General features: G+C 65.2%; 47 protein-coding genes (2 of these 47 cut by a window edge). 28 read left to right on the forward strand and 19 right to left on the reverse strand.

What is annotated here, in order from left to right; genetic code table 11:
- Both EOD29_RS21930 and EOD29_RS21935 read right to left on the reverse strand, forming a co-directional pair.
- Window positions 1-334 carry the 5' portion of a diphosphate--fructose-6-phosphate 1-phosphotransferase gene (locus tag EOD29_RS21930; RefSeq protein WP_127247844.1) on the reverse strand. 833 nt of this gene lie to the left of the window's left edge, so the window shows 334 of its 1,167 coding nt (coding positions 1-334); it begins with the start codon at window positions 332-334; its stop codon lies beyond the left edge, outside the window.
- A 121-nt stretch (window positions 335-455) separates the two neighbouring features.
- On the reverse strand, window positions 456-1,226 hold the full coding sequence (locus EOD29_RS21935; RefSeq protein WP_127247846.1) for a L,D-transpeptidase: 771 nt from the start codon (window positions 1,224-1,226) through the stop codon (window positions 456-458).
- A 230-nt stretch (window positions 1,227-1,456) separates the two neighbouring features.
- On the opposite strand from EOD29_RS21935, the gene EOD29_RS21940 reads away from it, so the two are divergent.
- The 3 genes from EOD29_RS21940 to xylB all read left to right on the forward strand — a co-directional run bounded on the left by EOD29_RS21940 (window position 1,457) and on the right by xylB (window position 5,054).
- Window positions 1,457-2,080 carry a LysE family translocator gene (locus EOD29_RS21940; protein ID WP_095824381.1) on the forward strand — a complete coding sequence of 208 codons (624 nt, stop codon included), beginning with the start codon at window positions 1,457-1,459 and terminating at the stop codon, window positions 2,078-2,080.
- 111 nt (window positions 2,081-2,191) lie between these two features.
- Window positions 2,192-3,517: a tetratricopeptide repeat protein gene (locus EOD29_RS21945; protein WP_127247848.1), complete on the forward strand. Its 1,326-nt coding sequence runs from the start codon at window positions 2,192-2,194 to the stop codon at window positions 3,515-3,517.
- A gap of 82 nt (window positions 3,518-3,599) precedes the next feature.
- Window positions 3,600-5,054, forward strand: a complete 1,455-nt coding sequence (xylB, locus tag EOD29_RS21950) for a xylulokinase (RefSeq protein ID WP_127247850.1) — start codon at window positions 3,600-3,602, stop codon at window positions 5,052-5,054.
- Window positions 5,055-5,245: 191 nt separating this feature from the next.
- Here xylB and EOD29_RS21960 read toward each other — a convergent pair whose 3' ends face one another.
- Window positions 5,246-5,614 (reverse strand): nuclear transport factor 2 family protein, encoded by a 369-nt coding sequence (locus tag EOD29_RS21960; RefSeq protein WP_127247852.1) that lies wholly within the window; start codon window positions 5,612-5,614, stop codon window positions 5,246-5,248.
- Window positions 5,615-5,724: 110 nt separating this feature from the next.
- On the opposite strand from EOD29_RS21960, the gene xylA reads away from it, so the two are divergent.
- From xylA to EOD29_RS21975, 3 genes are all read left to right on the forward strand, one after another.
- On the forward strand, window positions 5,725-7,050 hold the full coding sequence (gene xylA, locus EOD29_RS21965; RefSeq protein WP_127247854.1) for a xylose isomerase: 1,326 nt from the start codon (window positions 5,725-5,727) through the stop codon (window positions 7,048-7,050).
- A 185-nt stretch (window positions 7,051-7,235) separates the two neighbouring features.
- Window positions 7,236-7,439 carry a hypothetical protein gene (locus EOD29_RS21970; protein WP_066996194.1) on the forward strand — a complete coding sequence of 68 codons (204 nt, stop codon included), beginning with the start codon at window positions 7,236-7,238 and terminating at the stop codon, window positions 7,437-7,439.
- 74 nt (window positions 7,440-7,513) lie between these two features.
- Entirely contained in the window at window positions 7,514-8,287 is a 774-nt protein-coding gene (locus EOD29_RS21975; protein WP_127247856.1) for a TIGR01458 family HAD-type hydrolase, read from the forward strand.
- Here the strand turns inward: EOD29_RS21975 and EOD29_RS21980 are convergent.
- Window positions 8,268-9,248 carry a GlxA family transcriptional regulator gene (locus EOD29_RS21980; protein ID WP_127247858.1) on the reverse strand — a complete coding sequence of 327 codons (981 nt, stop codon included), beginning with the start codon at window positions 9,246-9,248 and terminating at the stop codon, window positions 8,268-8,270. The genes EOD29_RS21975 and EOD29_RS21980 overlap by 20 nt on opposite strands.
- Window positions 9,249-9,376: 128 nt before the next feature.
- On the opposite strand from EOD29_RS21980, the gene EOD29_RS21985 reads away from it, so the two are divergent.
- From EOD29_RS21985 to EOD29_RS22045, 12 genes are all read left to right on the forward strand, one after another.
- On the forward strand, window positions 9,377-10,294 hold the full coding sequence (locus EOD29_RS21985; RefSeq protein WP_066996067.1) for a 3-keto-5-aminohexanoate cleavage protein: 918 nt from the start codon (window positions 9,377-9,379) through the stop codon (window positions 10,292-10,294).
- Between the two features lie 96 nt (window positions 10,295-10,390).
- Complete coding sequence (locus tag EOD29_RS21990) at window positions 10,391-11,014, forward strand: HD domain-containing protein (RefSeq protein ID WP_127247860.1); 624 nt, start codon at window positions 10,391-10,393, stop codon at window positions 11,012-11,014.
- A 2-nt stretch (window positions 11,015-11,016) separates the two neighbouring features.
- Window positions 11,017-12,144 carry a carnitine 3-dehydrogenase gene (locus EOD29_RS21995; RefSeq protein WP_127247862.1) on the forward strand — a complete coding sequence of 376 codons (1,128 nt, stop codon included), beginning with the start codon at window positions 11,017-11,019 and terminating at the stop codon, window positions 12,142-12,144.
- Window positions 12,145-12,148: 4 nt separating this feature from the next.
- Window positions 12,149-13,312, forward strand: a complete 1,164-nt coding sequence (locus tag EOD29_RS22000; RefSeq protein ID WP_127216730.1) for an acyl-CoA dehydrogenase — start codon at window positions 12,149-12,151, stop codon at window positions 13,310-13,312.
- A gap of 64 nt (window positions 13,313-13,376) precedes the next feature.
- Window positions 13,377-15,455, forward strand: a complete 2,079-nt coding sequence (locus EOD29_RS22005) for an acetate--CoA ligase family protein (RefSeq protein ID WP_127247864.1) — start codon at window positions 13,377-13,379, stop codon at window positions 15,453-15,455.
- Window positions 15,448-16,230, forward strand: a complete 783-nt coding sequence (locus EOD29_RS22010) for a carnitinyl-CoA dehydratase (RefSeq protein WP_066996079.1) — start codon at window positions 15,448-15,450, stop codon at window positions 16,228-16,230. The genes EOD29_RS22005 and EOD29_RS22010 overlap by 8 nt, the downstream gene beginning before the upstream one ends.
- Window positions 16,231-16,446: 216 nt before the next feature.
- On the forward strand, window positions 16,447-17,388 hold the full coding sequence (locus EOD29_RS22020; RefSeq protein ID WP_127247866.1) for an alpha/beta hydrolase: 942 nt from the start codon (window positions 16,447-16,449) through the stop codon (window positions 17,386-17,388).
- A gap of 553 nt (window positions 17,389-17,941) precedes the next feature.
- The gene (locus EOD29_RS22025; protein ID WP_127247868.1) at window positions 17,942-19,936 is read left to right on the forward strand and encodes a hypothetical protein; all 1,995 of its coding nucleotides are present in this window, start codon (window positions 17,942-17,944) and stop codon (window positions 19,934-19,936) included.
- Entirely contained in the window at window positions 19,933-23,661 is a 3,729-nt protein-coding gene (locus tag EOD29_RS22030) for a DUF11 domain-containing protein (RefSeq protein WP_127247869.1), read from the forward strand. Before EOD29_RS22025 ends, EOD29_RS22030 begins: the two co-directional genes overlap by 4 nt.
- Before the next feature lie 201 nt (window positions 23,662-23,862).
- Entirely contained in the window at window positions 23,863-24,540 is a 678-nt protein-coding gene (gene rpe / locus EOD29_RS22035) for a ribulose-phosphate 3-epimerase (protein WP_127247871.1), read from the forward strand.
- A gap of 262 nt (window positions 24,541-24,802) precedes the next feature.
- Window positions 24,803-25,546: a GntR family transcriptional regulator gene (locus tag EOD29_RS22040; RefSeq protein WP_127215649.1), complete on the forward strand. Its 744-nt coding sequence runs from the start codon at window positions 24,803-24,805 to the stop codon at window positions 25,544-25,546.
- A 61-nt stretch (window positions 25,547-25,607) separates the two neighbouring features.
- On the forward strand, window positions 25,608-27,134 hold the full coding sequence (locus EOD29_RS22045; protein WP_127247873.1) for a malonyl-CoA synthase: 1,527 nt from the start codon (window positions 25,608-25,610) through the stop codon (window positions 27,132-27,134).
- Window positions 27,135-27,326: 192 nt separating this feature from the next.
- Here EOD29_RS22045 and nagA read toward each other — a convergent pair whose 3' ends face one another.
- Genes nagA through EOD29_RS22065 form a run of 4 tightly spaced genes read right to left on the reverse strand, consistent with a single transcriptional unit; the run spans window position 27,327 to window position 31,216 of the window.
- Window positions 27,327-28,487 (reverse strand): N-acetylglucosamine-6-phosphate deacetylase, encoded by a 1,161-nt coding sequence (gene nagA / locus EOD29_RS22050; protein ID WP_127247875.1) that lies wholly within the window; start codon window positions 28,485-28,487, stop codon window positions 27,327-27,329.
- Entirely contained in the window at window positions 28,484-29,515 is a 1,032-nt protein-coding gene (locus EOD29_RS22055; RefSeq protein ID WP_095824394.1) for an SIS domain-containing protein, read from the reverse strand. The genes nagA and EOD29_RS22055 overlap by 4 nt, the downstream gene beginning before the upstream one ends.
- Window positions 29,512-30,291, reverse strand: coding sequence for a GntR family transcriptional regulator (locus tag EOD29_RS22060; protein ID WP_095799128.1), 780 nt, complete (start codon window positions 30,289-30,291; stop codon window positions 29,512-29,514). Before EOD29_RS22060 ends, EOD29_RS22055 begins: the two co-directional genes overlap by 4 nt.
- A 43-nt stretch (window positions 30,292-30,334) precedes the next feature.
- The gene (locus EOD29_RS22065; RefSeq protein ID WP_095799127.1) at window positions 30,335-31,216 is read right to left on the reverse strand and encodes an N-acetylglucosamine kinase; all 882 of its coding nucleotides are present in this window, start codon (window positions 31,214-31,216) and stop codon (window positions 30,335-30,337) included.
- Window positions 31,217-31,416: 200 nt separating this feature from the next.
- Here EOD29_RS22065 and EOD29_RS22070 point away from each other — a divergent pair, with 200 nt between their 5' ends.
- From EOD29_RS22070 to EOD29_RS22095, 6 genes are all read left to right on the forward strand, one after another.
- Window positions 31,417-32,325 (forward strand): N-acetylmuramic acid 6-phosphate etherase, encoded by a 909-nt coding sequence (locus EOD29_RS22070; protein WP_127240435.1) that lies wholly within the window; start codon window positions 31,417-31,419, stop codon window positions 32,323-32,325.
- Between the two features lie 52 nt (window positions 32,326-32,377).
- Complete coding sequence (locus tag EOD29_RS22075; protein ID WP_067324040.1) at window positions 32,378-33,637, forward strand: ABC transporter substrate-binding protein; 1,260 nt, start codon at window positions 32,378-32,380, stop codon at window positions 33,635-33,637.
- Between the two features lie 228 nt (window positions 33,638-33,865).
- On the forward strand, window positions 33,866-34,795 hold the full coding sequence (locus tag EOD29_RS22080; protein ID WP_066996121.1) for a sugar ABC transporter permease: 930 nt from the start codon (window positions 33,866-33,868) through the stop codon (window positions 34,793-34,795).
- Between the two features lie 8 nt (window positions 34,796-34,803).
- Window positions 34,804-35,643, forward strand: a complete 840-nt coding sequence (locus EOD29_RS22085; protein WP_066996124.1) for a carbohydrate ABC transporter permease — start codon at window positions 34,804-34,806, stop codon at window positions 35,641-35,643.
- Window positions 35,640-36,701 (forward strand): Gfo/Idh/MocA family oxidoreductase, encoded by a 1,062-nt coding sequence (locus EOD29_RS22090; RefSeq protein WP_127247877.1) that lies wholly within the window; start codon window positions 35,640-35,642, stop codon window positions 36,699-36,701. The genes EOD29_RS22085 and EOD29_RS22090 overlap by 4 nt, the downstream gene beginning before the upstream one ends.
- 15 nt (window positions 36,702-36,716) lie before the next feature.
- Window positions 36,717-37,715: an ABC transporter ATP-binding protein gene (locus EOD29_RS22095; protein ID WP_127247879.1), complete on the forward strand. Its 999-nt coding sequence runs from the start codon at window positions 36,717-36,719 to the stop codon at window positions 37,713-37,715.
- A gap of 181 nt (window positions 37,716-37,896) precedes the next feature.
- On the opposite strand, the gene EOD29_RS22100 is transcribed toward EOD29_RS22095, so the two are convergent.
- From EOD29_RS22100 to EOD29_RS22120, 5 genes are all read right to left on the reverse strand, one after another.
- Entirely contained in the window at window positions 37,897-38,742 is an 846-nt protein-coding gene (locus tag EOD29_RS22100) for a fumarylacetoacetate hydrolase family protein (protein ID WP_127247881.1), read from the reverse strand.
- A gap of 237 nt (window positions 38,743-38,979) precedes the next feature.
- On the reverse strand, window positions 38,980-39,711 hold the full coding sequence (locus tag EOD29_RS22105) for an SDR family oxidoreductase (RefSeq protein WP_127247883.1): 732 nt from the start codon (window positions 39,709-39,711) through the stop codon (window positions 38,980-38,982).
- 201 nt (window positions 39,712-39,912) lie between these two features.
- Window positions 39,913-42,288: an aldehyde dehydrogenase family protein gene (locus tag EOD29_RS22110; RefSeq protein ID WP_127247885.1), complete on the reverse strand. Its 2,376-nt coding sequence runs from the start codon at window positions 42,286-42,288 to the stop codon at window positions 39,913-39,915.
- A 166-nt stretch (window positions 42,289-42,454) separates the two neighbouring features.
- Window positions 42,455-43,504 (reverse strand): deoxyribose-phosphate aldolase, encoded by a 1,050-nt coding sequence (gene deoC, locus EOD29_RS22115; protein ID WP_127247887.1) that lies wholly within the window; start codon window positions 43,502-43,504, stop codon window positions 42,455-42,457.
- A 142-nt stretch (window positions 43,505-43,646) separates the two neighbouring features.
- Entirely contained in the window at window positions 43,647-44,474 is an 828-nt protein-coding gene (locus EOD29_RS22120) for a ferredoxin--NADP reductase (protein ID WP_066996144.1), read from the reverse strand.
- 220 nt (window positions 44,475-44,694) lie between these two features.
- On the opposite strand from EOD29_RS22120, the gene EOD29_RS22125 reads away from it, so the two are divergent.
- The gene (locus tag EOD29_RS22125; RefSeq protein ID WP_127247888.1) at window positions 44,695-46,767 is read left to right on the forward strand and encodes a hydantoinase/oxoprolinase family protein; all 2,073 of its coding nucleotides are present in this window, start codon (window positions 44,695-44,697) and stop codon (window positions 46,765-46,767) included.
- 2 nt (window positions 46,768-46,769) lie between these two features.
- Window positions 46,770-48,476 carry a hydantoinase B/oxoprolinase family protein gene (locus EOD29_RS22130; protein WP_127247889.1) on the forward strand — a complete coding sequence of 569 codons (1,707 nt, stop codon included), beginning with the start codon at window positions 46,770-46,772 and terminating at the stop codon, window positions 48,474-48,476.
- Here the strand turns inward: EOD29_RS22130 and EOD29_RS22135 are convergent, their stop codons facing one another.
- From EOD29_RS22135 to EOD29_RS22160, 6 genes are read right to left on the reverse strand one after another with little or no spacing between them, the layout of a single operon-like run.
- The gene (locus EOD29_RS22135) at window positions 48,477-48,938 is read right to left on the reverse strand and encodes a MarR family transcriptional regulator (RefSeq protein ID WP_127247890.1); all 462 of its coding nucleotides are present in this window, start codon (window positions 48,936-48,938) and stop codon (window positions 48,477-48,479) included.
- The gene (locus EOD29_RS22140; RefSeq protein WP_066996156.1) at window positions 48,935-49,519 is read right to left on the reverse strand and encodes an amino acid synthesis family protein; all 585 of its coding nucleotides are present in this window, start codon (window positions 49,517-49,519) and stop codon (window positions 48,935-48,937) included. Before EOD29_RS22140 ends, EOD29_RS22135 begins: the two co-directional genes overlap by 4 nt.
- Window positions 49,512-50,393 (reverse strand): UPF0280 family protein, encoded by an 882-nt coding sequence (locus EOD29_RS22145; RefSeq protein WP_127247891.1) that lies wholly within the window; start codon window positions 50,391-50,393, stop codon window positions 49,512-49,514. The genes EOD29_RS22140 and EOD29_RS22145 overlap by 8 nt, the downstream gene beginning before the upstream one ends.
- Window positions 50,393-51,934 (reverse strand): 6-hydroxynicotinate reductase, encoded by a 1,542-nt coding sequence (locus EOD29_RS22150; protein ID WP_127247892.1) that lies wholly within the window; start codon window positions 51,932-51,934, stop codon window positions 50,393-50,395. The genes EOD29_RS22145 and EOD29_RS22150 overlap by 1 nt, the downstream gene beginning before the upstream one ends.
- Window positions 51,931-54,684, reverse strand: a complete 2,754-nt coding sequence (locus EOD29_RS22155) for a molybdopterin-dependent oxidoreductase (RefSeq protein ID WP_127247893.1) — start codon at window positions 54,682-54,684, stop codon at window positions 51,931-51,933. Before EOD29_RS22155 ends, EOD29_RS22150 begins: the two co-directional genes overlap by 4 nt.
- Window positions 54,681-55,538 (reverse strand): xanthine dehydrogenase family protein subunit M, encoded by an 858-nt coding sequence (locus tag EOD29_RS22160; RefSeq protein ID WP_127247894.1) that lies wholly within the window; start codon window positions 55,536-55,538, stop codon window positions 54,681-54,683. Before EOD29_RS22160 ends, EOD29_RS22155 begins: the two co-directional genes overlap by 4 nt.
- Window positions 55,539-55,762: 224 nt before the next feature.
- On the opposite strand from EOD29_RS22160, the gene pncA reads away from it, so the two are divergent.
- Together pncA and EOD29_RS22170 are read left to right on the forward strand one after the other, a co-directional pair.
- Window positions 55,763-56,377: a bifunctional nicotinamidase/pyrazinamidase gene (gene pncA, locus EOD29_RS22165; RefSeq protein ID WP_095776932.1), complete on the forward strand. Its 615-nt coding sequence runs from the start codon at window positions 55,763-55,765 to the stop codon at window positions 56,375-56,377.
- A gap of 58 nt (window positions 56,378-56,435) precedes the next feature.
- Window positions 56,436-57,671, forward strand: the 5' portion of a protein-coding gene (locus EOD29_RS22170) for a sodium:proton antiporter (protein ID WP_095825560.1). The gene runs 165 nt beyond the window's last position; 1,236 of the gene's 1,401 nt are visible here — the first part of the coding sequence; it begins with the start codon at window positions 56,436-56,438; its stop codon lies beyond the right edge, outside the window.

A 57,671-nucleotide genomic window follows, 5' to 3' on the forward strand; every position in this document is an offset into this window, starting at 1 on the left:
TGCCCGAAGTGTCGTTGCCGCCGATATAGATGAAGGCATCGGCGCCGGCCTTCTTGAGGCCGTTGAGGATGACCTCGCAATAGGCCGCGTCGGGCTTGTCGCGGGTCGAGCCAAGGGCGGCGCTCGGGGTGCCGGCGATCAGCCGCAGCCGATCTTGGGGGATGGCTGAGAGGTCGACATAGTTGCCGTCGCGAATGCCGCGCACGCCATGGATCGAGCCGAGCACCTTGGCGCCGTGATGCCGCTTGCGGATCTCCAGCGTGGCGCCGACGACCGTCTGATTGATGACGGCGGTCGGGCCGCCGCCCTGCGCGATGACAAAGGTTCCGGCCATGATCGTTCTCTCCCGAGGCGAAGCTTTTCAGAGCACCTTCGCCTGTCTTGCGGCATCACGCAACGGGAGAAAGGAGGAGCATGGTCCCGAAAAATAGCGGCCGTGCTGACCGCCGAAAAAATCAGACGACGACGACGACTGGGTTCTTCTTCGATACCCTGTTGTAGAGGTCGATGATGTCTTGGTTGATCAGCCGCACGCAGCCCGACGACATCGCCTGGCCGATGGTCCACCATTCGGGCGAGCCGTGGAAGCGGTAACCGGTGTCCTTGCCGTTCTGGTAGATGTAAAGCGCGCGGGCGCCCAGCGGATTGGTCAGGCCGCCGGGCTGGCCGCCCTGCCATTTCACCAGTTCCGGCTTGCGCTTGACCATCTCCGGCGGCGGCGTCCAGACCGGCCATTCCTTGCCGTACTGGATGTTGGCGCGGCCCGACCAGCGGAAGCCGTCCTTGCCGATGCCGACGCCGTAGCGGATGGCGTCGCCGCCGGGCTGGACGAGATAAAGCATGCGCTCCTGCAAATGCACGACGATGGTGCCGGGCGCTTCGCCGGTCTTGTCGACGACGATCTGGCGACGGAACTCCGGCTTGATCTTCTGGTAGGGCACCGCCGGAACCTGGAAGCCGTTGTCGGTCAAGGCAGCATACATCACGTCGGGACCGGTGATGTTCTTGTCGACGCTGATCGCCGGTCGGATCGGCACCGATCCCGTGGTGGTGTCGTCGATCTGCAATTGCGGCAGGTCGAGCGTGTCGGTGGTGCCGCAGCCGGCCATGCCGAGCAGCGCCATGGCGCCCATGCCTGAAAGCATGGCGCGGCGGGAAAGCGGAACTTCGGTTTCGACGGTTTCGCCGCTCGAAGGCGGCGTCAGACTTTGCGGCAACTCGCGCATACACCAAACCCTACGCTGTCGGCGGGAAGCACGGTCCGGCCGAATGGCTGCAATTTTCGTCAGTCATGGTTGAAAAAGGGTGAAAGAACTTTGCCCGCACTTAACCCTGACAGGGCGTTGTCCGGGCCAGGTGCCAGGGCAGGCCGGCGCCGAAGATTTTCTCCAACGCCTCTTTACAATCTCGCGTACCCCAGGATTTATCCTGTTCTTTGCGCTCAAGGAGTAGGGAAATGTCCTTCGAAAACTGGGCTGCCTTTGCCGCTGCCTCCGCCATCCTCCTCGTCATCCCGGGCCCGACGATCCTCTTGGTCGTCTCCTATGCGCTCGGCCAGGGCTGGCGTACGGCGCTGCCGATGGCAGTCGGCGTCGCGCTCGGCGATTTCACCGCCATGACTCTTTCGATGCTCGGCATCGGCGCGTTGCTTGCGGCTTCGGCCACTGTGTTCACCGTGCTCAAGGTGATCGGCGCCGGCTACCTCATCTATCTCGGCATAAAACTGTTCCGCGCCGGCGGCGCGCTGAAGGCCGAACCGCGCACCGACGCCGTGTCGGCGGCAAGGATGATGGCGCATGCCTGGCTGGTCACGGCGCTCAACCCGAAGAGCATCACGTTCTTCGTCGCCTTCCTGCCGCAGTTTCTCGACCGGCATGCCGATTTCTGGACGCAGATGCTGATCTTCGAAGCGACCTTCCTGGCGCTCGCATTCAGCAATGCCTTCGGCTATGCGCTGATTGCTTCGCGAGCGCGCGCCATGGTGCGCAACCCAAGGGCGATCCGTATCTTCAACCGCACCGGCGGGACATTGCTTGTCGGCGCCGGCATCGCCACGGTGGCGATGCGTTCGGGGAATTGAGGAGAAGTCCGGTTCGACACCGTCGAAGCCCTCGCCGGTTGGCGGGTCGACGGTCGATGTTCTAGGATCGCATCGGTTCGACCGGACGAATAGGCATCAAAGGACGCGGCTATGGCGCTGAAGGACGCATTCGGCCTGACGCATTCAGGCGCGACCGAAGCCGCGCTTTCGTCCTACGCCAGAGCCGTCCGCGAGCTGCAATGCTTCATCGGCGACCCGGTCGGCTCCATCGATAGCGCGATCGCCGATGAGCCCAGCTTCGTGATGGCGCATGTGTTCAAGGGCTATCTGTTCGGCCTCGCCACCGAGCGGGAGGCGATGGCGATTGCGCAAACCTGCCATGCGGCGGCGCTGCCGCTCGCCGGCACCGCGCGCGAGCGCGCGCATGTCGCGGCGCTCGGCCGTCTTGCCAGCGGCCGCTGGCATGACGCCGCCCGCATCCTCGAGGACGTCGCCATCGACAACCCGCTCGATGCGGTGGCGCTGCAGGTTGGCCACCAGATCGACTTCTTCATCGGCAATGCGCGCATGCTGCGCGACCGCATCGGTCGGGCGTTGCCGGCTTGGGAGAAGGGCATGCCGGGCTACCATGCCGTTCTCGGCATGCAGGCTTTCGGGCTGGAGGAAATGGGCGACTATGCGCGCGCCGAAGCCTTCGGCCGGCAGGCCATCGAGATCGAGCCGCGCGACGGCTGGGCGCAGCACGCGGTCGCGCATGTCATGGAAATGCAAAGCCGGCAAAGGGAGGGCATCGCCTGGATGCGCGCCAATCCGGAGGCGTGGACGAAGGACAGCTTCCTCAAGATCCATAATTGGTGGCATCTGGCGCTGTTCCACTACGATCTCGGCGAGACAAACGAGGTGCTCCAGCTCTATGACGGGCCGATCTACGGCGACCGCTCGACGCTGGCGCTCAACATGGTCGACGCCTCGGCGATCCTGTGGCGACTTTACCTCCACGGCGTCGACGTCGGCGACCGCTGGGCGGCGCTTGCGGCGAACTGGGCGCCAAAGGCGGCCGCCGGCAATTACGCCTTCAACGATGCGCATGCGATGATGGCCTTTGTCGGCGCCGGGCTGCACGCGCCGGCCCAGACCCTGCTCGAAGCGCAGCGCGAAGCAATGCGCGGCGATGACGATAACGCCGCATTCACGCGCGACGTCGGCCACCCTCTCACCTTGGCGATCAAAGCATTCGGCGAGGGCAACTACGGAGAAGTGGTGCGCCTGATCCGGCCAATCCGCTGGATCGCGCACCGCTTCGGCGGCAGCCATGCACAACGCGACGTGATCGACCTGATGCTGATCGAGGCGGCGCTGCGTGCCGGTGACAGCGCGCTGGCGCGGGCGCTGACCGCCGAGCGTCAGCTGGCGCGGCCGGACAGCCCGCTGTCGGCGCTGTTCTCGCGCCGCGCGGCCGATTTGTCAGAGAATTGACCGGAGGCGGATCTTGGCTTAAGAACTGGCCAAGCCAGATTTTTTCGAGACCCGAAAAAATTAATGGCATCGGGAGGAAATCATGTATCTTGGCCTCGACCTGGGCACCTCGGGCGTCAAGGCGCTCCTGATCGATGATCGCCAGACGGTCGTCGGGTCCGGCCACGGCTCGCTGGACGTCTCGCGGCCGCATGCCGGCTGGTCCGAACAGAATCCGGCGCACTGGATCGAAGCCTGCCAGACAGCGATTGCCGAGCTCAAGACTTCCCATCCCAAGGAGCTTGCAGCGGTCAAGGGTATCGGCCTCTCCGGCCAGATGCATGGCGCGACCCTGCTCGACGCCTCGGACAAGGTGCTGCGTCCCTGCATCCTTTGGAACGACACCCGCAGCCATGTCGAGGCAGCGGCGCTCGACGCCGACCCGCGTTTCCGCAAGCTCACCGGCAACATCGTCTTCCCGGGCTTCACGGCGCCGAAGCTGGTGTGGGTGAAGGACAACGAGCCCAGTGTTTTTGCCGCTGTCGCCAAGGTGCTCCTGCCCAAGGACTATCTGCGGCTCTGGCTGACCGGCCAGCATATTTCGGAGATGTCGGATTCGGCTGGCACGTCCTGGCTCGACGTCGGCAAGCGGCGGTGGTCCTCCGAACTGCTCGCCGCGACAACGCTCGACGAGAAGCATATGCCGTCGCTGGTCGAAGGCACGGCAAAGGCCGGCGGCTTGCGCGGCGAGCTTGCCTCGAAATGGGGCATTGCTTCAGGCATTCCGGTCGCCGGCGGTGCCGGTGACAATGCGGCGTCGGCCTGCGGCATGGGCACCGTGGGCGCCGGCCACGCCTTCGTGTCGCTCGGCACGTCGGGGGTGCTGTTTGCCGCCAACGCCTCCTATCTGCCCAATCCGGAAAGCGCGGTGCACACCTTCTGCCATGCGCTGCCCAACACCTGGCACCAGATGGGGGTCATCCTGTCGGCCACCGATTCGCTCAACTGGCTGTCGGAGATCACCGGCAAAGGCGCCGGCGACCTGACCGGCGAGCTCGGCGACAAGCTCAAGGCGCCGACAGGCATCGCTTTCCTGCCTTATCTCTCCGGCGAACGCACGCCACATAATGATGCGGCCATTCGTGGTTCCTTCACCGGCCTCGCGCATCAATCGAGCCGCGCCGTGCTGACCCAGGCCGTGCTCGAAGGCGTGGCGTTTGCCTTCCGCGACAGCCTCGAGGCGCTGAAAACGGCCGGCACGACCCTGACCAGAGTGACGGCGATCGGCGGCGGCTCGCGCTCGCGCTACTGGCTGAAGGCGATCGCCACCGCGTTGCAGCTGCCGGTCGACATCCCGGCCGACGGCGATTTCGGCGCCGCCTTCGGCGCGGCGCGTCTCGGGCTGATCGCCGCGACCGGCGCCGATCCGCTTGCCGTTTGCACCGCGCCGGCGACCGATGCGACGATCGAACCGGATGCCGCGCTTGGTGGGGCGTATGCAGATGCTTATCAACGCTATCGTGCGCTCTATCCGGCGATCAGGGCGGTAACCGCGTGAGTATGCGCGAGGCACCCCCCTCTGCCCTGCCGGGCATCTCCCCCTCAAGGGGGGAGATTGGCAGCTTGGGCGCCTCGCTCCCTTTTGCAGCGTTGGAGATTGGCGAAATCCTAGATGAAAGCCGATCTCCCCGCTTGCGGGGGAGATGGCCGGCAGGCCACAGGGGGGTGCCTCGCGCCTCCCTTACCCAGTTAGCCTCGCTGCGCCGGCACCTTGTCGAGGAAGCCGGTGACGCTCTTCAGGCGGCCGTTCTCGATGACGCAAATATCGGTGCCTTCGATGACGGATTCTGCGCCTTCGGGGCCCAGATTCCACGAAAAGCGGATGCGGTCGGCAAAACCGTCCGGCTCACCCTTCAGGGAGAAGCGGAAGCCGGCGAACTGCTGCTGCACGCCGTCGATCAGCGCGGCGATGCCGTCGTGGCCGTCGCCTTGCATGATCGGGTCGCGATAGCTGACGTCGCTGGTGAAGACGGCCTCGAGCAGGGCCTTGCGGCGCGCCGCATCGCTCTCGTTCCAGGCGGTGATGTAGTTGCGGGCGATTGCGTTGAGGTCGGTCATGGTCTTCATCCTTCATTGGATCGTTCGACATGACCCTTTTGGACCCACGGAAGCGCCAAACCAATTACGCCTGAGGTAATCGGCGAAAGCACTTGGAGAGGAAGGAAACCATGAGCAGCGGATTTTTCGGCGACATCAAGACCATCAAATATGAAGGGCCGGATTCAACCAATCCACTGGCCTACCGATATTACAATCCGGACGAGGTGGTAGGTGGAAAGCGGCTGGAGGACCATCTGCGCTTTGCCGTCGCCTATTGGCATTCCTTCGCCTGGCAGGGCGGCGACCCGTTCGGCGGCCAGACCTTCGACCGACCCTGGTTCGCCAAGCCCGGCGGCATCGACACGATGGAACTCGCGAAACTGAAGGCCGACGTCGCCTTCGAGATGTTCTCGCTGCTCGGCGTGCCCTATTTCTGCTTCCACGACGCCGACGTTCGCCCGGAAGGCAAGGAGTTCTCCGAAAGCGCGGCGCGCCTCGACGAGATCGCCGATTATTTTTCGGCCAAGATGAACCAGACCGGCGTCAAGCTGCTCTGGGGCACGGCGAATCTTTTCTCGCATCGGCGCTTCATGGCGGGCGCCGCCACCAATCCCGATCCGGACGTGTTCGCCTATGCGGCGGCGACGGTGAAGAAATGCATCGACGTGACCAACAAGCTGAAGGGCGAGAACTATGTGCTGTGGGGCGGGCGCGAAGGCTATGAGACGCTGCTCAACACCGACCTCGCGCGAGAGCAAGAGCAGGCCGGCCGCTTCCTCAACCTCGTCGTGGATTACAAATACAAAATAGGTTTCGAGGGCACGATCCTGATCGAGCCGAAACCGCAGGAGCCGACCAAGCACCAGTACGACTACGATGTCGCCACCGTCTACGGCTTCCTGAAGCGCTTCGGGCTGGAGAAGGAGGTGAAGGTCAACATCGAGCAGGGCCATGCGATCCTTGCCGGCCACTCCTTCGAGCATGAGCTGGCCTTGGCCAACGCGCTCGGCATCTTCGGTTCGATCGACATGAACCGCAACGACTATCAGTCCGGCTGGGACACCGACCAGTTCCCCAACAATGTGCCGGAGATGGCTTTGGCCTATTACCAGATCCTGCAGGGTGGCGGCTTCAAGACCGGCGGCACCAATTTCGACGCCAAGCTGCGCCGCCAGTCGCTCGACCCGGAGGATCTGCTGATCGGCCATATCGGCGGCATGGACGCCTGCGCGCGCGGGCTCAAGGCGGCGGCCAGGATGATCGGAGACAAGGCGCTGTCGGGTCCGCTTAGCGAACGCTATGCCGGCTGGAACACGGCCGAAGGCAAGGCGATGCTTTCCGGCAAGCGTACACTGGAGGAGATCGCCGAACGCGTGGTGGCGGACAAGATCGAGCCGCAGCCGCGCTCCGGCCGGCAGGAGCTCCTTGAAAACATCGTCAACCGCTACGTCTGAGGCTTTCCTGCGGCGCCCGAATCGAGCGCCGCAGAGCTGAAATTGCATTCCACGCGGGGTGAACCTACACGACAAGGTTTTGCCCCGCGCTGCCCCTCAATCGCCGCGCTCTTGCCTTCAAACAGCCGTCACGAATCGCGTATATTGTCGACATGCGGCGGGAAGGAAAGAAGGAGGCGAAACGTATGCAGCACGAACGCGAAATCGACGCCCTGCTCTCTTCCGGCGAGGCTGGTTCGATCATCGATCGGCTGATGGCGCTGCCGCATCCGAAGGATGGCGCCGGCGAAGCAAATGAATGGGATCGCGCGGTCGCCGCGCGGTTGGAAACGGCGCTGGCCAAGAGCATGCGCTCGCGCATTGTGCGCGAAGGCCGCGACGCCGCCTGATTCTTCGGCCCCTGTGTCCGTGGGCCTATTTTCGGCAGTTTGACGAACGGAGACTGTTTCTCCATCCTGCACCGATGATACGCGCGGTGCTGCTCGATCTCGCGGGTGTCGTCTATGATGGCGACACCCCGATCGCAGGCGCTGTGGCTGCGGTCGAGCGTTTGCGCAAGGCCGGACTGCCGCTCCGCTTCGTCAGCAACACGACACGTTCGCCGCGCCATAAAATCATCGCGCAGCTCGCCGCAATGGGTGTCGAGGTGAGGGATGAAGAATTGCTGACGCCGGCGCGCGCTGCGCTCGAATGGCTGCGAGGGCATGACCGGCAGCCTCACCTGCTCGTCCATCCCAACCTCGAAGCAGAGTTTACCGGCCTGGAAGGCGGCAAGAGCCCCGCTGTCGTCGTCGGCGACGCCGGCGAGGCCTTCGACTATGCCGGCCTAAACCGAGCGTTCCGCGAACTTGTTGCCGGAGCCGATTTTCTGGCTCTCGCCGCCAATCGCAGCTTCAAGGATGCCGACGGTGAGCTCAGCCTCGATGCCGGCGCCTTCGTGGCAGCGCTCGAATTCGCCAGCGGCCGAAGACCTATCGTGCTCGGCAAGCCGTCGCCCGATTTCTTCCTCTCGGCGCTTGCCGGCTTGAATTGCCCGCAGACCGACGCGGTGATGGTCGGCGACGACGCGGAAAGCGATGTCGCCGGCGCGCTCAGCGCCGGGCTCGGCGCGGCGCTGCTCGTACGCACCGGCAAGTATCGCCCCGGTGACGAGACACGCTTCGACCCGGCGCCCACGGCGCTGGTCGACGACCTCAGCGCGGCGGTGGACTGGATCCTCAGCCGCGCCGCAGCCTGACCGGCGCTTCGCCGAACGCGCGGGAAAACGCCCTGGAAAACGCCGCGGCTGATGAAAAACCCGTACGCCCGGCAATGTCGGCCATGGCGATGCGCGTGTCGACCACCAGACGTCGGGCGGCGGCGAGCCGCAGCCGCAGATAATAGGCACCCGGCGTCTCGCCGATCGAGTTGCGGAAGATGCTCTCGAGTGTGCGCGCCGTGACGCCGGCGCGCTTGGCCACGGCATCGATGGTCAGCGGCTCATCGACATGCGCTTCCATCAGCCGGATCGCCTGCGCCAGGCGCGGATCGTAGCCGTCGAGCCGGCCGAGCGAGACCAGCGGCTGGGCGTCGGTCGCCGCGCGCGTCTGATCGTAGATGAAGACGCTCGCCACATCGAGCGCGGCCGCCATGCCGAGCCGGGTGCGGACCAGATGCAGCATCAGGTCGAAGGTGGGCGAGGCACCGCCCGAGGTGAAGACCGGCCCGTCGATGACATAGCGGTCAGGGCGCACATCGACGCCCGGAAAGGCGGCGGAGAAATCCTCCATGTCTTCCCAATGCGTGGTGGCGCTGCGGCCTTCGAGCAGGCCGGCGCGCGCCACCAGCCAGGTGCCGGCCTCGACGCCGCCGCAGGCGCGGGCTGCACGCGCCGCGCGGCGCAACCCGGCCAGCAACGCCGACGTCGCATAGTTCTGCGTTCCGAAGCCGGCGACGACGACCAGCATGTCGGTCGCTTCGGCGGCATCGAAGCGGCCGCCGACGGCGACCGGCAAGCCGCAGGTCGTCACCGGCGCCTCCCCGGTGAGCGAGACCAGCTTGAAGTCGAACAAAGTCTCGCCGGAAATGCGGTTGGCGGCGCGCAGCGGGTCGACCGCCGAGGCCACGCACATGATCGACGAGCCCGAGAACACCAGAAACGTCACCTTGAGCGTTTCCCGCTCGGCGCGAAAGATCGTCGGTTTTTCGCTTTTAGTCATGGTGACTTCGTAAAATGCAAAACAGTTTCCGGCAAGTCGGTCATGCTTGGCCAGCTTCGGCGCAGGTCGTCATAGCAAAGCCGGTTTCCGGCTTCATCAATGGCTGATCGAATTTGGGAGGAAAGACGATGCCGCTCGCGATGAACCGTGAGGTTTTCATTACCTGTGCCGTGACCGGTTCGGGCGGGACGCAGGACCGCAGCCCGAACGTGCCGCGCTCGCCCAAGCAGATCGCCGATTCGGCGATCGAGGCCGCCAAGGCGGGTGCTGCGATCGTCCATTGCCATGTGCGCGACCCCGAAACCGGCAAGCCCAGGCGTGACGTCCATCTCTACCGTGAGGTCACCGAGCGCATCCGCGAGGCGAACGTGGACGTGGTGCTGAACCTCACCGCCGGCATGGGCGGCGACATGGTGTTCGGCTCGCCGGAAGCGCCGCTGCCGCTCAACGAGAAGGGCACCGACATGGGCGGCGCCACCAACCGCATGGAGCATGTGCGCCAGTGCCTGCCGGAGATCTGCACGCTTGATTGCGGCACGATGAACTTCGCCGAAGCCGACTATGTGATGACCAACACGCCCGGCATGCTGCGCGCCATGGGCGGCATGATGACGGCGCTCGGCGTGAAGCCCGAGATCGAGGCTTTCGATACCGGGCATCTGTGGTTCGCCAAGCAGCTGGTCGAGGAACAGGTGCTGAAGCCGGATGCGCTGGTGCAGCTGTGCATGGGTGTGCCTTGGGGCGCACCGGACGACCTCAACACCTTCATGGCGATGGTCAACAACGTGCCGTCGACCTGGAACTGGTCGGCCTTCTCGATCGGCCGCAACCAAATGGCCTATGTCGCGGCGGCGGTGCTGGCCGGCGGCAATGTCCGTGTCGGGCTGGAAGACAATCTGTGGCTGGACAAGGGCGTGCTGGCGACCAATGCGCAGCTCGTCGAGCGCGCGGTGAGCATCGTCTCCAATCTCGGTGCGCGCGTGCTCGGACCGGAGGAAGTGCGCAAGAAGCTCAACCTCACCAAGCGGGCTCCGATCGCGGCATGAGCATGACCCCGAAAAGTGGGGAACCGGTTTTTGCTTCGCTGACCTGCGGTTCGGAAAAGATCATGCTCAAACAACATTGAAAAGCGGGAGGTCGAGATGGCTACCGTCAAATTCACCGCGATGAAGGACGGCGACAAGGAAGACTACGAATTCCTGACCGCCCACGAGATCGACTATGCCGCCAGGACGGGGGATCGGCTGCTTTCCGCGCTGGTGCAGCTGGACGAAGGTTTGTCCGGCTATAAGATCACCCGGCTCGGCCATTCGCTGCAGGCGGCGACTCGCGCCTGGCGGGACGGCGCCGACACTGACTGGATCGTCTCCGCGCTGCTGCACGACATCGGCGACATCTACGCGCCCTACAATCATGACGAATATGCCGCCACGATCCTGAAGCCGTTCGTGCGCGAGCAATGCACCTGGGTGGTGGAAAAGCACGGCGACTTCCAGCGCCTCTACTACGCGCATCATTTGGGCGGCAACCAGCATGCCCGCGACCGCTTCGCCGGCCATCTCTATTTCGACGACTGCGACCAGTTTTGCGAGCGCTGGGACCAGTCGAGCTTCGATCCCGACTACGAGACGCTGCCGATCGAGTTCTTCCGGCCCTTCGTGCTCGAAGTCTTCGCCCGAAAGGCCTACGACCCGGCCGTGATCCGCGCCGGCGAGCGCGTGCCGCTTTCCGATCCCGAAACAGCCAAGACCAGAACCGGAGCCTGACTATGAGCATCATCAACAAGGCGGCCGCCGTCGGCGGCGGCGTCATCGGCGCCGGCTGGGTGGCGCGCCTGCTCTTGAACGGCATCGATGTTTCGATCTTCGATCCCGATCCCGAGGCGTCGCGCAAAGTCGGCGAGGTGATGAAGGGCGCACGCCGCGCCTACAAGCAGATGCTGCCCGGCGGCCTGCCCAAGGAAGGCAAGCTCACCTTCGCCAAGACGATCGGCGAGGCGGTAGCGGATGCCGACTTCATCCAGGAGAGCGTGCCGGAGCGGCTCGACCTCAAGCACAAAGTGCTGGCCGAGATCGACGCCCATGCGCCGGCCAACTCCATAATCGGCTCCTCGACCTCTGGCATCAAGCCGACCGACATGCAGGTGGCGATGAAGAAGCACCCGGAGCGGCTGGTCGTCGGGCACCCGTTCAACCCGGTCTATCTTCTGCCGCTGGTCGAGATCGTCGGCGGCCAGCAGACTTTTCCCGAGGCGATCGAGGTCGCCAAGGAGATCTACGCCTCGATCGGCATGAAGCCGGTGGTGGTGCGCAAGGAAATCGAGGCCTTCGTCGGCGATCGCCTCCTGGAGGCCGCGTGGCGCGAGGCGCTGTGGCTGGTCAAGGACGGCATCTGCACCGTCGAGGAACTCGACGACATCATGCGCTATTCCTTTGGCCTGCGCTGGGCTCAAATGGGCATGTTCCAGGTCTACCGCGTCGCCGGCGGCGAAGCCGGCATGCGCCACTTCATGGCGCAGTTCGGACCTTGCCTGAAATGGCCGTGGACCAAGCTGATGGACGTGCCGGAGTTCAACGACGAGCTGGTCGACCTGATCGCCACGCAGTCGGACGAGCAGGCAAACGGCCTCTCGATCCGCGAGCTTGAAAAGATCCGCGACGACAATCTGGTCGCCATCATGGATGCGCTGTCGAAGCAGAACAAGGGCAAGGGCTGGGGCGCCGGCGCGCTTCACAAGGACTATACCAGGCAGTTGGCCAAGCTGGCGGCGAAGCCGGCCGCCAAGGCAGGCGACAAAGCAAAAGCCGCCAAGCCGGCGAAGAAGATGGCGAAGCCCGCAAAGGCCGAGAAGCCCACGAAGGCCGACAAGGCGAAAACAAGCAAGAAGAAGGGCTGAGGCGATGCATTTCGGTCTTTCGGAAGAACAAAAACTGATCGTCGAGACGACGCGTGCCTTTGTCGAGAACGAGCTTTACCCGCATGAGCGCGAGGTGGAACGCACCGGCGAACTGCGCCGCGAGCTGATCGAGGAATTGAAGGCGAAGGCGATCGCGGCCGGGCTCTACGCCGCCAACATGCCGGCCGATGTCGGCGGCGCCGGCCTCGATACGGTGAGCTGGCTGCTCTACGAGAAGGAGCTTGGCCGCGCCAATTACGCGCTGCACTGGACCTGCGTGGCGCGCCCGTCCAACATCCTGCTCGCCGGCACGCCGGAGCAGCGTGAAAAATATCTCTTCCCCTGCATCCGCGGCGAAAAGTGGGACTGCCTTGCGATGACCGAGCCCGGCGCCGGCTCCGACCTGCGCGGCATGAAGGCGACCGCGGTCCAGGACGGCTCGGACTGGGTGCTCAACGGCACCAAGCACTTCATCAGCCACGCCGACATCGCCGACTTTGCCATCGTATTCATGGCTTCGGGCGAAGAGAATTCGCCGCGCGGCAAGCGCAAGAAGATCACCGCCTTCTTCGTCGACAAGGGCACCAAGGGTTTCACGGTGCGCGACGGCTACCGCAACGTCTCGCATCGCGGCTACACCAACTCGATCCTCGAATTCGACGACTGCCGGCTGCCGGCTTCCCAGGTGCTCGGCGAAGTGCACAAGGGCTTCGAGGTGGCGAATTCATGGCTCGGCGCCACGCGCCTGCAGGTCGGCGCCACCTGCCTCGGCCGCGCAGAGCGCGCGCTTTCGCATGCCATCGAATATGCCGCGCAGCGCCAGCAGTTCGGCCAGCAGATCGGCAAGTTCCAGGGTGTGTCGTTCAAGCTCGCCGATATGGCGACGGAATTGAAGGCGGCCGACCTGATGGTGTTCGAAGCCGGCTGGAAGTACGATCAGGGCACCGTCACCGATCAGGACATGGCGATGGCCAAGCTGAAGGCTACCGAGATGCTGGCTTTCGTCGCCGACGAGGCGATCCAGATCCATGGCGGCATGGGGCTGATGGACGATCTGCCGCTGGAGCGCATCTGGCGCGACGCGCGCGTCGAGCGCATCTGGGAAGGCACTTCGGAGATTCAGCGACATATTATTTCGCGGGCGTTGCTGCGCCCGTTCGGGGCTTAGAGCATGATCCGCCAAAACCGGGATCCGGTTTTGGCAACGATCGTGCTCAAATGAAAAGATGACCATGCATAAACTCGAACGTCTCCTGCGCCCGAAATCGATCGCCGTGTTCGGCGGGGCGCAGGCCGCCGCCGTCGTCGCGCAATCAATCAAGATGGGCTTTGCCGGCGAAATCTGGCCGGTGCACCCGACTAAAGACGAGGTCGCAGGCCGCAAGGCCTACCGTTCCGTCGCCGACTTGCCCGGCGCGCCGGACGCCGCCTTTGTCGGGGTCAACCGGCATCTCACCATCGAAGTGGTCAAGGCATTGGCCGAGCGCGGCGCCGGCGGCGCCGTCTGCTTTGCCGCCGGCTTCCTCGAGACCGAGGCCTATGACGAGGACGGCGAGCGGCTGCAGGCCGAGCTGGTCGCCGCCGCGGGTGAGATGCCGATCATCGGCCCGAACTGCTATGGCCTGATCAACTATGCCGACGGCGCGCTTTTGTGGCCCGATCAGCATGGCGGGATCAGACTGGCCGAGGGCGGCAAGGGCGTCGCCATCATCACTCAGTCGTCCAACATCGCCATCAACATGACGATGCAGAAGCGCGGTCTGCCGATCGCGTTCCTGATGACGGCCGGCAACCAGGCGCAGACCGGCCTTTCCGAAATGGCGCTCGGTCTGATCGAGGACGAGCGCGTAACGTCGCTTGGCCTGCATATCGAGGCCTTCGATTCCGTGGCCGGCTTCGAGCGATTGGCGGTGAGAGCCCGCGAGCTGAAGAAGCCGATCATCGCCATGAAGGTCGGCCGCTCGGAACAGGCGCGGCAGGCGACGGTTTCCCATACCGCGTCGCTTGCCGGTTCGGATGCCGCCTCGGGCGCGTTCTTGAAGCGGCTGGGCATCGCGCGCGTCGATTCCATACCGGCCTTCATCGAGGCGTTGAAGCTCTTGCACATCACCGGGCCGCTGCCCGGCTACAGACTGTCGTCGATGAGCTGCTCGGGCGGCGAAGCCTCCGTGATGGCCGACAGCGCGGAAGGACGCTGGGTGCATTTCCCGACGCTAAGCGCCGAGCATCGCGCGCATGTCAAATCGACGCTCGGGCCGCTGGTCGCGGTCGCCAATCCGCTCGACTACCACACCTTCATCTGGAACAACGAGCCGGCGATGACGGCCACCTTCACTGCCATGGTGTCGGGCGGCTTCGACCTCAACATGCTGGTGCTCGACTTCCCGCGCCCCGACCGCTGCTCGGACACCGACTGGTGGGCGACGCTGCGTGCCTTCGAGGCGGCGCTGAAGACCAACAGGGCGCAGGGCGCGATCGTCTCCTCGCTGCCGGAAAACCTGCCGGAGGAATATACCGCCGGGCTGATGGCGCGCGGCATGGTGCCCTTGTTCGGCATTTCGGAAGCGATGGACGCCGCCCAGGCCGCCGCCTTCATCGGCTGGGCCTGGCGCGAGCCGCAGGCGCAGCCGGTCGACACCACGGCGGCGGGCGCTTCCGACGGCGACCACGTCACGCCGGACGAAGCCGAGGCCAAAGCGCGTCTGATCGAGGCCGGGCTGCCGGTGCCGAAGGGCGAGCGCGCCTCGAACGCGGTCGAGGCGGTGATTGCGTCCATGGCGCTCGGTTTCCCGGTGGCGCTGAAGACGCTCGGCGTGACGCACAAGTCGGAGGTCGGCGCGGTGCGGCTGAACCTCAAGGACGCCGAATCCGTCAGCAATGCCGCGCATGACCTGTTGCCGCTCGGCACCGGGCTTTATGCCGAGCGCATGGTGCGCGACGGCGTCGCCGAACTGATCGTCGGCTTCACCCGCGACCCGATGTTCGGCGCGGTGATGACGCTCGGCACCGGCGGCGTGCTGGTCGAGCTGCTGCGCGACAGCGTGACCCTGATGCTGCCGGCGACGCGCGACGACATCGAGGCGGCGCTGCGTGGCTTGAAGCTCTATCCGCTGCTGGAGGGCTATCGCGGCAGGCCCAAGGCAGACGTCCAGGCCGCCATCGACGCCATCGCCGGCATTGCCGACTTCGTGCAGAAGAATGAAGGCGAGATCGAAGAGCTCGACATCAACCCGCTGATCGTCTGCGCCGAAGGCAAGGGCGCCTGGATCGCCGACGCGCTGCTGGTGCTTGGAGAAAAGAAGAATGGCTGACGTCATCACCACTCGCCGCGAAGGCACGATCCTGGAAGTCACGCTCGACCGGCCCAAGGCCAATGCCATCGACCTCAAGACCTCACGACTGATGGGCGAGACGTTCAAGGCGTTCCGCGACGATCCCGGCTTGCGCGTCGCCATCGTCAAGACGGCCGGAGACAAGTTCTTCTGCGCCGGCTGGGACCTGAAGGCGGCTGCGGCCGGCGACGCGGTCGACGGCGACTACGGCGTCGGCGGCTTTGCCGGGCTGCAGGAACTGCGTGACCTCAACAAGCCGGTGATCGCCTGCGTCAACGGCATGGCGGTGGGCGGCGGCTTCGAGCTGGCGCTGTCCTGCGACCTGATCTACGCCTCTGACCATTCTTCCTTCGCGCTGCCCGAGATCCGCGCCGGCACGCTGGCCGACGCCGCGACGATCAAGCTGCCGAAACGCATTCCCTACCATATCGCCATGGACCTTCTCCTCACCGGCCGTTGGATGGATGTGGCGGAAGCGCATCGCTGGGGCCTGGTCAACGAGGTGCTGCCCAAGGAGAAGCTGGAGGACCGCGTCTGGGAAATCGCGCGGCTTTTGGCCAGCGGCCCGCCGCTGGTCTTCGCCGCGATCAAGGAGACGGCGCGCGTGGCCGAGGCGCTGACCTTCCAGGAGGCCATGAACAAGGTGACGCGCAGGCAACTGCCGACGGTCGATATCCTCTACGGCTCGGAGGACAATATGGAAGGCTTCCGCGCCTTTGCGGAGAAGCGCGATCCGGTGTGGAAGGGTAGATAGGCCGCAGACGATGGCGTTCCGTCACACCCCCCTCTGCCCTGCCGGGCATCTCCCCCGCAAGGGGGGAGATCGGATGTCACGGTCGCTTTCGCCAATTGCCAGCGTCGCAGGTGGATCGCCGGCGCCCAAGCTGCCAATCTCTCCCCCTGCGGGGGAGATGTCCGGCAGGACAGAGGGGGGTGCTCAGGCTCGACCTTCGCGATCGGCCCAAGCGCTATGACCGACTACAAGACCCTCATCGACGCCGAGATCTGGGCTTTCATCGAGAAGACCAATTCCTATTACCCGCCCGACACGATCGACTACACGATCGCAGAGCAGCGGGCGATCTACGACCGGATGTGCCGCGAGTTCTTCGCCGGCTATCCGCAAGGCGTGACTGTCGAAACGACCGCCATCGCCACGCCGACCGCCAGCATCCCGATCCGCATCTATAGCAACGCGGAATCGAACAGCGCCGCAATGGTGCTCTATGTTCATGGCGGCGGATTCATCCTCGGCGGGCTGGACAGCCATGACGATGTCTGCGCCGAGCTGTGCGCCCGCACCGGCTACGAGGTGGTCTCGGTCGATTACCGGCTGGCGCCGGAACATCTGCATCCGGCCGCCTTCGACGACGTGCTAAGCGCCTTTGAATGGGCCGCCAAGACCTATGATTGCCCTGTCCTGCTTTGCGGCGACAGCGCCGGCGGAAACCTCTGCGCCGCCGTTGCCCACGCAACGCGCGGTCACATCAAGAAGCCGGCCGGCCAGGTGCTGATCTATCCCAGCCTCGGGGGCGACCGCTCGCGCGGCTCCTATGTGGCGCATGCTGACGCGCCGATGCTGACCCTGCGTGATATCGAATTCTACCTGAACATTCGCACCGGCGGCGTGGACCGGACCGGCGACATCACGCTGTCGCCGCTCGCCGACGCCGATTTCGCCTATCTCCCGGCGACGGTGCTGATCACTGCCCAATGCGACCCGCTGTCCTCAGACGGCGAGGCCTATCGCGACCGCGTCGTCGCGGCCGGCGGGTATGCCTACTGGTTCGAAGAACAGGGGCTGGTGCACAGCTATTTGAGAGCCCGGCATACGGTCGGTCGTGCTCGCGCGAGCTTCACCCGCATCGTCGAGGCGGTCTCCGTGCTCGGCAGAGGCGAGTGGATCTGGTGATTTTGCCAAAGCGCGTGGCGTCGAGAATTCAAGCGCCGCGCTTCGGGGCTGATGCCAAAATCGCTGCTCTCCTTTCGGCGACTTGCATGAGACGGGCAAAGACAGCTCTACCAGCCGGACGCCTAGAGCATTTCACCGTTTCACGGAAACGACGAAATGCTCGGGCTTGTTGTTCTGACGCAATTCCGGACGGAAAACCGCTCACACTTTTTCTCGAATTGCTCTAGACCGGATTGAACCTTTCCGACTCAGCCTGCGACTGACGGCCAGGCGCCGCATGGCGCGGGCCGGAAAGGGAGCCCGTATGATCAGAAATCCAGAGCCGCGGTGGTCCGAGGAAGCAACAGGAGCTCGGCGCGATCATCGGCTTCGGGATGGAGACGACGCGCTCGGCTTTCGGCTGATTCCGTTGACCCTGCCAGGCACCCGGCGTATCGTGAACAGGCGGAAAACAGACAATTCTATCAGGGACGAACGAGCCGGAACGCTGCGACTTACCTTGTTTTGCGCGGCGAAATCGGAGGGTTCTTCCGACGACTTCGGGGGGAGCTCAATGTCTCGCGACCGCGGCTCGTTCGTGGCTTTTCGCGGCGGCGGTTTGCGCCGCGCGATCGTGACCACCAGCGGAATTCTTGCCCTGGCACTGGCCACCGGCTTTTGCCTCGGCGATGTGGCAAAGGCTCAGGAAGCCCAGATCATCTATCCGGGCTCGATGGCGGTGACCGGCTTCCCCGGCACGATCATCCCGGATTTCGGCTCTCCCGATTCCGAAAAGGGCGGCCTGCCGCCCGGCGTCGACCCGGTCGACGAAACCTTCATCGACACTTCGCAGGCCTCGTTGCGCATTTTCAACGTCTCGCAACTCGGCGGCCCAGCTTCGGGCCAGCTCGTCTACACGCCGCCGCCCTTCGAGGTGACAGCCGGCCAGATCGGCGAGGTCTTCGGCCTCACTTATGACGACGGCGTGCGCGATGGCGTGCCGTCGGGCATTCCGGACCTCTATACGGCGGCGACCTCGCTGCACGGCATCGAGATCGTCACGCCGGACGCCGACGAGGACGGGCGGCCTGAGCGACAGCGCCGCGGCGCCGCCGGCGCTGTCTTCATGAACGGCCAGTTCGGCATCGAAAATGGCGGCGGACCGGGCACCATCTGGAAGATCGACGGTATCTCGGGCGCCGTCTCGAAATTCGCCGACGTCGACACCAACAGCGGGCCCGGCATCGGCAACCTCGCCTTCGATCCGACCCATCGTGAGTTCTTCGCTTCGGATCTCGATACCGGGCTCATCCACCGCATCGATATCGAGGGCAATCTGATCGACAGCTTCGACCATGGCGTTGCCGGGCGTCCCGCGCATGGGCTGGCCCCGGTCGCCGACGACGGCGCCGTGATGGACATCCACGATACTGCCTTCGATTCGGAAGACCCCCGAACCTGGGGCTATACGCAGGATGCGCGCCGCGTCTGGGCCGTCGCCTACCATGGCGGGCGGCTCTACTATTCCGTAGGCGAGAAAGCCGAAATCTGGTCGGTCGGCATTGCAAGCGACGGGGGTTTTGGCCGCGATCCGCGCTGGGAACTGACGGTCAAGGCCGACCAAGATTATGCCGTCACCGATATCGCCTTCGACAATCAGGGTTTCATGTATCTTGCCCAGCGCGGCCCGGTCGAGAACCGCTACGATTACAGCCGCTTCGCCGATACCGGCAAAGGCGAGGTGATCCGCTACCAGGGCGAGGATCCGGACGATCCGGCAACGGAATCGGTCTGGGCCGAGGTGCCGCAGGAATATGCGGTCGGCTTCCCGCAGGGCAACCGGCAGTCGGCAGGCGGCGTCGACCTGCAATACCGCTACGACCCCGAAGGCAATCTTGACACCTCGGTCTGCACCGACACGGTCGTGAACACCGGCGACAAATTGCGCGACAATCCGGAGCTTGCCGAGCGCCTCGCCGCCGGCGGGCCGCTTGCCGTGCATGGCGTCCAGCTCACGCCAAGCAAGCTGGTCAAGCCGGTAAACGTGCCGCCCTTCGGCTCCTGGTTCGTCGACTTCGACGGCTATTTCGAAGACCCGGACGTCCAGGGCCATGTCGGCGACGTCCGGGTCTGGCGCCCCTGCGAGGGCCGCGCCGGCTATTATGAGGAAATCCCCGGCGGCTTCCTGCCTCCCGTCTATCCGCCGGACTTCCCGCCGCCCGGCAACCTGCCGCCATGCCTTGATGTCGAGGACGTGCAGTATTTCTGCACGCCCCGCGGCCTCCGGGCCGACCTCTATCTCGATGACCACGCCGGCTTTGGCGGCGATTCGATCAAGGCTTTGTCCAAGACACCGGGTGTCGGGGTGACCTCACCCATGTCGCATGCGCCGGGCAAGCCCTACACGATCGGCATCACCGGCCATAATCCGGGCGACACCGTCAATGTCGGGCTCTGCTTCTACCGGAAGTCCGACCGGGACAAGGGCGGCTACTATCCTTGCTGCAAGATGACGCTGCCGCTCAGGACGCCGGCCGTCGAGTGCGAAGCGCCGAGGAGGGACAGATGAGCGGTCTCGTCCTTTCCCGCCCTGCCCCGCGCAAAACCGTCATGGGCACGGTCATAAAACCCCTGTCACACGCCAGGCGCGGCGCACGCTGGCTGATGGCGGCCGGTGTCGCGATCGCCATGATGCCGGCAGTGCCGGCGGTTGCGCAGGACAAGGCACCGGCTGGCCAGATCGCCAATCCGGAAATCACGGCTGGATCGCGCGGCATCAATCCGGAGCTCGGGCGGATCATACCCTTCTTCACCAAGAAGGGTGCCCTAAGAGGCTGCGATAGCGTCGAATACGTCTTGAGCTTCGGCATCCATGGCGACCCGCAGGACTTCGACCGGCCAAGCGTGGCGGCCCTTCTGAAGGCGACAAGGCTCGACTTCAAGGACCAGCTGCCGCACGGCTTGCAGATCGTCAGCGTCGACGTCGTCGGCGACGGCACGGGCGCTTCCGGCGGACCGCTGCCCGCTGCTTCGATCAGCACATCGGCCGGTCCAAATGATACGGCAAGCGTTTCCAATTTCCGGATCAGCGCTTCGAACCTCGACGGCGTCGGCGCTGCCGACGAACGCGTGATCACTTTCCGGATCACGGCCAAGATAGAGCATGCCGCCTTCGCCGCGCCGGCAACGGTCGATAACCAGGGTGAGATGAAGGTGGCCTTCAGGGGCGGCCCGGCAACCACGATCCCCTCGCAGGATCCAGACAAGCCCGACGACGCCGATTTCCTCACCGGCGTGAAAACCCCGATCACGATCGACCTGAGCAAGTGCAACCCGCCGCCTCCGCCTCCCAGCAAGGAATGCTTCAAGGTCGAACGCGGCACGGTCGACTGCGTGCCCGGCGGCGGCGCCTTCATCTATCACATGCCGGTCGGTCCGGAGATGGCCGGCAAATGGGTGCAGCTGTCGACGACGACACCCGGCATCACCATCGCCACCGACACCCAGCAGGTACCTGCCGGCGGCGGCGTGTTGAACTGGAAGATCATCGGCGCCTCGCCGGGCGAGGCCATCCATCTCGTCGTCATCGGCATCGACACCTATGCCGGGCCGAAGGAAGGCTGGGGACTTTGCTGCACGCAGGAGATCGACATCGACATTCCGCGTGATCTCAGGTGCCCGCCCCAAAAGCAGCCCGACCTCAAGGTGGAGAAGTGGGCAGAGGTGCCGCGCTGCACGATGTCCGGCGGCTGCGACTTCACCATCACGGTCACCAATGTCGGCGATGCGCCCTATAACGGCAAGATCGTGCTCGACGAGGTGACATTGCCGGCCGGGTCGGCGCTGTCGTCGGGACCGAACCCACCCTGGGTCTGCGCGCCCGGGACGACGCCGATGACCTGCACCCATCCGGCAACCACGCTCAACCCGGGCGCCTCCGCCGTCCTCAAGCTCGGCTTCAAGCCGGCCGGCGGCTGGCAGGGCAGCGTGCTGCGCAATTGCGCCGCCTATGACTACCAGGCGAGCGGCAAGCCGCTGTTCGGCAGCCAGCAGAACGATCGCGGCTGCGCCTCGATCCCGGTCTGCCGCCGTGGCGATCGCGATCCGCAATGCCAGCCTGCGGTCGAGAAGAAGGTCGACCTGCTGCTGAAGAAGCGCGCCCGCATGCCGGTCTGCACGCCGGACGGCATCTGCAGCTTCGTGATCGATATCATCAACAACGGCACCAGCACCTATCACGGGCCGCTGACCGTGATCGACACCTATCCGGGCGACGCGCCGACCTCCTCGGCCTTCGGGCCCAGCCCGCCATGGACCTGCTTGCCGAACGGCCCCGGCCAGTTCCGCTGCGACAATGCCGGCATCTCGCTGCCGCCGGGCGCCTCAACGCCCATCGTGGTCAAGGCGGTCATGCCGGCAAACTACCGGCCGGACACGGTCGAGAACTGCGCCGAGGTGAAGGCCATTGCCGGCGAGGTCGACCTCGCGAACAACAAGGCGTGCGCGACCGAGCGCATCCGCCGTCCGAATGGCGCCAAGCCCGGCCTGCGCATCACCAAGGCGTGCGAGAGCTCGCTGGCCGGTGCGTCTTCGGTATCCTGCCGCATCACCGTGACCAATGCCGGCACTGCTGCCCCCACCGGTCCGGTGCGAGTCAACGATGCCGCCACGCTGGTGTCGGGCGGCGCGCCGGTCGCTGTCCGGACCGTGACCCCGGACGGCGCCGACTGGAACTGCGGGCCAGTGCCCGCCAACATGCTGTCTTGCCAGATTGCCGGCGCCGTCATGACGCCCGGAACCAGCCGGCGCTTCGACGTGACGGTCGGCGGCAATGACGCGTTCGAGAACTGCGCGCGCGGCTCTTTTGGGCCGGCGCCCCGCGACGACATCGTCTATCCGATCGGCCAGGCTTGCGCGAAGGGCGGTGGGGCCTCCACGATCCGCGTCGAGAAGACCGGCGACAGCGAATGCCAGCCAGGCGCGCCCTGCTCGTTCGAGATCACCATCACGAATGAGGGGCCGAATGCCTTCTCCGGTCCGGTCCGCATCGGCGATGCGGTCGGCATCGACGGTCTCGGCAGGCTGGAGGGTGTCAAGATCACCGCGATCGACCCGACTTTCGGCTGCTCGCCGGAGCCGGCGACGCTGCCGGCGTCCTGCATCGCCAATCTGAGGCTGGGCGCCGGCGAAAGCCATACGCATCATGTCACAGTGGTCCTTCCCGACGACGCGCGCCTTGCCACTCTGCGGGGTACGGTCAGCGGACAGAACTGCGTCGGGGTGCTCTCGCCAAACACGCCGGTGCAGGGCGGCGGCGATCTGCTGTCGCGCGCCCCAGCCAACGCGCAGGGCGACCGCGGCAGGGCCTATGCATGCCACCCCTTCACCATCAAGCGTGAGGTGAAGAACCAGTGTTCGGGCGGCATGGTGCTCAACTCGGCCGGCCGCTGCGCCTGCCCGGACGGCACCACATTCCGCAACGGTCAGTGCTCGTCCGGCGGCACCAAGCTTCTGCCGCTGCCAGTGCCGCAGCGCTGCGTCCTGCTCAAGGGCCAGATCCGGACCGAGGACGGGCGCTGCGTCTGCCCGCGCGGCGCCGAGCTGGAAAACGGCAGATGCGTTCAGAGCGAGCAGCCGCAGGAGCCGCAGTGCACGCTGCGTCCCGGCCAGTACCGCGACCAGGACGGCAATTGCGTATGCCGGCGCGGCGAGCTGGTGAACGGCGTCTGCCGGGTCGCTCCGCCGAAATGCACTATCCGCGGCGCCGTGCCGACACCGGATGGCTGCGCCTGTCCCAAGGACACGCATGTCGACCGCGCCGCCAAGGCTTGCGTGCCCGACAGGCAGCAGCCGCCCAGCCAGTGCCGCATTCGTGGCCAGGTGCGCAATGCCGATGGCGATTGCGTCTGCCCGAGGGGGACGGCGTTGAAGGGCAAAGCCTGCGTGCCGGTCAGGAAGCCGCAAGCATGCTCCATCCGCGGCCAGTTCCTCAACAAACGCGGCGTCTGCGTGTGTCCACGCGGCACCGAAGTGATCGAAGGTAGATGCGGCAGGTTCGAAGACGCTGAATGCGCGCCGGGCTCGGAGATGATCGATGGCATGTGCCAGCCGATCATCAGGCGGCGCTGCCCGGTCGGAACGGCCGGCCGGTATCCGGATTGCTTCCCGATCCGCAGGCGGCCAGGCTTGGAGATCGATCCGGACCTGCTGCTCAATCCGAATATCCTGCAGCAGTTGGTGCCAAGAAGCCAACCAAGGCTGCAGCGGAACCCGGCGACTGACAACCTTCAGTAAGGCAGCCCATCACTACCGCGCCCGCGAACCCGCCGGAGAAATCCAGCGGGTTCTCTCTTTCCCGCATCGCAGCTCGCGTTTTTGCGCGCCCCTCGAGCGAAGCGGAAAACACGCTTCCCCTTGGCCGGACGATGGTCTAGGCAGACCCGCGTGCCAGCGCGCAGCCCAGCGCGCCGATGAGGATGCCGGGAGAAGCCTTTCATGAGCAAGAAGACCCTGATCGCACCATCGGTGCTGGCGTCGGACTTTTCGAAGCTCGGCGACGAGGTCGAAGCGGTCGCGGCGGCCGGAGCCGATTGGATCCATCTCGACGTGATGGACGGCCATTTCGTGCCCAACATCACTTTCGGCCCACCGGTGATTAAGGCGATCCGCAACCGGACAAAAACCTTCTTCGACTGCCATCTCATGATCGCGCCTGCCGACCCCTACCTGGCGGCCTTTGCCGAGGCCGGCTGCGACGGCATAACGGTGCATGCCGAGGCCGGCCCGCATCTCGACCGTTCGCTGCAATCCATCAAAGGTCTCGGCAAGCAGGCCGGTGTCTCGCTCAACCCGGCGACGCCGGAAACGGCGATCGAATATGTGCTCGACCGGCTCGACCTCATCCTGATCATGACCGTCAATCCCGGCTTCGGCGGCCAGGCTTTCATCCCGGCGATCGTCGACAAGGTGCGAAAGGTCAAGGCGCTGATCGGCGAGCGCCCGATCCGCATCGAGATCGACGGCGGCATCTCGCCGGAAACGGCGCCGCTGGTGACGGCCGCCGGCGCCGGCGTGCTGGTGGCCGGCGCGGCCATTTTCAAAGGCGGCACAGTAGAAACCTATCGGGCAAATATCGAAGCGATCCGCTCAGCCGCCGACAAGGCCGCCCGTTAAAGACGTCGACAGTGCGTTCCTACCAAAAGCCGCCTCGCTAACTAAGGGCTGTTCAGTATACCGAGTTATGTCAAGTCTCCCACTGACGTCAGCCTTTTTTCAAGTGGATTTTACTTTATTCGATAATTGACCCCGCCTTGTCTTAAAGTACGAATATCGCCATCATACGTTTTTAGGCGGCAGTGCTCGGCTGCAAGATACATCGTATGAAATTGCTTGGCCGAGGGGCCCTGCAAAACAGGGGCCGGCAATAGGAGTCAAATTGCCATACGGGAACGCCGATACGGGCGAAGGCAAGGGTGCCAAGAGCACGCTGGCCAGTTCGGTCTACCATCAGCTCCGCGAGGACTTGCTGCGGGGAGCTTTGGAAGCCGAGGGCAAGCTGCGCGTCGAATGGGTCGTTTCCCGGTATGGCGCCGGCGCCTCGCCGGTGCGCGAGGCGCTGAACCGTCTGGCCGCCGAGGGATTGCTCGGCCGCCACGACCAGCGCGGCTTCTTCGTGATGCCGGTCAACGCGACCGAGCTGGAGGAGCTCACCCGCACGCGGTGCTGGCTGGAAGAACGCGCATTACGCGAATCCATTGCGCACCGAACGGCGGAATGGGAAGAACAGCTGGTGCTCGCCCTGCACCGCCTGGCGCGCGCCGAACGCCGCCGGCCCGACGACCCGGCAACCAACAATCCGGAATGGGAGAAGCTGCACCGCGCCTTTCATCGCGCGCTGATCTGCGCCTGCCGCTCGCATTGGCTGATCGGCTTTTGCGACCAGCTTTCCGACCAGGCCTCCCGCTACCGGCTGATCTCGCAGCGCGGCCCCGGCTCCGAACGCGACGACTTCGGCGAGCACCGGACGATTGCCGAGCGGACCATGGACGGCGACGCCGACGGCGCGGTCGAGGCCTTGCTCAGTCACTACCGCCTGACGGCGGAGATGTGCATGGCGCAGCTCAGCCCAGGCGACGGTCCGCGGGCTCGCGCAGGCAAGGCCGCGCGCGGTCGCAAATAGCTGCCCATCGCTGACAAATCTGATATTCGCTCTGGCCGAGCTTTCGACGTCAGGGGACGACATGACCAATCACCTGTTCGACGCGTTTCGCGCCAGCATGCCGGCGCCTGGCCAAGTGCTGATGGAGACGGATGACGGGCGTTCGATTTCCTATGCCGACATGCTGGCGTGGTCCGCGCGGTTTGCGCACGCGCTGGTCGCCGCTGGTGTGCTGCCCGGCGATCGCGTCGCGGTGCAGGTGGAGAAGACCCCTGAAGCTTTGCTCCTCTATCTCGCCTGTCTGCGCGCCGGCGCCGTCTTCCTGCCGCTCAACACCGCCTATACGCTGCCGGAGCTCGACTATTTCTTCCGCGACGCGGAGCCGCGGCTGGTCGTGTGCGATCCGGAAAAGGTGAAGGATGTGCAACCGCTTGCCGCATCGGCGGGGGCCGCGACGCTGACGCTAGGCGGCGACGGACAGGGCACGCTTGCGGAACGTGCGGCGCTGCAGCCGGCGGATTTTGCGGATGTGGAGCGCGGCCCCGACGATCTAGCCGCCATCCTTTACACATCGGGCACGACGGGCCGCTCCAAGGGCGCCATGCTCAGCCACGAGAACCTCGCCTCCAACGCGCGCGTGCTGGTGGATTACTGGCGCTTCAGCAGCGATGATGTGCTCATCCACGCGCTGCCGATCTTCCACACGCACGGCCTGTTCGTCGCGACCAACGTCATCCTGCTGGCCGGCGCAAAGATGCTGTTCGAGCGGAAGTTCGACCCGGCCCGTGTGATTTCGCTTCTGCCGCGCGCGACCGCGCTGATGGGCGTGCCGACCTTCTATGTGCGGCTCCTGCAGCAGCAGGGCCTGACGAAGGATGCGGCCAACCGCATGCGGCTGTTCATCTCCGGTTCGGCGCCGTTGCTTAGCGAGACGCATAATGCCTGGCGCGAGCGCACCGGTCACGCCATCCTCGAACGCTACGGCATGACCGAAACCAACATGAACACCTCCAACCCCTATGACGGCGAACGGCGCGCGGGCACGGTCGGCTTTCCGCTGCCGGGTGTCGCGCTGCGCGTCGCCGACCCCGAAAGCGGCAAGCCGCTGGCCCAGGGCGAGATCGGCATGATCGAGGTGAGGGGCCCGAACGTATTTGTCGGCTATTGGCGGATGCCAGAGAAGACCAAAGCCGAGTTCCGCGACGACGGCTTTTTCATCACCGGCGACCTCGGCCTGATCGATACCGGCGGCTATGTCCACATCGTCGGCCGCGGCAAGGACCTGATCATCTCGGGCGGCTACAACGTCTATCCCAAGGAGATCGAGACGGAGATCGATGCGCTTGCCGGCGTTGCCGAAAGCGCGGTGATCGGGGTTGCGCATCCCGACTTCGGCGAAGGCGTCACGGCGGTGGTGGTGCGCAAGCCGGGCTCGGCAATCAGCGCAGCCGATATCGCCGACGCCATTGCCGGGCGGCTGGCCAAATACAAGCATCCAAAGCAGGTGATCTTCGTCGACGAATTGCCGCGCAACACGATGGGCAAGGTGCAGAAGAACGTTTTGCGCGAGGCGTTTAAGGATATCTACCAATCCAGACCGCAGAGCTAGGACTAGTGCAAACGCCCGGCAGCTTCGTCATTTTAGGGCGGAGCAAGGAGCGAAGCGACGCGGGAAGACCCTGGAAGCCATGCCTTAACGCCAAAGCGTGCAACGATTACAGAATTCTGCACCGTTGCGCCCCACGGCAGAGGTCACGGCATGGATCCTCGGGTCAATCCCGAGGATGACGAAGGAAGAGGCCTACGCCGCAAAAACCTTCTCGCCGCCGATCCAGACATTCTTGACGTCCAGGTCTTCCGACAGCCCGACAATGTCCGCTGCGGTGCCGTTGGCGAAGCGGCCGAGGCGATGCGCCTGGCCGATCGCTTCGGCGGGATAGAGCGAGGCCATGCGGAGCGCCTCGTCGAGATCGAGCCCGACCACGCGATGGACAAAGCGCACGGCGGAAATCATGTCTAGATCGGCGCCGGCCAGCGTGCCGTCGGCAAGCCTGAGACTCCCGTCCTTGCGGTAGATGGTACGGCCGTTGAGGGTGAAGGATGTCATGTCGGTGCCGATCGTCGCCATGGCGTCGGTGACCAAAAGGATCCTGCCCGGGCCTTTCTTGGCATTGAGTGCAAGCGTCATGGTGCCGGGATGGACATGGATTCCGTCCGCGATGATGCCAGCGTAGAAGCTGCCGGTGTCGATCGCCGCTCCGGCCAGTCCCGGCTCACGATTGCCGATCTGGCTCATGGCGTTGAAGAGATGGGTGACGACCGTGGCGCCGGCCTCGGCGAAGGCCGTTGCCGTCGCATAGCCGGTGTCGGAGTGGCCGAGGCTGACAACGATGCCGGCCGCGGCCAGCGCCGTGACCCGGGCCGGCTGGACCGATTCCGGTGCGACCGTGGTGAGCAGCACCGGCAAGCCCTGACGCGCCGCGACCAGCCCAGCCTGGTCAGCGTCCGTCATTGGCCGGATAAGAGCCGGATCATGCGCGCCCTTGCGCGCGACGGACAGATGCGGGCCTTCGAGATGCAGCCCAAGAAAAGCCGGCACCTTCTTCCGGGCGGCCTCGGCGCCGGCGTCGACCGCCGCGGCGGTGATCGCCGGCGTGTCGGTGATCAGCGTCGGCAGGAGCGCCGTGGTGCCGAAGGGCGCGTGCGCCCGGCAGATGGTCTCGATCGAGGCGACATCGGGATGGTCGTTGAGCATGACGCCTCCACCGCCATTGACCTGGATGTCGACGAAGCCGGGAACCAAGAGGCCGCCACCGGTCTCGACATGGGAGACGCCTGACGGCACGGCGCCGGCGGGCAGAATGGCCTCGACCACGCCGTCCTTGACGACAAGGGCCGTATCGTCGTGCCAGTCGGCCCCGTCGAAGATACGGGCGCCGGTGAGGGCGAAACGGTCGCTCATACGGTTTCCGTCACCTTGCGCAGATTGCGTGGCGCATCCGGATCGAGACCGCGATGGCGAGCGAAGGCCTCGACGAAGCCATAGAAGGACACGATCAGCGGCAGCGGATCGGTTAACGGATGGCCGGTTGCGACATACGGCAGCAGCCCGGCTGCCTTCGCATTATCGGAGGTGACGAAAGCGGCCGCGCCTTTGGCCGTCAAGCTGTCGGCCGCCTCGGTCACCGAAGGCTCCGACGCGTCCCGGGCAGCAAGCGCCAGGACCGGGAAGCCCGGCCCGACCAGCGCCAGCGGCCCATGCATGACCTCGGCGGCGCTATAGGCCTCGGCATGCATGGCGCAAGTTTCCTTGAATTTTAGCGCCGCCTCGCTGGCGATCGCGAAGGATGGGCCGCGGCCGAGGATGAACAGCGAGCGCGGCGTCTCGAGCGCCGTGGCGAGCGCCATCCAGTCGCAGGCGATCGCCTTGTCGAAATGCTCCGGCAGGCGGGCGAGCGCAGCAAGCAGCGCCTCATCGCCAGTGCTGTGCGCCATCAGCGCCAGGGCCGCGACGGCCGAATTGACGAAGGTCTTGGTGGCCGCGACGCTGCGCTCCGGGCCGGCGAGAATGTCGATGGCGTAATCCGAGGCGCGCGCCAGTGGCGAGTCGGCGGTGTTGGTGATGGCGACGGTGAGCGCGCCGCCGGTTCTCGCGGTTTCGGCCATAGCGACGATGTCGGGACTCTTGCCCGACTGCGAGATCGCCAGGCAAGCCGAGCCGCGCAGCCTCAGCTTCGCGCCATAGATGGAAGCGATCGACGGGCCGACGGAAGCGACGGCGAGGCCGGCCGTCAGCTCCACGGCATATTTCATGAAGGTGGCGGCATGGTCGGACGAGCCGCGCGCCACGGTGACGACGAAATGCGGATCGCGCTCGCGAAGGCCGCGGCCGGCCTCGGCCAGCACCTTGGCTGAGCCGTCCAGCAGGCGGGCGGTGGCCTGCGGGATCTCCTCGATCTCGCGCCGCATGTGGGTGGCGGTTGCGCTCATGGCCGGCTCTCCTCTCCCGGCCCGGTCAGCCGGAGTTCCGCGACGAAGTCATAGGCGTCGCCCCTGTAGATCGAGCGCGTGAACTCGATCACCTTGCCGCTCGCCAGATAGGAAATACGTTCGATGTGCAGGCCGGCAACCCCCGGCGGCACTTCGAGAAGGCGCGCGTCGCCGTCGCCGAGATTGGCGGCCGAAATGCGCTGCACGGCCCGCATCGGGCGGTTGCCGGTCAGTTCCAGCGCCGCGTAGAGCGAGGAGCCGATCGCTTCGGGGTCGGGAAGCACGCTCGCCGAAATCGCGGCGCGCTCGATCGCCAGCGGCGTGTCGTTGGCGATGCGCAGGCGCGCCACGCGCGCCACCAGCTCGCTCGACGACAGGCCGAGCACCATCATCTCGTCCGGCGAGGGCGCATAGAGGCCGCGGTCGAGCCAGGCCGAGCGCACGACCATGCCGCGGCGCGCCATATCCTCGGTGAAGGAGGTGAGCCGCGACAGCGACTGCTCGACACGTTCCATGCGCGGGGCGACAAAGGTGCCGGAGCCATGGCGCTGGACGAGGATGCCGCCCTTGACGAGATCCTGCACGGCCTTGCGCACAGTGACGCGCGAAATGTCGGCCTTGCTGGCTATATCGCGCTCTGAAGGCAGCGCGTCACCCGGCCCGATCAGGCCGCGATTGACCGCTTCCTCGATGCTTTTTCTCAGCTGCAGGTAAAGCGGCGCTCCGCTTTGCGAGGATTCTTTCAGCATAGCGAAGATCTGGTCGGCGGCGCTCATCGCGGCGCCTCCGGCAGCATGGCGAAGATCCGGTCGACGGCGCTCATCGGGCGCCTCCGGACTTGCCCGCGAAGATGCGCGCGGCCATCTGCACCGCGCCGCCGAGCGCGTCGTCAAGCGGGGCCTTCAGCAGCGCCTGATAGCGCCCCGACAGCCGCGGCGCGTAGAGCGGCGCCAGGCCGCCGAGCAGGCATAGCGGAGCATCGTCGGCGAGTTCGAGCGCGCCCAGCGAAGCCTCGACATCGGCAACCGCCTTATCGAGGATCCAATTGGCGACGAGATCGCCCTTTTCGGCATGCTCGAAGACTTTTGGGGCGAAACCGCCGAAGTCGCCGGGCTTGGCGTTGGTGGTGAACTCGACCACGTCCTCGGGATTGTTGCGGAAGACGGCAAGCATGGCATCCGTCAGCGGCGAGCCGGGGCGGATGCCGTCATAGGCAAGGAGCGTCTGCTCGAGCAGGTCGCGGCCGATACGGGCGCCGCTGCCCTGGTCGCCGACCTGGAAACCCCAGCCGCCGATGGCGCGCGACTTGCCCGCTTTGCGCGCCATATAGGCGGTGCCGGTGCCCAGGATCGCCATGGCGCCGTCGCCGGAGCCGACGGCGCCTTCGAGCGCGATCTCGGCATCGGTCTCGACGCGGCTTTTGCTGAACGGCAGGATCGCTTCCAGCTGCTGCCTGTAGGTGCCGACATTGGCTCCGGCGAGGCCGAGAATGGCAGGCGTCTCGGGGATCAGCTCCGGATCTTCACCGGCGGCCACGAAAGCTTGCCTTGCCGCCTCGACGATGTTTGCGCGCGCACCGGTAAGGTCGGTGCGGATATTGGCCGCGCCGCTCTTGGCGCGGCCAACGACAGCGCCGTCGGCGGTCGCAAGGGCCGCCCTGCAGCTTGTGCCGCCGCCATCGATGCCAAGCACGAATTTCACGCGATTTTCTCCTCGTCGCGGATAATACCAATAAAATACCAATAGCCAAGCGTTAATTTCGGCTCAAAAAAGATTAAGGCGTATTTGATTGAAAGGACATGGAAATTTGTTCCCGACGCGCTCCGGAGCATGAAAACGCAATGAGAGATGTGGACAAGTGGTATTTTTTTGGTATTGTTCGATCAGTTGGAGGAAAGCGGATGGCCGAGACGCGCACGGAAGCGCTTCATCAGAACGCCGCGGGGCTGGATGTCCAGACCCCGGATGCCATCCTTTCATTCCTCGCCAATGCGCAGATCGAGGCCGCCCGGGCCGTGCACGGCGCCATTCCGGCCATTGCCGAGGCCGCCGAGCTTGTCGCCAGACAATTGAAGGGTGGAGGCAGGCTCGCCTACGCGGCAGCCGGCAGTTCCGGCCTCATGGCTGTCGCCGATGCGCTGGAACTTCCCGGCACATTCGGTATCGCGCGTGACCGCATCGCCATCCTGATCGCCGGCGGCGACGAGGCGTTTCACACGCTTGCCGGCGGACCGGAAGACGATACCGAGGAAGCCGCGGCAGCCGTGGCGAATGCCAATATCGGCAAGGGCGACTGCCTGATCGCCATCTCGGCCAGTGGCTCGACGCCCTATGCCGTCCAGGCGATCGGCGATGCCCGGCGCCGGGGCGCGGCGACGATCGCGATAGCCAACAACAACGGCGCGACGCTGTTCGGCGAGGCCGACGTCGCCATCCTGCTCGAGACGCCGCCGGAGCTGATCGCCGGCTCGACGCGCATGGGCGCGGGAACTGCACAAAAGATCGCGCTCAACATGCTGTCGACGCTCGCTGCCGTCCATCTCGGCCATGTGCATGACGGCTACATGGTCAACCTTGCCGCCGACAACATCAAGCTGCGTGACCGCGCGGTGCGCATGGTGGCCGCCATCAGCGGACGCAGCCGCGAAGATGCGGCGCGCCTGCTCGAAGAGAGCGGTGGCGGCGTCAAGACTGCCATTCTGCTCGCCGCGGGTGCTGCCAATGCCGATGCGGCCGAGAAGATACTGGAAAAAACCGGCCAGAAGCTCAGGCCGGCGCTTTCCGCGATCGAGGGGAGCAAGGCGCGCTAGCCGCTGTTCTCATCAAAACCGAACCTGAAAAAGGTCAACAGGGAGACTGGACATGACGACCAAACTACTGACGGCACTTCTCATCGGCACGAGCATTCTCGGCACCACCGGGATGGCCCTAGCCGAAGACGTCACGCTCAACATCGAGAGCTGGCGCGGCGACGACCTGACCATCTGGAAGGACAAGCTGATCCCGGCCTTCGAAGCCAAGAACCCGGGCATCAAGGTGGTGTTCGCGCCCTCGGCGCCGACCGAGTATGACGCGGCACTCGGCGCCAAGCTCTCTGCCGGCTCGGCGGGCGACCTGATCACCTGCCGCCCCTTCGACAAGTCGCTTGAGCTGTTCAAGAAGGGCAACCTCGCCGACCTCTCGTCGCTGCCAGGCATGGACAACTTCTCTCCGGTCGCCAAGGCCGCCTGGCAGACCGACGACGGAAAGTCGAGCTTCTGCGTGCCGATGGCTTCGGTCATCCACGGCTTCATCTACAACAAGGACGCCTTCGACAAGCTCGGCCTCAAGGTGCCGACGACGAATGAAGAGTTCTACGCCGTGCTCGACAAGATCAAGGCGGACGGCACCTATATCCCGATGGCGATGGGCACGAAGGACCTCTGGGAAGCCGCGACCATGGGCTACCAGAACATCGGCCCGAACTACTGGAAGGGCGAGGAAGGCCGTCAGGCGCTGATCAAGGGCGAGCAGAAGCTGACCGATCCGCAGTGGGTCGAACCCTACAAGGAACTGGCCAAGTGGAAGCCCTATCTCGGCGACGGCTTTGAGGCGCAGACCTATCCGGACAGCCAGAACCTGTTCACGCTCGGCCGCGCCGCCATCTACCCGGCTGGCTCCTGGGAGATCGGCCTGTTCAACACCCAGGCGCAGTTCAAGATGGGCGCCTTCCCGCCGCCCGTGCAGAAGGCCGGTGACACCTGCTACATCTCCGACCACACCGATATCGGCATGGGCCTGAACGCAGCCTCGAAGCACCCGGAAGAAGCCAAGAAGTTCCTGTCCTGGGTCGCTTCGCCGGACTTCGCCAACATCTACGCCAATGCGTTGCCGGGCTTCTTCAGCCTGAACAACACCCCGGTGAAGATGGAGGACCCGCTGGCACAGGAATTCGTCTCCTGGCGCGGCAAGTGCAAGTCGACGATCCGCTCGACCTACCAGATCCTGTCGCGCGGCACGCCAAACCTCGAGAACGAGACCTGGGTCGAATCGGCTAACGTGATCAACGGCACCGACACGCCGGAAGCCGCGGCCAAGAAGCTGCAGGACGGCCTCGACAGCTGGTACAAGCCGGCGAAGTAAGACTTTAGCCATTCGAACCGGCCGGGCGCTGCCCGGCCGGCCTTCGGACAGATCTAGATAGCGATTGTCGGCGCCGCCTCTCGGTCTTACCCTCACCCTTGCGGGAAGACGAAGCCGCACTGTCGCTGGCCTTGTCCCTCGCATCATGGGGACAGTCAGGCCGCCGTGCATCGAGGCATCAGCCAAGCACCATCGACCTGGAACCGAGAGACGGCGGGGACCGAACTCATGGCCGCACAAACACGACCCAAGAAACCGATCCGCTGGCATATCGGCGTCTTCCTGGCGCCGGCGGTGCTGGTCTACACGGCAGTCATGATCCTGCCGCTGTTCGGCACCCTGCAGCTTTCACTGTTCCGCAACATCAACCAGGCGCAAGTGTTCGTCGGGTTCGACAATTTCCACACGCTGTTCGGCGATCCCAACTGGTCGGTGAATTTCTGGAACGCGCTGCGGAATAATGTCTGGTTCTTCATCATCCACATGCTGGTGCAGAATCCGATCGGCATCCTCTTGGCGGCGCTTCTGTCCAGCCCGAGACTGCGGTTTGCCGCCTTCTATCGGACCGCGATCTTCGTGCCGACGATCCTGTCCTTCGTCATCGTCGGCTTCGCCTGGAAGCTGATCCTGTCGCCGATCTGGGGCGTGGCGCCGCACCTGCTCGACTTCGTCGGGCTGAAGAGCCTGTTCACGCCGTGGCTCGGCAAAGAGCAATATGCGCTCACCGCGCTCAGCCTCGTCTCGGTCTGGCAGTTCGTCGGCATCCCGATGATGCTGATCTATGCAGCGCTTCTGTCGATCCCCGACGAGGTGATCGAGGCCGCCGAATGCGACGGCGTCACTGGTATGGCGCAGTTCTGGAAGATCAAGCTGCCGCTGATCCTGCCTTCGATCGGCATCATTTCGATCCTGACCTTCGTGGGCAATTTCAACGCCTTCGACTTGATCTACACCGCGCAAGGGGCGCTCGCCGGTCCGAATTATTCGACCGACATCCTCGGCACCTTCCTCTACCGCGCCTTCTTCGGTTTCCAGCTGCAGGTCGGCGATCCCAACATGGGTGCCGCGATCGCCACGATCATGTTCCTGATCATCCTCGCCGGCGTCTGCGTCTACCTGTTCCTCGTCCAGACGCGCCTGCGTCGCTATCAGTTCTGAGGCGCGCCATGAGCACCGCAACACATTCGCTTCCCCGGACCATCGGCGCCCATGCCGTCCTTTTGACCTACACGGTGATCGCGCTGTTCCCGGTGATCCTGGTCATCATGAACTCGTTCAAGTCGCGCGCCGGTATTTTTGGCGCGCCGCTGACGCCGCCGACGCCCAAAACTTTCGACCTGATCGGCTACACCACCGTGTTCGGCCAGGGCGACTTTCTGCATTATTTCCAGAACAGCCTCGTCGTAACGGTCGCCTCGCTGTTCTTCGTGCTTCTGTTCGGCGCCATGGCCGCTTTCGCACTGTCGGAATACCGCTTCCGCGGCAACACGATGATGGGGCTCTATCTCGCGCTCGGCATCATGATCCCGATCCGCCTCGGCACCGTCGCCATCCTGCAGCTGATGGTGGCGAGCGGGCTGGTCAACACGCTGACGGCGCTGATCCTGGTCTACACGGCGCAAGGCCTGCCGCTCGCGATCTTCATTCTGTCGGAGTTCATGAAGCAGGTGTCCGACGACCTGAAGAACGCCGGCAGGATCGACGGGCTGTCGGAGTACACGATCTTCTTCCGGCTGGTGCTGCCGCTGGTGCGCCCGTCGATGGCGACGGTCGCCGTCTTCACCATGATCCCGATCTGGAACGACCTGTGGTTCCCGCTGATCCTGGCGCCGTCGGAAGAGACCAAGACGGTGACGCTCGGCGCGCAGCTCTTCCTCGGCCAGTTCGTCACCAACTGGAACGCGATCCTGGCGGCGCTCTCGCTGGCGATCCTGCCGGTGCTGATCCTCTACGTCATCTTCTCGCGGCAGCTGATCCGCGGCATCACGTCAGGAGCCGTCAAGTGAGTGCAGAACAGCCTCTTCGCGTCGTCGTCGCCGGCCTTGGCAATATGGGCCGCAGCCATGCGCTGGCCTATCACACCAATCCGGGCTTCGAGATCGCCGCGCTCGTCAACCGTTCCGAGGTGCCGCTGCCGGATGGGCTCGCGGGCTATCGCATCAGGCGCTCCTTCGAGGACGTGCTGCGCGACGAGAAACCGGACGTCGCCGTCATCGCTACTTATTCCGACAGCCACGCCGACTATGCGGTGCGGGCGTTCGAGGCCCGCTGCCATGTCTTCGTCGAGAAGCCGCTGGCGACCACGGTGGCGGACGCCAGGCGCGTCGTCGATGCCGCCAAAGCCAACGGCAGGAAGCTGGTGATCGGCTATATCCTGCGCCACCATCCGTCCTGGATGCGGCTGATCGCCGAGGCGCGCAAGCTCGGCGGGCCATACGTATTCCGCATGAACCTCAACCAGCAGTCCTCCGGCCACAGCTGGGAAACGCACAAGCAGTTGATGCGGACCACCTCGCCGATCGTCGATTGCGGCGTGCATTATCTCGACGTGATGCTGCAGATCACCGACGCCAGACCGGTCGAGGTGCGCGGCATGGGCGTGCGGCTCAGCGATGAAGTGGCGCCCTCGATGTATAATTACGGTCACCTGCAGGTGCTGTTCGAAGACGGCTCGGTCGGCTGGTACGAGGCCGGCTGGGGACCGATGGTTTCGGAGACCGCCTTCTTCGTGAAGGACGTGATGTCGCCCAAAGGCTCTGTGTCGATCGTCATGAAGGAGGGCGTGAAGTCCGACGACATCGACACGCACACCAAGACCTCGACCATCCGCCTGCACAGCGCCGCGACCGGGCCGGACGGAAAGTTCATCAAAGAGGACGAACTGCTGTCGATGGAAGGCGAGCCGGGGCACCAGGAACTCTGCGACCTCGAACAGGCCTTCCTGCTCAAGGCCATCCGCGAGGACATCGACCTGACCCGCCACATGGAGGACGCGGTGAAGTCGCTCGCCGTCTGCCTCGCCGCCGACCAGAGCGTGCGCACCGGCGCGCCAATCAAACTCTAGAACAAGGACGAAGCCGTGGGCTCGCTGAACATCGAGAACGTGAAGAAGGCATTCGGGCCGGTCGAGGTGCTGAAGGGCATCGACCTCGAGGTCAATGACGGCGAATTCGTCGTCTTCGTCGGCCCGTCCGGCTGCGGGAAGTCGACGCTGCTGCGCGTGATCGCAGGGTTAGAGGATTCGACCTCCGGCCGCGTGCTGATCGACGGCGACGACGTCTCCGTCACGCCGCCCGCAAAACGCGGCATCGCCATGGTGTTCCAGACCTACGCGCTCTATCCGCATCTGACGGTGAAGAACAATATGGGGCTCGGCCTGAAACAGGCCGGCACGCCTTCGGCCGAGATCGAGCGCCGCATCAAGATCGCTTCCGCGATGCTGTCGCTCGAGCCCTATCTCGAGCGGCGGCCGGCGGAGCTGTCGGGCGGGCAGCGCCAGCGCGTCGCGATCGGCCGCGCCGTGGTGCGCGAGCCGAAGCTGTTCCTGTTCGACGAGCCGCTGTCCAATCTCGACGCGGCACTGCGCGTCAACACCAGGCTGGAGATCGCGCAGCTGCACCGGCGGCTAAAGGCAACGATGATCTACGTCACGCACGACCAGGTCGAAGCGATGACGCTGGCCGACAAGATCGTCGTGCTCAATGCCGGCCGCATCGAGCAGATCGGCAGCCCGATGGAGCTCTACAATGCGCCGGCCAATGAATTCGTTGCCGGCTTCATCGGCTCGCCGAAGATGAATTTCATCGACGGCGCCAAGCTTGGCGAGACGGCGAAGACCGTCGGCGTGCGCCCGGAACATCTGACCGTCGATGCAAAATCCGGCGCCTGGAAAGGCACGGTGGTGCATGCCGAGCATCTCGGCGCCGACACCAACCTCTATCTCGACTGCGAGAAGGCCGGGCTGCTCACCGTGCGGATCTTCGGCGTCTACAATGCCGAACCGGGCGCGACGCTCTATGCAACGCCGGATCCGGCGAAGACGTATCGGTTCGGGGCAGATGGAAGGGTGTTGAAGTAGCGCCGGCCTCCCCTTCTCCCCTTGCGGGAGAAGGTGGATCGGGGCGCAGCGCCGAGACGGATGAGGGGTGCTCCAGCGGAGTGCGACGCTTACTTCTGCAACGCAGAGATCGTTCCAACACCCCTCATCCGGCCGCTTCGCGGCCACCTTCTCCCACAAGGGGAGAAGGCGAGGTCTGCGCTTACTCGTCCGCCTTGAAGGTCTGCTTCTGCTGGCCCATGCCCTCGATGCCGAGCTCGACGACGTCGCCGGCCTTCAGGAACACCGGCGGCTTCATGCCCAGCCCGACGCCGGGCGGCGTTCCGGTGGAGATGATGTCGCCGGGATGCAGCGACATGAACTGGCTGAGATAGGAAACCAGATACTTCACGCCGTAGACCATCGTCTTGGTCGAGCCGTTCTGCATGGTCTTGCCGTTGACCGTCAGCCACATTTTGAGGTTCTGCGGGTCGGCGATCTCGTCCGTGGTCACCAGCCAGGGGCCGATCGGGCCAAACGTGTCGCAGGACTTGCCCTTGGTCCACTGGCCTTGGCGCTCGGCCTGGAAGGCTCGCTCGGAAACGTCGTGCGCGACGCAATAGCCGGCAACATAATCCAGCGCGTCGTCCTCGCTGACATACTTCGCCGTCTTGCCGATGACGACGCCGAGCTCGACTTCCCAGTCGGTCTTGACCGAGCCGCGCGGGATGAGCACGTCGTCATCCGGCCCGACGATAGCCGAACTCGCCTTCATGAAGATGATCGGCTCCGGCGGCACTGTGGCGCCGGTCTCGGCAGCGTGGTCGGAATAGTTGAGGCCGATGCAGATGAATTTCCCCGTGCCGGCGACGCAGGCGCCGATGCGTGGGCTACCGGAAACAGCCGGCAGCGATTTCGGATCGAGCTTCGACAGCATCTCCAGCGAAGCCGGATGCAGCGCCGTGCCGGCGATGTCGGCGACATAGGCCGAAAGGTCGCGGATCGTGCCATCCTGATCGAGCAGGCCGGGACGCTCGCTTCCCACCTCGCCATAGCGCAGCAACTTCATCTTTTCTCTCCACCTTGCGGCCAAAGACCGATTTGCAAAACTTTCCGCCACGACCTCTTGCGAAAATCGGGCGGACCCTAGCCATCAGCCTGGTACCCCGCAAGCGCGGACTCCGCGCAGTCGGTCGGCAGGCTGGATTTTTCAGACTTTTCGATGCTTCCGATGAACGCGTAGACCCGATCCGATCTTCCTATTCGCCCACTACCACTGCGAACCGCCCTATTTTCGAAACGGGAGTCAGATCGACCAGCCGCCATCAATATTGTAGGCCTGCCCCGAAGTGTAGGTGGCGCCCGCCAGATAGACGGCGAGATCGGCGATTTCTTCCGGCGTGCCCAGCCGTCCCATCGGCTGGCGAGCGATGAAGGCGGCGCGCGCCGCCTCATAATCGCCCTGCGCATGCATGCGGTCCTGCAGCGACGGGCTCTCGACCGTCCCCGGACAAATGGCGTTGCAGCGGATGCCCTTAGCCACATAGTCGGCGGCCACCGCCTTGGTGAGGCCGACGACCGCCGCCTTGGTCAGGCCGTAGACGAAACGGTTCGGCACGCCCTTCTGCGAGCTTGCCAGCGATGCCATGTTGATGATCGAGCCGTCGCCGCGCTCCAGCATGCCGGGCAGCACGGCGCGGATAGTGCGGATCATAGAGCGGACATTGAGATTCAGGGCGAAGTCGAGATCGGCATCCGTCATTTCGAGGATCGACCCCGAATGGACGAAGCCGGCGCAATTGAACAGAACTTCGACCGGGCCGATCTCGGCGAAGGCCGATGTCACGGCTGCGTCATCGAGCACGTCGAGCTTGCGGGTTTTTATGCCGGAAGTCTTGCCGAGTTCGGCCAAAAGCTGCTCGTTGATGTCGGTGGCATGAACGGTGGCGCCGGCCTTGGCGAAAGCCAGCGCGCTCGCCCGCCCAATGCCTTGCGCCGCCGCGGTGATGACGACCACTTTGCCTGCCAGATCCGCCATGCTTCTCTCCGATGTCGCAAGCTTTCTTAGTGGCGGCCAGACGGGATGCAATGTGCCAGGCGAGCCTGACCGCTATTCCGCAGGCCAATTGTTTTTTCTGGTTAAAGAACACATGCCGATGCGTCAAGCCTGGAAGCCTGCGGCAAACGCGCCGAATTTGCGGCGCGAGTGTCGTCAAACCAGACCCGGTCTGGAACGCGCTTAGTCGCCGTAAGGCACCCAGACGTTCTTGACCTCGATGGCGCGGCGCAGGACGGCCTCGCCAGCCGCCTCGCTCGATGTCCAGTCGAGGCTGCGGCCATTGCCGGTCCAGACGCGCTTGAGGTTGCCGATGGAATCGGCCTCCGCCTTGGCGCAGGTGTCGGCATCGGCAAACACCCAGAGCCCATCGACGTCGTCGTGCTTGGCCAGAACGCCGCAGAGCTCGGCGCTGCGGCCGGTCACGATATTGATGGCGCCGGCCGGAATGTCGGAATATTCGATGACCTGGTAGAGATCCGTGGCTAAAAGCGGGTGACGCTCGGACGGCACGGCCACCACGGCGTTGCCCATGGCGAGCGCCGGCGCCACCAGCGAGACGAAGTTGAGGAGCGGCTGATTGTCCGGCGCAACGATGCCGACGACGCCGACAGGCTCGTGCAGCGCAAGCGTCACGGCGCGGGCCGGCGGCTGGTGGACGCGGCCCTCGAACTTGTCGGTGAGGCCGGCATAAAGGAACAGCCGCTCGATGGACTGCTCTACCTCCTCGCGCGCTGCCTTCGCCGTCACGCCGGTGAGTTGGACAAGGCGTGCAGCGAACTCATCGGCACGGCCCGAAAGGTTTTCCGCGAAGTAGTAGAGCACCTGGCTGCGGTTGAAGGCCGTCGCGTCCGGCCAGGCCTTGCAGGCGCGCGCGGCGGCGACCGCGTCGCGGATATCCTTGCGGTTGCCAAGGCCGACTTCGCCGGCAAGCTTGCCCTTGGCGGTGGCGACGGCCAGCGAGTAGTTGCCGTCCGGACGCACCTGCTTGCCACCGATGAACAGCTTTGCCGTGCGGTCGATGGCCATACCGTCAGCCTGCTCGACGACCTGCGCCGAGCCGACTGCGGCCGGCTTGATGGCGGGGCCGACCGGCAGCTTGGCGGCAAGATATTCGAACATCCCTTCCCGTCCGCCTTCGCGACCGAAGCCGCTTTCGCGATAGCCGCCGAAGCCGCAGGCCGCATCGAACATGTTGGTGCCGTTGACCCAGACGACGCCCGCCTTCAATTGCGGCGCGACATGCAAAGCGAGATTGACGTTCTCGCTCCACACCGAAGCGGCAAGACCGTAACGCGTGTTGTTGGCTAGCTCGATCGCCTCCTCGGTGTTACGGAAGCTCATCGTCGCCAGCACCGGCCCGAACACCTCCTCCTGCGCCAGGATATTAGCCGGCGAAACAGAGGTGGCGAGCGTCGGCAAGTGATAGTAGCCCGTCGTCGGCAAGGCAGCGTCCGGCTGCCAGCAAGCGGCGCCCTGCCTGGCGCCCTCGGCGATCAGGCCCTTGACGCGGTCGAGCTGTGTGCGGTCGACCAGCGGCCCGATGTCGGTGTTCTTGTCGAGCGGGCTGCCGACGCGCAGGCGGCTCATCCTGACCTTGACCTTGGCGATGAAGGCCTCCGCGATGCCTTCCTGCACCAGGAGCCGCGAGCCGGCGCAGCAGACCTGGCCCTGGTTGAACCAAATGCCGTCGACCAGTCCCTCGACGGCGCTGTCGAGGTCGGCATCCTCGAAAACGACGAAGGCCGATTTGCCGCCGAGCTCCAGCGACAGCTTCTTGCCCGATCCGGCGGTTGCCTTGCGGATGATCTTGCCGACCTCGGAGGAACCGGTGAAGGCGATCTTCTGCACGCCCGGATGGTTGACGATGGCGGCACCCGCCTCCGGTCCGCCCTGAACGATGTTGACGACGCCTTTCGGCACGCCGGCGCGCTCGCAGATCTCGGCGAACAGTATGGCGGTGAGCGGCGTGAATTCGGCCGGCTTCAGCACCACCGTACAGCCGGCCGCGAGCGCGGGCGCGATCTTCCAGGCCAGCATCAGCAGCGGGAAGTTCCACGGAATGACCTGGCCGACGACGCCGACCGGCTTGTGGTCGGGAAAATCCTTCTCGAGCGTCTGCGCCCAGCCGGCATGATGGATGAAGTGTCGGATGGCCAACGGCACGTCGATGTCGCGGCTCTCGCGGATCGGCTTGCCGTTGTCGATCGATTCCAACACCGCGAACAGGCGCTGATGACGCTGCATGGCGCGGCCGATGGCATAGAGCACTTTGGCTCTGGCGTAGCCCGAGGATGCCGACCATTTCGGCAGCGCCTTTGCGGCCGCCGCGACCGCGGCGTCGATGTCGCCGGCGCCGGCATCCGAGATCTTCGCCAGCAGCTTGCCGGAGGACGGCTCGCTGGTATCGAAAGTCTTGCCGCTTGCCGCCGCCTTCCAGGCGCCGTCGATGAACAGCGCCCTGGAAAAATCGCGGCCGGCGAGCCAGGCGTCGGCCTCGTTGCGGGCTTCCGGCGCCGGGCCGTACTCCATGGCGCGATAACGTTCTAGGATGTTCATGGGGTCGCTCCTTTACCCTTCCCCGTGTGGGGAGGGTCGATCGGCGAAGCCGATCGGGGTGGGGGTAAATGGCTGATGGTCTGGTGCATGGATCAGGCAGATTTGTTTTTCGACCCCCACCCCGCCGCTTCGCGGCGACCCTCCCCGCAAGGGGGAGGGGGGTGCCTCACGCCATCGCGTGGCGATGGTTGGCCGAATAGTGGCCGGTCAAATGATGTTCGAGCTGGCGCTCGATGTCGGTGAGCAGGCTGGAGGCGCCGAAGCGGAACAGCTGCGGCTCGAGCCAGGGCCGGCCAAGCTCTTCCTTCATCAGCACCAGCCAGTCGAGCGAGACCTTCGCGGTGGAAATGCCGCCCGCCGGCTTGAAGCCGATCAGATAGCCGGTCTCCTCGAAATAGGCGCGGATGGCGCGCACCATCGCAAGCCCGACGGGAAGCGTGGCGTTGACGCTTTCCTTGCCGGTCGAGGTTTTTATGAAATCGGCGCCCGCCATCATCGCCACCATCGAGGCCAGCATGACGTTGCGCAGGGTGGCGAGATCGCCCGTGCCTAGAATGACCTTGAGATGGGCTTCGCCGCAGGCGGCGCGCATGGCGACGATCTCGTTGAACAGTTCGCGCCATTTGGCGCCGTAAACCAGCCCGCGCGGGATGACGACGTCGATCTCGTCGGCCCCGTCCTTCACCGAGGCCTCGATCTCCTGCAGGCGGGTCGAGAGCGGCGCAAGGCCGTGCGGGAACGCTGTGGAGACGGCCGCGACATGGATGCCTGTGCCACGCACCGCATCCACGGCCGTGGCCACGAAGGGATGGTAAACACAAACCGCCGCGGGGCGGATCGTTTCGTCGGCGATGCCGAGGCCCTCGACGATGTCCCGGCGCAGCGGATTGATCGCTTTGGCGCAGAGCCGGCGCACACGCTCGTCGGTGTCGTTGGAATTCAGCGTGGTCAGGTCCATGCAGGCGATCGCGCGCAGCAGCCAGGCGGCCTGGTTGTCGGCCTTGATCGAGCGCCGCTTGGTGAGGGTGGCGACGCGGCGCTCCAGCGCCGAGCGGTTGACGCTGCGCACCGATTCGAGGAAGCCGAGGTCCAGCTTCATGCCAGGATTGCGAGCAATGCCGTGCTCCAGCGGCATCGGCGTGTTGGCGGCGGCACGCGCCGGCAGCGGCATGATCTTGGACGCGCCTGAGCCGGCCTCGCGGATGGTGCTGCTCATCTCCTGCCCCTTCATTCAGCGACGTGCACTGAAGATAGCCCGCGAAGTTGTCCTTCACGAGTCCTTCAGTGGCTCATAGCGGAAAAAGGCGGCAAAAGCAGTAGGTTTTTGACCGCATGGTCAAAACACTGGGAGACGCGCCTCAGCCGACGAAGGCGCGCTCGACGACGAAGCTGGCGGGATGGCTGAGCGAGCCCTCCTGGAAGCCGAGGCTTTCGGCGAGCTCCTTGACGTCCTTCAGCATGTGCATCGAGCCGCAGATCATGATGCGGTCGGTCTCGGGATTGAGCTTGTCGATGCCGAGGTCGGAGTAAAACTTGCCCGAGCCGATCAGGGCCGTGATCCGGCCCATGCGCGCCGACTCCTCGCGGGTCGTCGAATTGTAGAGCGTGACACGCCCGCCGGTCAGCTCGCCGATCAGCGGATCGGTCTCGAGCGCAGCCACCAGTTCCTGGCCGTAGGTGAGCTCGGCGTTGTCGCGGCAGGTGTGGGTGAGGATCACCTGATCGAACTTCTCATAGGTGTCGGGGTCGCGCAGCAGGCTGGCGAAAGGCGCGATGCCGGTGCCGGTCGAGATCATGAACACGCGCTTTGCAGGCGTCAGCGCGTCGAGCACCAGCGTGCCGGTCGACTTCTGGCGCATGATGACGGTGTCGCCGACCTCAATCTTCTGCAACTCGGAGGTCAGAGGACCGTCCGGGACCTTGATCGAGAAGAATTCGAGTTCGTCGTCCCAGGCGGGGCTGGCAACGGAATAGGCGCGGAAGATCGGCTTCTCGGCATTGGGCAGCCCGATCATGACGAACTCGCCGGAGCGGAAGCGCAGCGACTGCGGGCGGGTGATGCGAAACGAGAACAGGCGGTCGGTGTAGTGCTTCACCGACACCACGGTCTCGGCATAGACATTGGCCGGGATCGGGAACTGCAGCGGCTTTGCGCCGGCGAGGTTCAACGCGGATGTCGTGTTCATCAAACCCAACTTTCCGGCGCGGACGCGAGGCGCTGGCGCCAAACTTTCTCGTGCGCGCCCGAACGGTCAGGTTCCGACGTGCTCTCTGCACACTGCCAAGCGGTAAGCTCTTGTGTCCGGAATTTATTAGTATACAAATGATCTTCAGGTCAAGATGGCAGCGTAAAACGGCTTTCCAAACCGAGGCATATCCGTAGTCCTGGCATTTCGGGTTTCGGCAATGAATGAGAAATTTTCGGCGTCGGCGGGAAGCGTGGTTGCCGGCATCGATGTCGGGGGAACCTTCACCGATCTGCTCCTGATCGACGGCAAGGCCGGCGGCAAGGTGCACATCGCCAAGACCCCGACGACGGTAGAAAATCAGGCCTTTGGCGTGGTCGCCGCACTTGGCGCGACCGGCTTTCCGGTCGAGGGCATCGACCTCATCGTGCACGGCACGACGACCACCACAAACGCCGTGCTGGAGCGCCGGCTGGCCAGGACCGGCATGATCACGACGCGCGGCTTCCGCGACGTGATCGAGCTTGGACGGCGCACGCGGCCGCAAGCCTATGGCATGACGGGCACCTTCGTGCCGGTCATTCCGCGCGATCTGCGGCTTGAAGTTTCGGAGCGCGTCGAGGCGTCCGGCGCGGTTCGCCTGCCGCTCGACGCGGCCGAAATGCGCGAAGCCGTGAAAAAGCTGCTCGACGCCGGCTGCGAGTCGCTCGTCATCCATTTCCTGCATTCCTACGCCAACCCCTCGCACGAGCGGCGCGCGGCCGAAATCGCGGCGGAGCTCTGGCCGAACGGCCACATCACGACCGGCCATGCGCTGCTTTCGGAGGCGCGCGAATTCGAACGCGGCGTGACGGCGGCGGTCAACGCCTCGGTGCAGCCGATCCTGGAGCGCTATGTCGAGCGGCTGCGCAAGGAGCTCGCGGCGAAAGGCTATGCGCGCGACTTCCTGATCATGAACGGCAATGGCGGCATGATCTCGGCCCGCTTCGTCACGCAGGAATCGGCAAAGACCGTCATGTCCGGTCCGGCTTCCGGCGTCATCGCCGCCGCTTACACGGGAAAGCGTGCCGGCTTCGCCAACCTGGTGACCTACGATATGGGCGGCACCTCGACCGACGTGGCGCTGATCCGCAACGCCGAGCCCGCGGTCTCGAACGAGATCGAGATCGAATATGCGATGCCGATCCATGTGCCGATGGTGGCGGTGCACACCGTCGGCGCCGGCGGCGGCTCGATCGCGCGCGTCGACGCCGCCGGCCTGATCCAGATCGGTCCGGAAAGCGCCGGTGCCAATCCCGGCCCGATCTGCTACGGGCGCGGCGGCACGGAACCCACCATCACGGATGCCAATCTGGTGCTCGGGCGGCTGGCGCCGAAGAAGCTGCTTGCGGTCGACAATCCGGTCACTGTCGAGCGCGTCACCGCAATCTTCGAAGACAGAATCGGCAGGCACACGGGCCTTTCCGGCGTCGAGGCGGCCGGTGCCATCTTGAGGCTCGGCAACATGAAGATGGCGGGCGCCATCCGCATGGTTTCGGTGTCGCGCGGCCACGACCCGCGCGATTTCGCGCTGTTCGCCTTCGGCGGCGCCGGGCCGCTGCACGCGACGGCGCTGGCCCGCGAACTCGGCCTGCCGAAAGTGGTGGTGCCGGCACGCCCGGGTATCACCAACGCGCTCGGCTGCGTCGTCGCCGACCTCAGGCACGACTTCGTCAATACGGTCAACCAGCCGGTAGCGAGCCTCGACGAAGCAAAGCTTCGCGAGTTGTTGGAACGGCACAGAAACGAAGGCGAGTCGCTGATCGGCAAGGAAGCAGTGAAGCCCGATGCAATCCGCGTCACCCACTCCGCCGACATGCAATTCGTCGGCCAGACGCACATCATCAACGTGCCGCTGCCGTCATCCTCGGTTTCACGGGCGACGCTGCAGCAGCTGTTCGAAAAAGCCTATTTCGCGCGTTTCAAGGTTGAACTGCCGGAGATCCGCGCCAATCTCGTCAACCTCAACACCTCGGTGACGGGCGTGCGGCCGCAGATCGACCTGTCTCAGCTGATCGACCCGGCAGGACGCGCGGCGACGCTCAAGGAGGCGCGGCGCGAGATCCGGCCGGTCTGGTACAGCGGGCGCTGGCACGACACGCCGGTCTATGCGCGCGAAAGGCTGCCGCTCGACGCAGCAATCGAAGGGCCGGCGATCCTCGAGCAGATGGACGCCACCACCGTGCTTGAGCCCGGCGATCATGCGCGTTCGGACGCCGACGGCAACATCATCATCGACATCGGCGAGGCCTGACAATGGCAGTCGAAGGGGCAAAGCTCGACACGATCACGCTTTCGGTGCTGCAGGCCGCCCTGCAGCAAGTTTGCGATGAGATGGATTTGACGTTTTCCCGCGCCGCCTTCTCGCCGGTCATCGCCGAGGCCAATGACCGCTCCGACGGCATCTATTCCGCCGTCGACGGCTCGCTCATCGCGCAAGGCAGCCAGGGCCTGCCGGTGTTCGTCGGCGTCATGCAATATTCGACCAAGACGGTGATCGAGATGATCGCCGACGGGCGCTGCCTGACCCCCGAGCCCGGCGACATCTACATCGTCAACGACCCCTATCTCGGCGGCACGCATCTGATGGACGTGCGCTTCGTCATGCCGGTCTACCGCGACGGCAAAATCTTCTGCTGGCTGTCCAACACCGGCCATTGGCCGGATATCGGCGGCGCGGTGCCTGGCGGCTTCTCGGCCTCGGCCACCGCCGTCGAGCAGGAAGGTCTGCGGCTGCCACCGGTGAAGCTGTTCAAGAGGGGCGTGCTCGATCCCGAGATCTACGCCATCATCTGCTCCAACATCCGCGTCGCCGACCAGCGCATCGGCGACATCCGCGCCCAGGCTGCGGCGCTGCTGATCGGCCAGGACAGGCTCAATGAAATCCTCGATCGTTACGGCGACGAAACCGTTATTGAGGCCATCGCCGAACTGCGCCGCCGCGCCGCCGAACAGATGCGCGCCTCGATCGCCGTCATCCCGGACGGCGTCTACCGCTCACAGGCTTTTGTCGATTCCGACGGCGTGGTGAACGAGCCGCTGACCATCAATCTCGCCGTCGAGAAGAAGGGCGACAGCCTGACCTTCGATTTCGCCGGCTCGTCAAAGCCCTGCGCGGGCCCGATGAACAGCGTGCTGGCGACGACGCTGTCGTCAGTCTACCTCGCCATGCGCCACATCTTCCCCGAAGTGCCGATCAGCGCCGGCGCGTTCGAGCCGCTCAATGTCAAGCGGCCGGAAGATACCTTCCTCGACGCCAAGTATCCGCGGCCGGTCTCGGGCTGCGCGGCGGAGGTTTCGCAGCGTATTGCGGAGGCCGTGTTCGCGGCGATGGTGCAGGCATTGCCGGAGAAAGTGACGGCAGCGCCCGCCGGTTCCAGCGGCAATTTCGCGCTCGGCGGCAACGACCCGGCACGCGGCCGCGACTATGTCATGTACCAGATTTCGGGCGGCGGCTATGGCGGCAATGCGGGCCATGACGGCTTGAGCAATGGCTGCTCGACGATCGGCATTTCGAAGTCGCCGCCGGTCGAGATCATGGAGCAGGCGTTCCCGGTGCTCTACCGCCATTACGCGCTGCGCGAAGGCTCCGGCGGTGCCGGCAAACATCGCGGCGGCTTCGGGCTCGCCTATGAAGTCGAGATCCTGCGCGGCGAGGCGCGCGCGTCCTTCGTCATGGACCATGGCCGTTTCGGGCCGCAAGGCGCGCTTGGCGGCAGGGACGGCGCGCCGAACAGCGTTACCGTGTTTCGGGGCGGCGAAGCGCATGTGCCGCCGCATCTGTCGAAGGAGCAGGATATCGCGCTCAAGGCCGGCGACCGCGTGCGCGTCGGCACGCCCGGCGGCGGCGGCTATGGCGATCCGCGCGAGCGCGATCCGAAGCAGGTCGCCGAAGATGTCCGGCTCGGCTATTATACGCCTGAGCAGGCGCGAGAGATGTTCGGGGCCGATCCGGAGGTTTGATCAGGCCAACTTCGCCAGCAGCCGCAAGAAGGTCGCAGCCTCCTTGGCCGTGAGCGGCGCCAGCGTTTCCTCGGTGATGGTGCGGGCAAGCGGGATCAGCCGCTCGATCGCGTCGCGGCCTTCAGCCGTCAGATTGACCAGCAGCCGCCTCTTGTCCACCTCGTGCTTGGAAAGCTCGACCAGCCCGCGCGCCTTCAGCCGGTCGATGACGCCCTTTACGGTCGCGGCATCCATGGCGATCAGCGTGCCGAGCTGGTTCTGCGAGGTCTCGCCGATATCGTAGAGCTTGGCGAGAGCGGCGAATTGCGGCGGCGTCAGATCGCCAATGTGGGAGGCGAAGATCGCCACATGGCGCTGATGCGCCTTGCGCAGGATGAAGCCGACCTGGTCCTGCAGATGGTAGTTGTTCTCGTCCAGCTCTTCGGCCTCGACCAGCCGCAGCAGATTGTCCTCGCCGCTCATCTCAAGCCGTCCCAAGCCTTGATGTCCGCGGCCGCAAGACCGCCCATGCGGTTGTGGACTCGCGGGCCGCAGGTCATGGCGAGGCAGAACAGGATCTCGTCGGGACGCGGGCCGTCGCTGATGCCGACTTCCATCGCGTCGAAATGGCTGCGCACATAGGCGGCGTTGATGTGGCCGAGCGGGACATCGAGCCGTGCGCCGAAGGCGCCGACCTTCTTCGCCGATGGCACGATCGCCTTGGCGTCGCCGAGCCGCTCGCGCATGGCGTAGCCGCCGGGCACGTGCCAGAGCGCGCCGTGCTCCAGTTCGCCGGCACTGCCGACGATGGCGCCCTTGCCGTAACCGTCGATCTTTTTCACATCGCCGCCAAGGGCTGCGATCAGCCTGTCGGAAAGCAACAGCCCGAGCGGCTTCAGGTCCTCCATCGCGCCCTGCAGGTCCTCGACATAGCGACCGGCAAACGGGTTCTTGACCACGGCGAGAGCCGCGGCGCGCAGGCGCGGCTCCTTCGCCGCGGGGCCGCCGTCGTGGAAGATCTCCTCGGTCAGCACCGCGACCTTGCGGATCGGGAATTCAGGCATGGGCAGTTTCCTTCGCTTTATGCTTGTTGGGCGCAGCGAGCGCTACGGAGCCACTGATGCGGGTTTGGCCGGCAAGGAACAGCGCCGACGCGGCGATCAGGCCGCGCCTGCGAAAATTTTCGGCGACGGCAAGGCCGTTATCCAGCGCCCGGGCCACCTCGCCGGGCGCTAGCCCGCCGACGCCCTGCGTCACCAGCCGTTCGCCGAGATCGCTGTCGGGTGAAAGATCCCGCGCCGGCACGCGATGAACCGCCGGATGCCCAGGCAGGTCGACCGCGTTGGCAATCAGCGTCGCCGCGGCATCCGCCTCGGCGCCGGTCCGCGCCAGCACGGTGACTGCGTCGGCGATGCCCAGCGAAAAGGAGCGGCCGCGCCAGCCACTGGTGGCGACGCCGCGCACGCCGTCTTCGGCGCGGATCGTGATGCGGTCGGCCATGCCGTGCCCGGTGCCGGCGATCGCCAGCGTTATCGTGCCGCCCTTGCCGAGATGAATAGCGCTGTCGCCGCCATTGTTGACGTAGGCGCGCTCGAGCCGGCGTCCGGCGAGAAGCGCGGCCAGAACTTCGTCGGCTACCGAACCCGCAACGGCGGCCATTGGCGTGATGAAGCTGTCCGCGAGCGGTGCGACCGCGGCCTCCATCCGCCGCGCGGTCGGACCTGCAAAAACGCGCGGCGTCAAAGACGCCGGACGGCGCAATTCGGGAAGCTCTTCGACCAGTTCGGTCAGGATCGTCTGGAAGCGCGCGACGGCCCGCACGCAGCTGGCGCGGCGTTCAGCTGCATCGCCAAAGGCCTCGATAATGAGGTCGATCGGCCCGTGGTTGAGATGAAGCCGCCTGCCGTCGGCGAGCCAATGCGCCTGCGGACCGTTCATCAGTCGGCCCCATTGGCCGGGGTGCGGCGCAATTGCGCCAACGGCGGCCAGGGATTGCCGGCCGGCGCGCCGGCATTGCTGCGCGGATTAAGGTACTCGCCGCCTTTGGCGAGGATATCCTCGACACTGCGGATTTCGTTCTCGTAACCGCCGAGCCGGACGTAGTCGTCGCGGCGCATGGTGAATTCGATCGGCGCGACCAGCGCCGGCGTCGGCACATAGCCGAATGCGCCTTCCGGCACGCGGGTGACATCGACCATCAGGGTGATGCCGCCGCCCGGCCAGACATAGACCGGCGCGCCGCCGACCGTGACATAGGTCTTCAGGCCCTGAACCGAGCGGGTGAGATTGACCGGGTTTTCGGTGACGCCGGCGCGCAGCGAGCCGCCGGCGCCGCCGATGAAGAGCACGGTGCACAGGGCCGGCTCGCAATTGTCCTCGATCAGGCCGACGGATTTCTGCAGCCGCTCCGGGAACGGTTTTTCGACCGGCCTCAACTGATCGTCCAGTTCGTAATAAGCGAACTGTTCGCCCGTGGTCGAGACCATCAGCAGCGACAGGCCGGGGCGAGCACCCTTCTTGGCGTTCCAATCGCCAAGGATCGAAAGCGGATCCGAGATCGTGGTGCCGCCCCAGCCGAGACCTGGCTCCGAAACCTTGAAGTAGCGGCCAGGGGTCGAGCGGCGGCCGATGATCTTTATCCCGGTATCCTCCCAGCCCAATACCTTGCCGGCCTGATGTTCCGACACGACGCCGGTGATATGGTCGTCAACCACCACAACCTCGTCGACGAGCCCGCGCCATTGCGTGGCGAACATGCCGATGGTGGCCGAACCGCAGCCGACGCGCATGCGATGCTCGATCTTGCCGTCGATGACCGGCGCCTTGCCAGCCTCGACAATGACCGTCGCACCGCCGTCGATGGTGAGCTCGACCGGCTTCCTGTTGCAGAGGTTGAGAAGCGCGTCGCAAGTCGCGCGGCCTTCAGCCTTGGAGCCGCCGGTCAAGTGATGCACACCGCCAAGCGACAGCATCTGCGAGCCATATTCCCCAGTGGTGACGTGGCCGATCGCCTCGCCTTCCGAGCGCACGGTCGCCGTCTCGTCGCCGATGTGGCGGTCCGTATCGATCTTCACCTTGACGCCGCAATAGGAGAAGATGCCCTCGGTGACGACGGTGACGAGATCGACGCCCTCGACCTCCTGACTGACGATGAAAGGTGCGGGCTTGTAATCCGGGTAGGTGGTGCCGGCCCCGATCGCGGTGACGAAGCGGCGGCCGGTGTTGACCAGCTCGCCACCCCACTCCTCGCCCTCGGCGACGAATGGCAGGACCGCGCCGCCGGTCTCGGCCGCGTGGTCGAGGATGGTCAGGGGATCCATGCGCACGATGCGCCCGCCGACATTGCCGTAGCGGTCGCAGGCGCCGGTGCGGCCGTCGGCGATGTAGCACATCACCGGACAGGCATCGCAGCGGATCTTCTCCGCCACCTGCTTCTCACCGGGATCGTGGGTTTCGAAACGTTCGGCAAGCTCGCTCATCGGCGCGCCTCCTTTTCGCGGATCGCCGCCAGGATGCGGCTCGGCGTCGCCGGGACTTTAGTGACCAGAACGCCGGTGGCATGTCGGATGGCGTTGAGGATCGCCGGCGCGGTCGGGATCAGCACATGCTCCCCCAAACCCTTGGCGCCGAAAGGTCCTTCCGGGTCCGGAACTTCCACCAATATGTGCTCGACCGGCGGCACGTCGCCGATGGTCGGGATGAGGTAGTCGTGCAGGTTCTCGGTGCGGCCGGGGATATATTCCTCCGTCAGTGCCATGCCGATGCCTTGCGCGATGCCGCCCTCGATCTGCCCCTCGACCAGTACCGGGTTGATGGCCTTGCCGACATCATGCGCGGCGGTGATCTTGAGCAGCTTCACCGTGCCCAGCTTGAGATCGACCTCGAGCTCGGCGATCTGGGCGCCATAACCATAGACGGCGTAGGGCTTGCCCTGGCCCTTGGCGTCGAGCGGCAGCGTGGGCGGATCGTAGGTCTCTTCCGCGACGAACACCAAGCCATCGGCATCGATCTTCAGTGTTGGCAGATCGATGCGCCGCGTCGCGTCACCCTCGCGGATGGAGATGCTTGCGCCGTCGAGCGCGATCGTTGCTTGATCGGACACATTGGCGAAACGCAGGATCTTTTCGCGCAGCGCGCGGCCCGCCTTCTCCGCCGCCTTGCCGGTGACAAAAGTCTGGCGCGAGGCGGATGTCTTGCCGGCGTCGGGCGTGATGGCGGTGTCGGCGCTCTTCAGCCTGAACTTGTCCAGCGGCAGGCCGAGCGCATCGGCACAGATCTGGGTGATTACCGTGTTCGAGCCTTGGCCGATGTCGACGGCGCCCTGGTGGAGCACGACATCTCCGGAGGCAGAGATGCCGACCTTGATCGTCGAAGGATTGGGCAGCGAAGTGTTGCCGCAGCCATACCAGCAAGAGGCGACACCGACGCCGCGCTTGCTTGCGGTGTTGACGGCGTTGAAGGCTTCCGCCTCGCCAAGCGCGCGCGCCCAATGCGGTTGAAGCAACTCCAGGCATTCACCGATGCCCACGCCCGATTCCAGGCGCTGGCCAGTGACCGTTTCGCACCCGTTCCGAAGGCAGTTCTTTAGCCGGAAATCGAGCCGATCCATGCCAAGCTTGCCGGCGAGCTCGTCGTAGAGGGTTTCCTGCATGATGGTCGCTTGCGGCACGCCGAAGCCGCGGAAGGCGCCGGCGATCGGGCCGTTGGTGTGGATGGCCCTGCCCGTCGCCCGGTAGTGTGGCGTCTGATAGGGGCCGGAGGCATGCACCGGCACGCGGTTTGCAACCGTCGGGCCCCAGCTTGCATAGGCGCCGGTGTTGAAGTCACCCTCAAAGATCATGCCGGTGACGCGGCACTCGGAATCGGCACCGATGGTCGCCTCCATCTCGGCCGGATGACGCTTGGTGGTCGACATCATGGATTCGTTGCGCGTGTAGGCGAGTGCCGCCGGCCTGCCGGTCTTCATCGCCACAAGGCCGATCAGAGGCTGCAGCGAGACATCGAGCTTGGAGCCGAAGCCGCCGCCAGTGGCGGTCGGCACGATGCGCACCTTTTCGACCGGGAGGCCGAGCACCTTGGCCGTGTCGTCGCGATCCATGTAAGGCGCCTGCGTGCAGGCAACGACAACGAGCGTATCGCCATCCATGTAAGCGAAGCCGGCTTCCGGCTCGATGTAGGCATGCTCGACGAAGGAAGTCTCGATGGCGCCGGAGACGGTGACAGCAGCGGCGGCAAGGGCACCGTCGGGATCGCCACGCTCGACATAGCCGGAGGTGAGCAGGTTCGCCGGGCGATGCCGGTGGATCAGCGCCGCGCCGTCGGCTTTCGCCTCGCGGGGCTGCAGCACATGCGGCAGCTCCGTCCAGGCGATCGGAAAATCCGTCAGGTCGAGGTCGAGGATGGCTTCGCGCTCGCCCGCCACCAGCGCGATCGCCTCGCCGCGAAGGCGCGCGAAACCTTCGGCAAGGGCCGGCTGATCAGCAAAGGGGCCGATGACCCCGAAGCAGTTCTTGCCCGGAATGTCGGCGGCGGTGAAGACGCCGGCAATGCCGGGATGCTCTTTGGCCCAGGCGTCGATATCTCCGAAGCTGAAACCGGCGTGATAGTAGGGCGAGCGGACGACCAGCACCGACAGCGCGTCGTCCGGAAAGGAATCGCCGCCGAATTTTTCGTCGCCGGTAACCTTCGGCACGCCGTCGAGCCGGATCGGCGAGGCGCCGACGGCGCGGCCGACCTCCGGCAGGCGACGGTCGAAACCGTCCATATGCTGCGAGGCATGCATCACCGCCGCGACGATTTTCCGATACCCCGTGCAGCGGCAGAGCACGCCGCCCAGCGCATCCTGCGTCTCGGCCTCACTCGGCGTTGGGTTGCGCTCCAGCAGCGCGGTAGCCGCCACCAGCAGCCCCGGCGTGCAGATGCCGCATTGCGCGGCGCCGTGTTCGAGGAAGGAGGCCTGCAAGGCCGACAACCTGCCGTTGGCGAGGCCCTCGACCGTCGTGACGGCCGCGCCGGAGACCGAGGCCGCCGGCACAAGGCAGGCGCAGACGGGATTGCCGTCGACCAGCACGGTGCAGGCGCCGCAATCGCCGGCGTCGCAGCCGACCTTGGTGCCGGTCAGCCGCAACTCGTCGCGGAGAACCTGCGAGAGCCGCCGCACCGGCGGCACCGACACGCTGACAGCCGCGTCGTTGACCTCGAAGGCAATGTCGGTGCGCTCCATTGTCATGCGGCCACCTTGCCTTCGCCCAGGCTGGTCGCAGCGCACACTGCGCGGACAACGATCTCGCGCGCCGCATGCTCCCGGTATTCGGCGCTGCCGCGCACATCGGCGATTGGCGACAGTTCGTCGATCGGCGCGGACAGCACCGCATCGGCGAGCGCGGCGGTAACCGGCTGGCCGCGCAGGGCCGCCTCGACGCCGGCAAGACGACGGGCGACGGCGGAGCAGGCGCCGACAGCGATAGCAGCATCGGCGACCACGCCATCTTCGATCACGAGACGCGCCGCCGCCATGGCGATCGAGATCACGAGATAACGCCGCGCGCCAAGCTTGACGAAGGCGGACGAGCCGACAGCCGAACGTTTCGGCACACGAATGGCGGTAACCATCTCGTCCTGCTGCAGCGCCGTGCGGCGATTGCCGAGAATGAACCCGCCAAGCGGCAGGTAGCGCGTGGCTTTCGCCGACCGCAATTCGACTTCGGCATCGACCACCTGCAGCGCCGGAACGCCGTCGGCGGCGGGCGAGGCGTTGCAGAGATTACCGGCGACCGACGCGACGTTCTGGATCTGGACCGAGCCGACTTCGCGCGCGGCCGCCTTCAGCGCATCGAACGCCCTGGGCAGGTTGTGGCGCACGACGTCGGTCCAGGTGGTGCGGGCGCCGATCCACCAATAGTCGTCCGTCTCGGCGATGCCGCGCAGCGCGGCGAGACCATTGATGTCGAGAATGTTGTCGCGGAATGGTTTCGCGCCCTGCGCCGGATAGAAATCGGTGCCGCCGGCCAGAATGCGCCAGCAGTCCTCGCCAAGCAGAGCGAGCGCCTCGTCGACCGTGGTGGGTTTCGCGTAACGGATCACGCTTTGCCTTCCCAGAAAGGGGCCTTTCCGAGGGAATCTGCCGCCGTCCAGCCGGGCAAATTCATTCGTATGCAAATGATATCAACTTCGCCGCGATTGTCAAAGCGAAGTGGTCGGCCACGGCTTTGTTATACCGGTGGAGGTTGACGCAGCCGGCCATCTGGTCAAGGTTCCGTGTCCGGTCGCGTCAACTGGAGCCCAAGCCGAGGAAGAAGGGAGGCCGCATGGCCGACGAAGCGCTCATCGTCATCGACCTGCAGAACGACTTTTGCCCCGGCGGCGCGCTGGCCGTGGCCGGGGGCGACGAGATCGTGCCGCTGGTCAACGACCTGATCCGGCGGACCGATCACGTGATCCTGACGCAGGACTGGCATCCGGCCGGCCATTCGAGCTTCGCTTCCAGCCATCCAGGCAAGCAGCCCTTCGAAGCGATCGAGATGCCCTACGGGCCGCAGACGCTTTGGCCGGATCACTGCATCCAGGGCAGCCTTGGGTCCGATTTCCATTCCGGGCTCGCCTGGACCAAAGCGGAACTGGTCATCCGCAAGGGTTTCCGCACCGCGATCGACTCGTATTCGGCTTTCTTCGAGAACGACCACACGACCCCAACCGGCCTTGCCGGCTATCTCAAGGAGCGCGGCATCGACACCATCACCTTGGTCGGCCTGGCCACCGATTTCTGCGTCGCCTTCTCGGCACTCGATGCCGCCAAGCAAGGTTTCAAGACGACGGTGCGGCTGGATGCCTGCCGCGGCATCGATCTCAACGGCTCGGTCGGCACGATGCTGAAACGGATGCGCGAGGCCGGGGTGGTGCTCGAAGATCACCTTTCGGACTGACCGCGCCGTGAGGCATCGAGGGGGCTTTGCGACATTGGCGAAGGTGTTGGCGGCAACCATGACGGCCGCACTCCTTCTCGCCTTTCCACAAGCGGTTTTCGCAGCCGAGGCGCATGAGCTGCCCGGCGCGGCGATGTCGCTCTGGTGGGCGCTGCCCTTTGCCGGCCTGTTGCTGTCGATCGCGACCGGGCCGCTGCTGTTCCATCATGTCTGGGAGCATCATTACGGCAAGATCGCCGCCGCGTGGGCGGCACTTGCCGTGGTTCCGCTGGCGATCGCTTTCGGCATGCCAGCGGCAAGCGAGGCGGTGCTGCACACGCTGCTCACCGAATATCTGTCCTTCATCATCCTTTTGTTCGCGCTGTTCACCATTTCCGGCGGCATCCTGGTCGCCGGCAACATCCACGGCACGCCGCTGGTCAATTCAGGCTTGCTGCTGATCGGCGCGATCCTCGCCTCGGTCATCGGCACGACGGGCGCCTCGATGATCCTGATCCGGCCGATGCTGCGCGCCAACGACAACCGCCCGTTCAACGCGCATGTGGTGATCTTCTTCATCTTCCTGGTTTCGAACATCGGCGGCTCGCTGACCCCGCTCGGCGACCCGCCACTCTTCGTCGGCTTCCTGCGCGGGGTCGACTTCTTCTGGACGACCGCGAACCTCTGGCGCGAGACGCTGTTCACCGGCGGGCTGGTGCTGATCATCTTCCTGGCGCTCGACATCGTGCTGCATCGCCGCGAGGGCGGCTTGCCGAAGATCAAGGACCCGACACCGGACACGAAGGTGCGCCTGCGCGGCCTCGCCAACCTGCCGCTGCTGGCCGGCGTGATCGGTGCGATCCTGCTTTCCGCCAGCTGGAAGCCGGGCATCAGCATCCCGATCCTCGGCATCGGCCTGGAGCTGCAGAACCTGGTACGCGACGCGATCATCCTGGCGCTGGCCTTTCTGTCGCTCAAAGTCTCGTACAAAAACCACAGGGAAGCGAACGGCTTCAGTTGGGGGCCCATCGCCGAGGTGGCGAAACTGTTTGCCGGCATCTTCATCTGCATCGTGCCGGTTATCGCCATCCTGAGAGCCGGGCACGATGGGGCGCTGGCGCCGCTGGTTTCGCTGGTCACCTCGGCGGACGGCCAGCCCGACGATCTCGCCTATTTCTGGCTGACCGGAGCGCTGTCGTCCTTCCTCGACAACGCGCCGACCTATCTGGTGTTCTTCGAGCTTGCCGGCGGCGACGCCAGGCACCTGATGACGGAGGCGGCCTCCACGCTCGCCGCGATCTCGGCCGGCGCCGTG

Source organism: Mesorhizobium sp. M1A.T.Ca.IN.004.03.1.1, from assembly GCF_003997555.1.
GTDB lineage: Bacteria > Pseudomonadota > Alphaproteobacteria > Rhizobiales > Rhizobiaceae > Mesorhizobium.

Bases quoted from the DNA above. Each gene is read 5' to 3' on its own strand.
- EOD29_RS21935 (WP_127247846.1), bottom strand. From the start codon at position 1,226: ATGCGCGAGTTGCCGCAAAGTCTGACGCCGCCTTCGAGCGGCGAAACC.
- EOD29_RS21940 (WP_095824381.1), top strand. From the start codon at position 1,457: ATGTCCTTCGAAAACTGGGCTGCCTTTGCCGCTGCCTCCGCCATCCTC.
- EOD29_RS21945 (WP_127247848.1), top strand. From the start codon at position 2,192: ATGGCGCTGAAGGACGCATTCGGCCTGACGCATTCAGGCGCGACCGAA.
- xylB (WP_127247850.1), top strand. From the start codon at position 3,600: ATGTATCTTGGCCTCGACCTGGGCACCTCGGGCGTCAAGGCGCTCCTG.
- EOD29_RS21960 (WP_127247852.1), bottom strand. From the start codon at position 5,614: ATGACCGACCTCAACGCAATCGCCCGCAACTACATCACCGCCTGGAAC.
- xylA (WP_127247854.1), top strand. From the start codon at position 5,725: ATGAGCAGCGGATTTTTCGGCGACATCAAGACCATCAAATATGAAGGG.
- EOD29_RS21970 (WP_066996194.1), top strand. From the start codon at position 7,236: ATGCAGCACGAACGCGAAATCGACGCCCTGCTCTCTTCCGGCGAGGCT.
- EOD29_RS21975 (WP_127247856.1), top strand. From the start codon at position 7,514: ATGATACGCGCGGTGCTGCTCGATCTCGCGGGTGTCGTCTATGATGGC.
- EOD29_RS21980 (WP_127247858.1), bottom strand. From the start codon at position 9,248: ATGACTAAAAGCGAAAAACCGACGATCTTTCGCGCCGAGCGGGAAACG.
- EOD29_RS21985 (WP_066996067.1), top strand. From the start codon at position 9,377: ATGCCGCTCGCGATGAACCGTGAGGTTTTCATTACCTGTGCCGTGACC.
- EOD29_RS21990 (WP_127247860.1), top strand. From the start codon at position 10,391: ATGGCTACCGTCAAATTCACCGCGATGAAGGACGGCGACAAGGAAGAC.
- EOD29_RS21995 (WP_127247862.1), top strand. From the start codon at position 11,017: ATGAGCATCATCAACAAGGCGGCCGCCGTCGGCGGCGGCGTCATCGGC.
- EOD29_RS22000 (WP_127216730.1), top strand. From the start codon at position 12,149: ATGCATTTCGGTCTTTCGGAAGAACAAAAACTGATCGTCGAGACGACG.
- EOD29_RS22005 (WP_127247864.1), top strand. From the start codon at position 13,377: ATGCATAAACTCGAACGTCTCCTGCGCCCGAAATCGATCGCCGTGTTC.
- EOD29_RS22010 (WP_066996079.1), top strand. From the start codon at position 15,448: ATGGCTGACGTCATCACCACTCGCCGCGAAGGCACGATCCTGGAAGTC.
- EOD29_RS22020 (WP_127247866.1), top strand. From the start codon at position 16,447: ATGACCGACTACAAGACCCTCATCGACGCCGAGATCTGGGCTTTCATC.
- EOD29_RS22025 (WP_127247868.1), top strand. From the start codon at position 17,942: ATGTCTCGCGACCGCGGCTCGTTCGTGGCTTTTCGCGGCGGCGGTTTG.
- EOD29_RS22030 (WP_127247869.1), top strand. From the start codon at position 19,933: ATGAGCGGTCTCGTCCTTTCCCGCCCTGCCCCGCGCAAAACCGTCATG.
- rpe (WP_127247871.1), top strand. From the start codon at position 23,863: ATGAGCAAGAAGACCCTGATCGCACCATCGGTGCTGGCGTCGGACTTT.
- EOD29_RS22045 (WP_127247873.1), top strand. From the start codon at position 25,608: ATGACCAATCACCTGTTCGACGCGTTTCGCGCCAGCATGCCGGCGCCT.
- nagA (WP_127247875.1), bottom strand. From the start codon at position 28,487: ATGAGCGACCGTTTCGCCCTCACCGGCGCCCGTATCTTCGACGGGGCC.
- EOD29_RS22055 (WP_095824394.1), bottom strand. From the start codon at position 29,515: ATGAGCGCAACCGCCACCCACATGCGGCGCGAGATCGAGGAGATCCCG.
- EOD29_RS22060 (WP_095799128.1), bottom strand. From the start codon at position 30,291: ATGAGCGCCGCCGACCAGATCTTCGCTATGCTGAAAGAATCCTCGCAA.
- EOD29_RS22070 (WP_127240435.1), top strand. From the start codon at position 31,417: ATGGCCGAGACGCGCACGGAAGCGCTTCATCAGAACGCCGCGGGGCTG.
- EOD29_RS22075 (WP_067324040.1), top strand. From the start codon at position 32,378: ATGACGACCAAACTACTGACGGCACTTCTCATCGGCACGAGCATTCTC.
- EOD29_RS22080 (WP_066996121.1), top strand. From the start codon at position 33,866: ATGGCCGCACAAACACGACCCAAGAAACCGATCCGCTGGCATATCGGC.
- EOD29_RS22085 (WP_066996124.1), top strand. From the start codon at position 34,804: ATGAGCACCGCAACACATTCGCTTCCCCGGACCATCGGCGCCCATGCC.
- EOD29_RS22100 (WP_127247881.1), bottom strand. From the start codon at position 38,742: ATGAAGTTGCTGCGCTATGGCGAGGTGGGAAGCGAGCGTCCCGGCCTG.
- EOD29_RS22105 (WP_127247883.1), bottom strand. From the start codon at position 39,711: ATGGCGGATCTGGCAGGCAAAGTGGTCGTCATCACCGCGGCGGCGCAA.
- EOD29_RS22110 (WP_127247885.1), bottom strand. From the start codon at position 42,288: ATGAACATCCTAGAACGTTATCGCGCCATGGAGTACGGCCCGGCGCCG.
- deoC (WP_127247887.1), bottom strand. From the start codon at position 43,504: ATGAGCAGCACCATCCGCGAGGCCGGCTCAGGCGCGTCCAAGATCATG.
- EOD29_RS22120 (WP_066996144.1), bottom strand. From the start codon at position 44,474: ATGAACACGACATCCGCGTTGAACCTCGCCGGCGCAAAGCCGCTGCAG.
- EOD29_RS22125 (WP_127247888.1), top strand. From the start codon at position 44,695: ATGAATGAGAAATTTTCGGCGTCGGCGGGAAGCGTGGTTGCCGGCATC.
- EOD29_RS22130 (WP_127247889.1), top strand. From the start codon at position 46,770: ATGGCAGTCGAAGGGGCAAAGCTCGACACGATCACGCTTTCGGTGCTG.
- EOD29_RS22135 (WP_127247890.1), bottom strand. From the start codon at position 48,938: ATGAGCGGCGAGGACAATCTGCTGCGGCTGGTCGAGGCCGAAGAGCTG.
- EOD29_RS22140 (WP_066996156.1), bottom strand. From the start codon at position 49,519: ATGCCTGAATTCCCGATCCGCAAGGTCGCGGTGCTGACCGAGGAGATC.
- EOD29_RS22145 (WP_127247891.1), bottom strand. From the start codon at position 50,393: ATGAACGGTCCGCAGGCGCATTGGCTCGCCGACGGCAGGCGGCTTCAT.
- EOD29_RS22150 (WP_127247892.1), bottom strand. From the start codon at position 51,934: ATGAGCGAGCTTGCCGAACGTTTCGAAACCCACGATCCCGGTGAGAAG.
- EOD29_RS22155 (WP_127247893.1), bottom strand. From the start codon at position 54,684: ATGACAATGGAGCGCACCGACATTGCCTTCGAGGTCAACGACGCGGCT.
- pncA (WP_095776932.1), top strand. From the start codon at position 55,763: ATGGCCGACGAAGCGCTCATCGTCATCGACCTGCAGAACGACTTTTGC.